The following is a 57,300-nucleotide window of genomic DNA, read 5'->3' as shown; positions in this document are numbered from 1 at the left end:
ACGGTCGGCCGGGTCGCCAAGCCACGAAAGAAGGACGGCGAGAACGAGCCCGCCATGCTCGACGTCGTCGACACCATCGAGGTCGCCGGCGATGAGACGAGGTGGGCCAAGGGCTTTGACGTGCCACCACCCGCCGGGCGTGGCGAGAACAGCGGCGACGAGCCGCGCGGTTTGTGCCTTTCCGGCGGCGGAATTCGCTCGGCGTGCGTGGCGATGGGGGCGATGCAGACACTGGCAAGGAGGGAGCTCTGTCCGGACGAGCAGAACCCGGGACGCAGTCCCAAGGTTCTCGACACCTTCGATCACATCGTCTCGGTCTCCGGTGGTGGCTACACCGCCGGTGCCTATCTCCTTGCGCTGCAAGAGAAGCCGAACGCGCCGCGTCCTGCACTTGCGACGGCCGCAGATCGCGAAACGTCACCGGTGACAACGCCGCCTCCGCCCAAACTGTCCGATCGTTTCACCGAGGGGTCGATGGAGTTCGACCACATCCGTCGTCACTCCAGCTTCATCGCCGACTCCGCGGGCGGTCTCGCGGTGGCGCTCGGCGTGGTCTTCCGGAACCTCGTGGTGGCGTTGGTCAGCCTGTTCGCCCCTGCCGTGATCGCCGGTGGTCTGATCGCCCTCCTGTTCGCCGATATTCCACTGTCGGCGATCGACATCGTCCCAACGGGCGTGATGAGTTCCGATACGACCGCGGGACACGTTCCGATGGTGATGTGGGCCATCGGAGTGTTCGTGGCCGCCGGTGTGGTGGCCCTGCTCATCTCGGTCTTCGCCGAGGTCTTCGATCCAAAGTCGAAGCGTACGAGTCGCAATGGGGTGTCCACGGCCATCCGGATCAATGAGGCCGGGCTACGGATGGTGCAGTTCAGCGCCGGGTCGGTGATCCTGTTGGTCACTCTCTGTTTCGCCATTCCCGCGTTGATGCACACCTGCTGGAACATCGTGCACGACAACGATTCCGGTTCCTCTGACTTTCCATCGGCCGTTGGTGGCGTGACCGCGCTGTTCCTCGTTCAGTACGTCGCGACACTGGTGGCGATGCTATGGCGCCACAAGGATTCGTGGTGGCAGCGGGCCAAGGGTCTGGTCGGCAAGGGCGGAAAGCAAGGTGTGGTCAGAGCGGTGCCGCGCGGCGTCATCTCGCTGATCACGACAGCGCTGTCCCTGATCTTGCTGGGGGTGACCTGGCTGATGGTGGCGGGCGGCGTCGCCGCGAGCGGGCTGGAGGTGATCGTGGGCGATCGCCCACTCGGGCCGTTCGTCACCACGATGGCAGTCGCTGCCGGGCTGATCCTCGTCGTCGCAGCACTCGACGTCACGTCGGTGAGCTTGCACCCGTTCTATCGTCGACGCCTTGCGGCGGCCTTCGCGGTGCGACGAGGGGCGAATGTGGCAGAGCCGTACCACTACCAGGAATCCACCGACCTCTCGACTCATGGGACCACCGGAGAGGACCTGCCGCACTTCGTGTTCGCCTGCGCCGCAGCGGTCACAGGCACCGACAAGCCGGCGCCCGGCCTGAGTGCCTACTCGTACACGATGTCGGCCGACCACATCGGTGGACCCGAATTCGGGTACCTCCCGACCAAGGCCGCTGCGTCGACCTGCTCGCCCCGCCTACGCCGCGATCTGACGGTGCAAGCCGCGATGGCCACCAGCGGGTCGGCTTTCGCGTCTTCGATGGGGCGGCAGGGCCGCTGGTACCAGAAACTGCTCGCGCTGTCCGGGGCACGCCTCGGCACATGGCTACCCAATCCCGAGTTCGTCCGAGAGGTCCGGGCCGCCGACCAGGACGAGCGGGAAGCAGGCGGTGGATTGTTCCATCGCGGCCGGGACCGCAGTGTTCCCCTGCGGTTCCCGTTGTTCCGTGGCGTGTCCTATCTCTATCGAGAAGTGCTGGGCTGCAATCATCGTGGTGCCCGTCTTCTGCAGGTCACCGATGGTGGACACTACGAGAACCTGGGTTTGGTCGAATGTCTCCGACGCAAGTGTCGAACCATTTACTGCGTCGATGCCAGTGGTGATCCACCTCCGACGCTGAGCACCCTGCACGAGGCCATCCGCCTGGCCGAGTACGAACTCGGCGTGCGAATCGTCCTACGTGAGGGCGGTCTGCGCGACATCGTTCCGGGATCAGAGGAAAAGCCCACCGAGATCGATGGAATGGAGGACCAACTCGCCAAGCGTGTTGCCCTGTCACCGATCATCGTGGGCGACATCATGTATCCGGCAGCCGCGGGTCTTCCGGAGAACCATGACACCGGCTTGCTGATCTTCGCCAAAGCCGTGCTCACCGATGAATGTCCGGGATGGCTGAAACGTTATGCCGCAGAAAGCCCGACCTTCCCGCATGACAGCACATCCGACCAGTGGTTCGGTGAAGCACAGTTCGCCGCGTACGTGGAACTCGGCCGAGTGCTTGGTCGGGCGGCGTACGCAGCTGAATTCGGCGGCGAGCACGAAAGCGCAGACGACACAGAGTCTATTGGGAGCCGCCCTGCAGCATGAGTCCCGTACTCGCTTCGCCACCCTCACGATGCAGGTTCATCAGTTCGACCATTCTCGTCGTGTCGTTGGTGGCATAGGCGTCGACGATCTGGTCATGCTCGGCCAACACTCGGGCCCGCGCTGCCGGATCATGCAGGTAAGCAGCGTGATACGGCATCGCCATGGTCCACAGTCGACGGAGCTCGGCAACCATCAGCGTCAGTGGTGACTGCCCGAACATGGCGAAGTGAAAGTTCTGGTTGCGCAGACGCATCGTCACGATGTCGTCGTGTGCAGCGCTGTGGGCGACGTCGGTGCCCAGACGAACGACCTCGGCAAGGGTGATGTCATCGGGTTTCGGAAGGCTGAGTAGCACTTCGCGTTCCAGTAGGGATCTCATCCGGTAGATCTGGTCGAAGTCGGTCTTGTTCAACCGCGCCACCGTGTAGCCGACGTTCGGCTCATGAGAGACGAGTCCCGATGCGGCAAGTTGTCGCAGTGCCTCTCGCACGGGTAGCCGGCTGACACCGAAACGCTGTGCCATCAACTCCTGTCGGATCGGCTGGCCGGGGAGCAGTTCGCCGGTGACGATGAGGTGCTCGATCCCGCCGACGACCCGACCGGAGACCTTCCCCATGGTCCGATCCGAATCGATTGTCACAGTGCGGATTCCGTGGTGAGTGGCTCGCCGAGAACACCCGACGCCGCAAACTCCTCGACCGTCTCCTCGGTGTAGCCCATCGCCCGCAGCAAGGCTCGGGTGTCGTGGCCGCGCGGCGCCGCGGGACGCGGACTCCGGTGCGCTGAACGACTCAGGGAGACCGGAACGCCGATTCCGCGGTACTCCTCGGTGTCCAGGAAGAGTCCACGATGGCGCACCTGCTCGGACTGCAGCGCCTCGTCGACGGTGTGCACGGCGCTGGCGGCGACGCCGGCCTTTTCGAGTCGCACAGCGAGATCCTCGCGACGATGCGTGGCGATGCGTTCGCTGAGCGTTGCGATGAGCTCGTCACGGTGCGCATGCCGATCGGCATTCGTGGCAAAACGCGGATCGGACCCCACCTCGGGAGCGCCGAGTGCCGAGGCCAGTGACCGGAACTGGCGATCGTTGGCGGCGCTGATGAACAGGTCGCCGTCTCGGGCCGTGAAGACCTGATAGGGCACCACAGTGGGATGAACATCGCCCGTTCGTTGCGGAACCGAGCCGCTGGTAAGCCAATTCGCGGAATGCGGATGCAGAATGGAGATCACCGAATCGAGCAGGGTGATATCGACGAGCTGCCCGCGGCCGCTACGGCCGCGCTCGAGCATCGCAAGAAGAATCCCCTGAACCGCGTGATTGGCAGCCATCAAGTCGACGATCGGGACACCCATGCGCAGCGGTTTGCGGTCGGGATACCCGTTGATACTCATCAATCCGCCGAAGGACTGCAGAACGGCGTCGTATCCGGGAAGCCCACCCAGTGGTCCGTCCACCCCGAAGCCGGTGATGCGGCAATACACCAGCCCGGGATTCATCGGCGCGAGCACATCGTCGTAGTCGAAACCCCAGCGCGCCATGGTTCCCGCCTTGAAGTTCTCGACCACCACGTCGGCGCCGGCCAGCAGTTCACGGAGGATGCCGCGTCCCTGGTCTGTCCGCAGGTCCAGGCTGATGTTCTCCTTGCTGTGATTGAGTCCCGCGTAATAGGCGCTGCTCGTGCCTGATTCGATGAACGGCGGACCCCATCCCCGGGTCTCGTCACCAGTCGGCGCCTCGACCTTGATCACCTCGGCGCCCTGGTCGGCGAGCGTCTGCGTGGTGTACGGCCCTGCCAGCACCCGGCTCAGATCCAGGACTCGGACACCGCTCAGGACGCCATGGTTCTCGGTACTGTCCGCGGTCCGCCACGCCTTGCGGCCGTCGATGCGGTCGTCGTGTGCGTTCATGCATTGCCCCCTGCGTCCGTGTGTTCTCCGACAATCACATCCCAGACATCGGTCCCGTCATCGAGGATCTGGGCGGCCAGCAACTGAGCCCAATCCTGTTCGCTCCCATACCGGTCGCGCCATGTCCAGAGCGACGTGGTGAACCGGCCCAACGGATGCTCTGCGGTGAAACCGATGGCGCCGTGGAGTTGATGCGCCGCGGCCGTGATCTCTCGTGCGCTCGACGACGCCACGGTCTTGGCGGCGGCGATTGCGGTTTGGGCCGCTTCGGTGGAAGAACTCTGAGATGCGTCGACGGCCGCGGTAGCCGCAGTCTCACACAGGGCTGTGAGAGCGGCCAACCAGGCGAGACGATGTTGGACGGCTTGGAATTTCGACAAGGGCCGTCCGAACTGCGTTCGCTCGTTGACGTATCGGATCGTGCGGTCCCGGATCGCGCCCGCGGAGGCTGCCATGACCGCCGAGTAGGCCAGTGCTGCACGTGTCTGCAGCTCATCAATGCCGATCGGTGACGGTGCCTGGAAGAGAACAGGAGTCGAGTCGAACGTCAGGTCGGTGACGGTCGCTCCGATCAGATCGGTTCGTTCATCGACGGTGATCCCCTGCGCGGATGTCGAGACTACTGCGAGTTGTGGAGATCCCGACCCAGCCGGTTCGACCAGGACGACCACGACGTCGGCCATGTCGGCGTGGACCACCCCGGTGACCAATCCGTCGATCACCATGGCCTCGGAGGAATCACCGAGGGCACAACGACTATCGCCCACGGCAATGGTAGCGATGGCCGACTCCACATCGAAACCGGCGCTCGCAGCGAGCCATCCAGCAAGGACGGTGTGCTCGATCACCGGCGTCAGTGCGCCGTGCGCCGAAGCTGCCGCTGCGAGGGTGACGGCGTCGGCCATGCTCCCGCCGGAACCACCGACGTTCTCGGGGATTCCGATCGCCGTGAAGCCGGCCTCCGCCAGCGCCGCCCATAGATCTCGGTCGGGCACCGCGGCGGGCGTGGTGGTGTCGATGCCCACACGGTCGACGATCGTGTCGACAACCTCGGTGATCTCGTTGTTGGGATAGGTCATCGCAATCCCATTCCCCGAGCCACGATTCCGCGGAGGATCTCATTGGTCCCGCCCCGCAGGGTGAACGCCGGTGTGTGCAGCACACTGGCCGCGAGCAGACGTGCAAACGGGTCGTGACCTCCTCGCGCTGCAACAGTGCCGCTCGACGTGCGAACGGCTTCGACCAGGTCGCCCTCGAAGGTGGACCCCACGTCCTTGACCATCGCGGCCAGCACGTCGGGGCGGCCACCCGCATCGAGTTCATGCGCGACAGCCAGTGACATTCGACGCAGCGCCCACGCCCGAGCGGTGAGCATGCCCAACGTCTTTCGCTGCTCGGGTGTAGCTCCGGTGGTGCGGAGAAGATCGGCCCAGGCGCGCAGCAGCGGCATCGTCGACAGGTATCGCTCTGGTCCGGACCGCTCAAAGGCCAACTCTCCCATGACCTGTGCCCAGCCCTGTCCGCGGACGCCCAGCAGCGCATCTGCCCCGACCCGTGCGTCGTGGAATTTCACCTCGTTGAAATGTTCGGCGCCGTCGATGCTGCGTAACGGTCGGATCTCGATGTCGGGGTGGGGGAGATCCACCACGAACTGGGAGAGACCCCGCTGCCTGTCGTCGGGGCCGCCGTCGGTACGGGCGAGCAGAACCATGGCATCGGCCAGATGGGCGCCGGTGGTCCAGACCTTGGTTCCGGTGATCGTCCACGACCCGTCGTCGTGGGGAACGGCGCGCGTCCGCACACCCGCGAGATCCGATCCGGCGTCCGGCTCGCTCATCCCGATCGCGAAGAATCGCTCACCCGCCGCGATCGCCGGCAGGTAGCGGGCCTTCTGGACCTCGGTCCCGTTGGCAAGGATTCCCGGAGCCATCTGACGGTCCGAGATCCAATGTGCGGCAACCGGTGCGCCGTGGGCGAGCATCTCTTCGGTCACGACGAACCGTTCGATGGGGGAGCGTCCGTGGCCGCCGTATTCGGTCGGCATCGTCATGCCGATCCAGCCCTGTGCGGCCATGCGCGCACTGAAGTCGCCGTCGAATCCGGTCATCCAACTGTCCGAGACGGGTTCAAACCTCCCCGCCGCCAATTCCGTTCGCAGGAATGCGCGAACCTCGGCGCGCAATGCGGCCAGGTCGGCGTCTGAGGGGCGAAGCCGCGTGGCGGCGGTCATGACTTCGCGGGACCGCGAGACGACCAGGCGCCCTGCCCCTTTCGCGACATCGACCACATCTGCACGCCGCGCTCGATCTCCAGCGCCGATGCCCAACTGACCGCGGGCGGTCCGAGTTCGAGTCGAGCGCTCTGCTTGATCCGTCGGGTCAGTTCGGGATCGGCGGCCGGCGCTGTTGTCAGGCCGGCGATCAGTCCGTCGATCTCGTTCTCCGGGGCCGCTGCATAGGCGAGGCCGCGGTCGACCGCCTGGGTTCCGGTGAACGATTGGCCGCATGTCGCCATCGCGAGGGTCGTCGACCAGCCTGTGGCGCGTCCCAGAAGCGAGAGATGTCCGCCACCAGGGTGAATGCTTCGTGCCGCGAACCCGCTGTCGATCACAGCATCCGGGGTGACGATCACGATGTCGGCGGCCAACGCCAAATTCAGGCCCGCCCCGACTGCACCGCCGACGACGCGCGCGATGGTCGGTACCGGCAGCTCGCCGATCCGGACAAAGGTGCGGTAGACCGCCGAGGTGCGTGACACGGCCTCGGGTGAGGCCGGATCCGACGACGACGCCGCGAGGTCGCGCGTATCCGCACCGCTGCAGAAGTAGGCGCCGTTCGAACGGACGACCGCCACGCCGATCCGCATGTCTCGCTCGACGCGGTCGCAGAAGTCGTCGATGAGCGCCGCCATCCCCAGCGTGATGGCGTTCTTTCGGCGCTGGTTGTTCAAGGTGAGCGTCGCTACGCCATCGGTGACATCGATGATCACCGGGGGTTGTGACGCGGCGTCGGTGCCGTCCTGCTCAGTTGTCATGAGCATGCAGACTAGCAGATTGGATACAAAATGAGATCCAAAGCAAGCTCGGGGCCTCGAGTCCCACTGGGCGGGCGATGGGGCACGAACTCGGCCGTCCGCGTCGTAACGTCTGAGCCACGAGGCGTGCCGGCAGATCGACGAGCCCTCGAGTGCCCCTCCCGCCACGCGGCGTCATGCCCTAAACTAGAACACGTTCACTCCACGGGAATGGGGACGATATGGCGGTCGACCAGGCAATTCGTGAGCGCATCGCTCTCGATTTGTGGAACGCGGAGCAGTCGGCGGTCGCGATCGACCGACCGACCGATTCGCATGCCGAACTCGACGTCGTCGACGCCTACGAGATCCAGCTCATCAACATCCGCAAACGGCTCGATGCCGGGGCCAAGGTCGCCGGACACAAGGTGGGCCTCGCGTCCGAGGCGATGCAGAAGATGATGAACGTCGACGAGCCCGACTACGGGCATCTTCTCGACGAGATGCAGTACTTCGAGTCGACGCCGATCGACCGGTCGAAGCTCTGCTATCCGCGAGTGGAGGTCGAGGTCGGTTTCATCCTGGGCGCAGACCTGCCGGGTGAGGGATGTACCAACGACGACGTCATAGAGGCGGTCGAGTGGGTGGTCCCGTCGATCGAACTGATCGATTCGCGCATCAAGGACTGGAAGATCACCCTCTGCGACACCATCGCCGACAACGCGTCGTCGTGCGGCTGGATTCTCGGTGAGCAGCGGGTGCCGATCAGTGAGATAGACGCCGGCGACATCGACGCCGTCCTGCATCGCAACGGCGAGGTGGTTGCCAAGGGCAATTCGTCTGCGGTGCTGGGACATCCGCTGAATGCGGTGAGCTGGCTGGCGCGCAAGGTCGAGGCCTTCGGCGTGCGGCTGCGGAAGGGCGACGTGATCTTGCCCGGCACGGCGACCCGGGCCATCGACATCGACGCGGGCGATCGCTTCGTTGCCGAGTTCGCCGGACTCGGCAGCGTGACATTGGATTTCGAGTAGCACGGGATTTCGAATAACAACATGTTGAACGCAGGACAATCACAGGAGGCGCAGGTGGCAGCCAAGCTGACCGCAGCGATCATCGGGTCGGGCAACATCGGCACCGATCTGATGTACAAACTGGAACGATCCGAGGTGATCGAGCCACGCTGGATGGTGGGCATCGACGCCGATTCCGAGGGTATGAAACGGGCGGCCGATCACGGCCTGATCACCATGAGCGGCGGAGCCGACGAACTGCTCGGCTCCAGCGAGAAGCCCGACCTCATCTTCGAGGCCACGTCGGCCTACGTGCATCGTGAGTACGCGCCGAAGTATCAGGAGGCCGGGATCACCGCAGTCGACCTGACCCCGGCCGCGGTGGGGCCGGCCGTGGTGCCGCCGGCCAATCTGCGCGAGCATCTCGACGCGCCGAACACCAACATGATCACGTGTGGCGGGCAGGCCACCATCCCGATGGTGCACGCGGTGAGTTCGGTTGTGCCGGTGCCGTATGCGGAGATCGTCGCGTCGGTGTCGTCGGTATCCGCCGGCCCGGGTACGCGGGCGAACATCGACGAGTTCACCCGCACCACCTCGAAGGGCGTCGAGACCATTGGTGGCGCGCAACGCGGTAAGGCGATCATCATCCTCAACCCGGCCGATCCGCCGATGATCATGCGCGATACGATCTTCTGCGCCATTCCCGAGGATGCCGATACCGACGCGATCGCCGCGTCGATCCACAAGCGGGAAAAGGAGATCCAGCAGTACGTGCCGGGGTATCGGCTCCTGCAGGACCCGCAGTTCGACCCACCAAGCGTCCTCAACGGTGGCCACGCCCGCGTCTCGATCTTCGTCGAGGTCGAGGGCGCCGGCGACTTCTTGCCGCCCTACGCGGGAAACCTGGACATCATGACCGCCGCCGCCACCAAGGTCGGCGAAGAGATCGCGAAGCAGAAGCTGGGAGTCAACGCATGAGTACCGATTTGATGGCCAACGCGCGCAAGTACTCCGACACTCTCGACATCCGGGTCACCGACTCGTCGCTGCGCGATGGCAGTCACCACAAGCGGCATCAGTTCACCGAGGACGAGGTCCGCTCGATTGTGGGCGCGCTCGACGACGCCGGTGTGCCGGTCATCGAGGTGACTCATGGCGACGGACTCGGTGGGTCGTCGTTCAACTACGGATTCTCCAAAACCCCCGAGCAGCAACTGATCAAGGCGGCAGCAGAGACCGCGAAGCGGGCCAAGATCGCTTTTCTGATGCTGCCGGGCCTCGGGACCAAGGACGACATCCGCGCCGCGCAGGACAACGGCGGGCAGATCTGCCGCATAGCCACCCACTGCACCGAGGCCGACGTCTCGATCCAGCACTTCGGGCTCGCGCGCGACCTCGGACTCGAGACCGTCGGCTTCCTGATGATGAGCCACACCCAGAGTCCGGAGAAGCTGGCCGAGCAGGCCCGCATCATGGCCGACGCCGGGTGTCAGTGCGTGTACGTCGTGGATTCGGCCGGCGCGCTGGTCCTCGAGGATGTGACGGTGCGTGTACAGGCACTGGTCGCCGAACTGGGCGATGATGCGATGGTGGGTTTCCACGGGCACGAGAATCTCGATATCGCGGTGGCGAATTCGATCAACGCGGTCCGCGCGGGCGCCCAGCAGATCGACGGATCGATCCGTAGATTCGGTGCGGGAGCGGGCAATACGCCGACCGAGGCATTTGTCGGTGTGTGCGACAAGCTCGGCATCACCACCGGCATCGATTTCATGAAGATCGCTGACGCAGCACAGGACGTTGTTCGGCCGGCGATGCCCAGCGAGTGCCTCGTCGACCGTTCGGCGATGATGATGGGCTACGCCGGCTGCTACTCGTCGTTCCTCAAGCACGCCGAAGGGCATGCGGAGCGGTACAACGTGTCGGCGGCCGAGATCCTCATCGAGGCCGGCAACCGCAAACTGGTTGGTGGTCAAGAAGATCAGCTCATCGACATCGCACTCGAACTCAAGAAGAAGCAGGACGCCAACGCGGGAGTGTGATCGCCTCGCACCTCAGTCAGCGGGAGGTAGGGCTCAGCGGAAGGCCGCGACGAACGCGTCGATCGCGGCGTCGGGGTCGGTCTTCGCCCAGCCTTCCAGGCCGATGACGCCGGTGTAGTCCACGTCCTTGAGCGTTGCCGCTATGGCCGGATAGTTGATCTCTCCGGTGCCGGGTTCGCAGCGTCCGGGGACGTCGGCCACCTGGATCTCGCCGATGAAAGGCAGTGCGCTCCTGACGAGTTCGATGAGGTTTCCTTCGCCGATCTGGGCGTGATAGAGGTCCAGATTCATGCGGAGGAACGGCGAGTCGACGGCCCGAACCAGCGCCATGGTGTCGGCGGCCCGTGCAAACGGTGTCCCCGGATGATCCACAGCGAGGTTGAGGTTCTCGAGTGTGAACACTCGACCGTGGCGTTCGCCGAGTTCCGCGAGCCGCTGCAGCGTATACGCCGCCGTCAGCCACATGTCCGGAGTTGTCACCTCGATCGGGATCACCGGCAGGCCACTCGAATCAAGGCCCGTCCCATGCACATTCAGGCGCGGGCAGTCCAGGATCGACGCTACCTTGATCGACTCCTCGGCCGAGTCGAGCAGCGCTGCGATGCCGTCGGGCTCGGTGAGGTTGCCGGTGAGATAGCCCGTCATCGAGGAGAACTGTGCGCCGGATGCGGCCAGTCCTGAGATGTCTTTGGTCGACCAGTCCCAGATCTCCACCAGCAGGCCACGTTCGGCGATCGCACGGACGCGTTCGAGGAAGGGCCGGTCGAGGTAGAGCATTTCCGCACTCGCGGCCAGTGCATAGCCCGACGGTGTCATCGTGTCACCTCGTCGATGGCGACGGTGGTTCCGGTCTCCACACTGCGAATCGCTGCCAACGCGACAGCCAACGCGATTCGGGCGTCCTCGCCCGTCGGCGTCGATGAATGCTGCTCTGACCCAGCTGTGTTGATGGCTTCGACAAACGCCGCCAGTTCACCGACATATGCCGTGTGCAGAAGTTCGGTGTCACGACGCGCGGTCTCGATTTCGACGCCGCCGGCACCGAAGAAGGTCATGTCGGTGGTGCGGGCAGTGCCTGCGGTAGCCATTCCGGCCGAACCGAACACCTCACCGCGGACGTCGTAGCCATAGAGGGCAGAAAAGCTGGCCTCCGCGGTTCCGATGGCGCCGTTGTCGAAGGTGACCGTGACGACGGCCGTGTCGAGGTGACCGGTGGCCTTGGCGTCGGGGCGGATCAGCGCGTCGGCAAACGCATGTACCGCGACTGCCCGTGCGCCCGGATTGAGGAAGCACAGTGCGTCGAAGTCGTGAATGAGTGTCTCGAGGAAGATGGTCCACTGCGGGACGCGCGACGGGTCGGCCTGCCACGGTCCCGGATCGCGCGTGAGCGATCGCAGCAACTGTGGAGTTCCGACGCGTCCCGTGTCCACCATCCGTCGTGCGGCCGCGAAGCCCGGGGCAAAACGACGATTGAAGCCGACCTGCAGGACCACCCCGGCGGTCCGCGCGGCGTCGATTGCGCGGTCTGCCTCGTCCAGGGTGACCGCCATCGGCTTCTCGCAGAAGACATGTTTGCCGGCGGCGGCAGCACGGCACACCAGTTCGCTGTGGCTGCGCGCGGGAGCGGTGATGAGCACCGCGTCCACGAGTGGGCTGTCGAGCACGACGTCGATGTCGGTGGTGGCGATCTCGGCTCCGACCTGGTCGGCGAGCCGGCGGGCCGCACCGTCGACAGGATCGACGACGGCCACGAGATCGGCGCCGTGGACGTGTCGGGCGACGAGTTCGGCATGGCTGGAGCCGATCCGCCCGGCGCCGATTGTGGCAACTCGAACGACGTCGCTCCGGGTGGATCGGTCAATGGGTGCAGAGGTGGGTGCGGTCACGGGCGTGCCTTCTCGATCGTTGGACTAGAACGTTCTAGTAGAACGTTCTAGGGTAGAGTAGGCGACGCACCTCACAACGGTCAAGAAGGAGCTGGCAACGTGGCCCGACAGCAGCGGCCGACGCTGATCGACGTGGCGGAAGCCGCTGGAGTCTCCAAGGCGCTGGTGTCCATCGTGATGCGAGGCGCACCCGGCGCCGGCGCCGCCACCAGGGAACGTGTGCTGCGGATTGCTGCCGAGATGGGCTACGTGCCGGATCAGCGTGCTCGCAATCTCCGTTCGACGGCCACGGGCGTCCTCGGGGTCACCTTCGAACTGCGGGAACCGTTCCACGGCGACCTGGTGGATGAGATCTACGGGGCGGCGGCCGATGCCGGACGCGACGTCCTCATCAGCGCCGTGACCGCGCGACGTCCCGAATCCGTTGCCCTGCAGACCCTCCTGCGTGAGAGGTGTGAAGCAGCGATCCTGGTGGGCTCGCGATCGAACCCCGGCGAGATCGAGCGTCTCACCGAACGCATTCCGGTGACCCTGGTCGTCAGCGAAGCAGCGCCGGCCGGCGCCGGCGACGTTCGCGGCGATGATGCCCAAGGCGTGCAGTTGGCCGTCGATCATCTTGTCTCACTGGGCCACCGGCGGATTGCCCATATCGACGGCGGTGATGCGCCGGGGGGCCGTGTTCGTCGGGATGCGTTTGTGCAGTCAATGGCGGCGCATCGACGCACGAGGTCGGCGTCGGTGATCAGCGGCGGGATCACGGCTGTCGACGGTGCTCGCGCGATCCGCGGATTGCTCGACGCACCGTCCGCCGCCGACCAACTTCCGACCGCCATTCTGGCCTTCAACGACGAATGCGCGACCGGCGTCATCGATGTACTCATCAGGACCGGCAAACGCGTGCCCGAGGACATCTCGGTGATCGGATACGACGACACGCGATTCGCCTCGCTCCTACCGGTGCCCTTGACGACGGTGTCCCAGGACGCGCACGGGCTGGCGCGTCATGCCCTCGAGGCCGTCGTGGCCATGGCCGACAACGAAACCCCACGCCGAATCGTGGTTCCCCCGAAACTCATGGTCCGCGCGACCACCGCTGCACCACCCCGATGATCAGATTGTCGAGACCTCGTCCACCAACCCCCATCGCAGCGCAGTCGGGGCGTCGAGAGTTATCCCCGACAAGACCAGGTAGGCACTCCGCCATCGTCCGATCCGACGCGGGATGCTGTAGGTTCCGCCCGCACCCGGGATCAATCCGATGCCGAGTTCGGGCAGTCCGAACCGGGTGTCGCGGTGCGCGACGACATGCCCGCAGAACGCCGCCATCTCGAGTCCGCTGCCGATTACCTGCCCGTGCACAGTCGCCCGACACCGAGTCCCGAGGCGCGCCCGCACGGCGTCGAGCGCGAGGGCCGGGCTGTGCCGGGTCCGTGCGATGTGCGCCGAGGCGGGGTCGTCGAAACCGCCGAACTCGGCCAGGTCGCCGCCGCTGCAGAAGGACCTTCCTGCGCCGCTGAGTTCGACGGCGGAGATCGACGGGTCGTGATGGGCGACGGTGAGTGCTGCGAGGAGTTCCGATCGCATCGCATCGTTGAACGCGTTGTGACGATGCGGTCTGTTGAACACGATACGGAGCGTGTCGCCCACGCGATCGAACTCAACCGGAGAACCACTGGAGGTGACCGTCGCGTTTGACGGACCGCGCTCCAACAGCCAACGCGCAAACTCCGGGCCGGCCTGCAGGGTCGAATACGCGAGCGACTCGGTGATCAACGCGGACCGCAGCGAACCGGAAGTCAAAGCCGACGCGAACACGTCGGCGTTGACGCTCGCGGTGATCGGAAATCGCTTGCAGCGCTCCGAGATCGCGACGACCGCATCATCGATGGATTCGACCCATACGCACCGGATGTCGTCGGTGTCGACCTCGGTGAGCGTGAAGCTGGCGGTGTCGAGCCAGTGGGAGGATACGAGGCGCTCAGGCGATAGGGCCACGGCAATGATCGGCGGCGCAATCGCACTGACCGCTGGTAGCTCGATGTCGGGAGGCGCCTCGGCCTCGACGATCCGTAACACCGGTACGCCACCTGTTGCAGATGAGGCTGTCCCAGACATCTCTCCTTCCTACATGCTGCGCACGACCAAGGTACTCACATCCCGGCCGGTGGATGTCCCAGGCAGAACACGGCACCGAACGGGTCGGCGAGCGCCGCGAGCGTTCCGTACGGCGTCTCCTCGCCGGCCATGAGGACGCCTGCACCGAGTCCCTCGGCCTGCTTCACGGTCGCCGCCACGTCGTCGACGCAGACATACACCTGCCAGAACGACGGCACCTCGGGCGGAAAGAGCTTGACGGAGTCCATGATTCCCGAATACGAGTTCTCTCCGACGAACACCTGGCCGTAATGATCCGGTCCGATCGCGTCGGGGTCGCCGCCGGTACCGATCTCCTCGATCCGTGCCCCGATCGCCGAGCGATAGAACTCGAGCGACTTCGCGTAATCCTTGCTCTGACACTCGAACCAGTACGGGGTGCCGTGCTCGCCCCACTCGACGAATCCGGGATGGGTGTTCGGCTTCCAGAAGCCGATGACCGCGCCCGCCGTGTCGACGGCCACCATCATCGTGCCCATGTCGCCGACGTCCATCGGCGGCACCATGATGCTGCCCCCGGCCGCCTCGACGGCTTTGACCGTGGCATCCGGGTCGTCGGTATGCAGGTACACCGACCACACGTCCGACGGTCCGTTCGGGTCCATCACCGGACCCATTCCGGCGACGCGGTGTCCGTTCTTGACGAAGTTCCGGTAGCCACCGAAGTCGGGGTTGGCGTCCTCTGCTTCCCAGCCGAACAGGGCGCCGTAGAACTCGGCGGCCTTGTCGGGCTCACTGCTCATCAGGTCGAACCAGATCGGCGCGCCGAGGGGCGCGGAGTACTCGGCCATGGTGTGTCCTTTTCTCACGAATGTGGGTTGTACAAGTCGGCAGACCCCCAGCCTTGCCGAAACTCATCGTCGGAGGTGGAGGAACCCGAGCGAAAGTTGCGATGAGTTCGGTGTCCCAGTGTGGTCCACAGCTGTGACAGATACTCCGCCGGCGAAAGGACCAGGTATGAACGCCGACTACATCGAGATCGCGGCCAATCAGATGATCGACTTGGCAGCCAAGGTGACCGATGACCAACTCACCCGTGCGACGCCATGCGACGGTACGGATCTTTCCGGGCTGCTCGCGCATGTCATTGGTCTCAGTGCGGCGTTCGCGGCGGCGGGGCGCAAGGAGTTCGGACCGTTGACATCCACGCCCCCGAATCCGGGCGCCGAAACCCTGCCGGACTTCTGGTGGGCCTCGCTCACCGGCAACCTGCGTGACCTCGTCCTGAGTTGGCAGCGGCCCGACGCGTGGGAGGGTATGACACAGGCGGGAGGCTTCGAGGCGCCCGCAGAGGTTCTCGGCACGGTCGCGCTCAGCGAGCTCGTCCTCCACGGTTGGGACGTCGCGCGATCGATCGGCGTCGACTACACGATTCCCGACCCCGTCGCGTCCGCCGTGTTCGATCTTCACCATCCACCGGAACCGCAGAGCGAGCGTGACGGGATGTTCGGACCCATCGTCGAGGTGCCCGAGGATGCGCCCATTCTCGATCGACTTGTCGGACTCGCGGGGCGCCAACCGTTTTGGCCGCATGGCACGCTGGAGGAATGACTTCTCCCGGCCGAATCGACCGGTTACGCGGCCTTGTGTGGCCGATCGCCTGCGTCGCGGGCTTGCTTCTCGTCGCGCTCGCGCAGGTCAAGTGGGGTGTGTCCGACGAGGGCGTCCGACCGTCGATCACCGGATTGGGTCGCGTGTCGGTACCCGGCGCGGCGGCTGAGGACGTGGAGTACTTCTTCGACGGTCAGACCCGACGACCCGGTCTGATCGTCATCGTCGCCGGTGCGGTGGTTGCTCTTGCGGCGGCACTCGGTTGGTGGCGGGCGTCGTTGCGGTGGCCGGCGATCGTGGTCGTCGGCCTCGGTGGTGCCGTGGCGCTCGGAGTCGCGGTCGTGGCGCTGAGCGACCCGGCCGGTCATCTGTTCTCCGAACGACTCACCGAAGCGCTCGACCTGGATCTGCCGACCATGCAACCCGGTTATGGACTGATCGGCACACTGGTCGTCGGCGTTCTGGTGCTGGGTGTGGCGGTGTTCTGGGGAGTGGCGACCTGGATCGGCCGTCGCGTCGAGGGGGCTACCCGAACCGACGAATCGTCTTGATCGGCGGCATCCGGTCGAGCGGGGTGAACCCGATCGGGACACCGTTGGGTCCGTACGCGTTGAAGACCTGGCCGAACCCGGCGTAGATGCCGATGTGGCTGGCGTCGCGCCAGAACACGATCGCGTCGCCCGGCGCGAGGGCGCTCATCGGGATCGCGTGACCCACCCGGGCCTGCTGCTGACTGACGCGTGGCAGCCGGATTCCCGCGGTACCGAATGCCCATTGGACCAGGCCGGAGCAGTCCCACGAGTTCGGTCCGACGCCGCCCCACTTGTACGGCTTACCCATTTGCGTCATCGCCGCCGACAGCGCCTGCAACCCGGCCGGGGTCGATATCGGCAGGTAGATCTCCACCGAACCCGACGAGCCGGATGACCCGGTGTCGGCCGACGCGGTGGGTTCGCCCGCGGCCAGGGCGACACCGGTGGCCATGACGAGCGCAGCGCCGATCGCCGCGACACGGCAACGGAGACTCGACACGCGATCCAGGGTGACCCCTCGGTTCGGGGAAGTCTCAGGTTGCGGTTGAGATGTTATCGATGCGTGACCTTCACCTGCGGGTCACCAGTAGCCGTCGGGGTCGCTCTCGGGTGACTCGGCGGGAATGATGCCCTCGGCGACGCCGTGGTCGATGCTCGCCGACAGCCGGGGGCAGGTGGGCATCATGGCGGTGTTGCCGCCCTGCTCACGGATGCGTTCGAGTTCATTGCAGCGGGCCCGCGCATCGGCGTTCCACTGCACGCTCGTGTGGAACGAACTGGTCTTCTTGACCATGACGCACGCGTGACACGATCGGCACTCGATCTCGGTCATTCCGCCCCGCAGGTAATGCTCGCGGTCGCGGGCGGTCGCGGCATGCACGGCGGCCAGACGGTCGGGATCGCCGCCGAAATCGGGTGCCTTGGCCCAGCCGATCTGGCTGTCGGCGGTCGGACGTTCGGCGGCGCGGGTCATCGCCTCAGACCTCGGCCGTTTGGACGGAGTCGTCGGCGTCCTCGGACTTCTTCGCGGCCTCCTGCATGCGCAAGTTCTCCTGGATCTCGACACCCCAGCTCTCCAAGGCCTTCTCGGTGTCGATCTCGTACTCGAAGCGCTGGGTCATCTCGTCGGTGACGTCGGCCTTGTCGACGTAGAACTGCTCGTACCAGCGTCGCAGTTGGTAGACCGGGCCGTCTTCTTCGACGAGGAGCGGATTGTCGATGCGGGTCTTGTGCTTCCAGATCTCGACGTCCTGCAGGAATCCGACCTCGACGCCGGCGCTGATCTTCTTGGCCATCTTGGCGGCCTGCTCGTTGGTGAGACCGTCGGGGACCTTGGCCATCACCCCGTACATCAGGACGAAGGAGTTGGCGTCGATCGGGTAGTGGCAGTTGGTGAGGATGGTCTCGACCGCGAACTCGCCGTAGTACTGGATCATCGGGTTCAGCATGTAGGACGGGCCGTAGTACGCCGCGATCGACTCGAGCCGGCTGTCGCCGTAGTTGGTGCCGAGCGTGACGTCGGGGCGGCCGTGCGAATTCATGTACTGCGCAGCGGTTTCGCCCTCGAAGACGTTCTTGAAGTAGTCGGGCAGGGCGAAGTGCACGTAGTAGAAGTGCGCCATGTCGACGACGTTGTCGATGATCTCGCGGCAGTTGGAGCCCTCGATGACGATCCGGTTCCACGTCCAGGCGGTCCACTCGTCGGACCCGACCTCGTCGAGCGCCGGGATGATGCAGTCCTCGGGTGGCGCGTTGCCCTCGGGGTCGTTGTAGACGAACACCTGGCCGTTGCGGACCATCGTCGGCCACGACCGGGTCTTGGCCAGCTTGGGATTGCGTTTCGCGTAGGGAACTCCGGCGCAGCGGCCGTTGCCCTTCCATTGCCAGCCGTGGAAGGGGCAGGCGACGTTACCGTCGTCCTTGATGCTGCCCTGGGAGAGGTCGGCACCCATGTGGCGGCAGAAGGCGTCGAGGACGTTGAGCTTCACCTCGCCGTTCTCGTCCCGGGTTGCCCACACGACCAGCTTGGTGCCGAAGATCTGCACCGAGTGCGGCTTGCCGTCGTCGAACTCGTCGATCAGGCCGAGGCAATGCCAACCGCGTGCGAACCGGGAGGGCGGGGCGCCGGTGTCGATCTCGCGCACTCCCGGCTCTTCACCGCTGCGCGTGGAACCGACCGTCTCGGGTGTCGCCGACATTCGTCTCTCCTGTCACTCGACTCGCGTTGCGTGGATCCGCAGACGAACGCGGACCGCATGATGCAATACTAGAACACGTTTCAATAATGATCCGTCAATCGGGGCGAGTGGTCCAGGTCTGTCCTGGAAATGGGCATAAAGTCCCAGTACTCGACATAAATGAGAACGTGTTCTAATCTCGAGTCTGACGACGATGATGGCCGGCCACCGAGGTTGGCGACTATGGAGTAGGAGTGGACGATGCGCAGCGAAGCCGCGGAGCAGGTCCTGGAGAAGATCAACGCACTGTTGCCCGAGATCGAGCAGCGCGCGCAGCAGACCGAAGACCTGCGCCGCATCCCCGACGAGACGGTGTCGAGTCTGGAAAGCGCCGGCTTCTTCAAGCTGATGCAGCCCGAGCAGTGGGGCGGCTACCAGGTCGACCCGGTGACCTTCTACGAAGCGGTCCGTCGGATCGCGACCGCCTGCGGTTCCACCGGCTGGGTGGCCGGGATCATCGGTATCCACAACTGGCATCTCGCCCTGTTCGACCAGCAGGCCCAGGAGGACGTCTGGGGTTCGGACACCTCGGTCCGGATCTCGTCGTCGTATGCGCCCATGGGTATGGGTGAGGTCGTCGACGGCGGCTACAAGGTCAACGGCAACTGGGCGTTCTCGTCGGGCTGCGAACTCGCTGACTGGACCTTTGTCGGCGGCCCGGTGATCAAGCGCGGCAAGCCCGTCGACTTCGTCAGCTTCTTGCTGCCCCGGTCGGACTACACCATCAAGGATGTGTGGAACGTGGTGGGACTCAAGGGAACCGGCTCGAACACGCTGGAGGTCAAGGACGCATTCGTCCCGACGCACCGCGTGCTGAGCATGCGCACCATGGCCGAATACAAGAGCCCCGGCCTGGAGCGCAACACCGCACCCGTCTACCGGATGCCTTGGGGCACCATCCATCCCAGCGTGATCTCGGCACCCATCGTGGGCATGGCCTACGGTGCCTACCGGGCGCACGTCGAGCATCAGGGCAAGCGCGTGCGCGCCGCCTACGCGGGCGAGAAGTCCAAGGACGACCCGTTCGCCAAGGTGCGTATCGCCGGCGCCGCCAGTGACATCGACGCCGCGTGGCGTCAGCTGTCGGGCAATCTGGCCGCCGAGTACGAGCTGATCCGCAAGGGTGAGGAACCCCCGATGGAGATGCGCACCGCCGCCCGGCGCGACCAGGTCCGCGCAACCGCTCGGGCCATCGCGTCCATCGACAGTCTCTTCGAGAACTCCGGTGCCGGAGCGTTGAACCTCGACTCGCCGATCCAGCGGTTCTGGCGCGACGCACACGCCGGCCGGGTGCACGCCGCCAACGATCCCGAGCGCGCGTACGTGGCGTTCGGCAACAACGAGTTCGGGATTCCCATCGGCGACACCATGGTCTGACTTCTCGAGGCTCGCAAGGTCGCACCGTTACCGCTCCCTGAGGTGCGAGGAGCGCAAGCGACGAGCCTCGAAGGGCCTGGCAACACTCGACAAAAAGCAGTTCCAAGGAGTCATCACATGAGTGACAGCAGTCCGATCAGATCGCTGGGATACATGCGCATCGAGGCCACCGACATGGCCGCGTGGCGGGAGTACGGACTCAAGGTTCTCGGCATGATCGAGGGCAAGGGGTCCACCGAAGGTGCGCTGTATCTGCGCATGGACGACTTTCCCGCACGTCTGGTGATCGTGCCGTCCGACCGCGACCATCTCGGTAGCTCAGGCTGGGAATGCGCGAATGCGCAAGCGCTACAGGATGTTCGCAACCGGCTGTCGGCCGCGGGCGTTGTGTACCGCGAGGGCAAGGACGAGGAACTGGCCGATCGTCGTGTCGTGGAGATGATTGTCTTCAACGACCCGGCCGGCAACACGCTGGAGGCGTTTCACGGTGCGGCACTGGAGCATCGGCGCATCGTCAGCCCGTACGGGCACCGGTTCGTCACCGAGGAGCAGGGGCTCGGGCATGTTGTGCTCACCTGCGACGACGACAAGGCCGCACTCGAGTTCTACCGCGACGTCCTCGGCTTCAAGCTCCGCGATTCGATGCGTCTGCCCCCGCAGGTCGTCGGACGTGAAGAGGGCGAGGAGGTTCCGTGGCTGCGGTTCCTCGGCTGCAACCCGCGCCACCACTCACTCGCGTTCCTGCCGATCCCCAACGAGACCGGCATCGTGCATCTGATGGTGGAGGTGGAGAACTCCGACGACGTCGGGCTGTGCCTCGACCGCGCGCTGCGCAAGAAGGTGAAGATGTCGGCGACCCTCGGCCGCCACGTCAATGACCTGATGCTGTCCTTCTACATGAAGACCCCGGGTGGGTTCGACATCGAATTCGGTTGTGAAGGAAGAACCGTCGACGATCACGAATGGATCGCACGGGAGAGCACCGCGGTCAGCTTGTGGGGGCATGACTTCACCGTCGGGTTCAAAGGCTGACATGACACAGACCCCATACGGTTCGGCCGAGTTCGACTCTCGGCAGTTCCGGACGGCAATGGGTCAGTTCTGTACCGGCGTCACCGTGATCACCACGTTCGAGATCGGCGACGACGGTGTCGGCCGGCCGGTCGGGTTCGCGTGTCAATCGTTCGCGGCGCTGTCGCTCGACCCGCCGCTCGTGCTGTTCTGCCCGCAGAAGACCTCGCGCACCTGGAAGGTCATCGAGAAGACCGGAAAGTTCTGCGTCAACGTCCTGTCGAATCGTCAGCAGGATGTGAGCGCGACGTTCGGTGCGCCCGGCGACGACAAGTTCGCGTCGATCACCTGGGACCCGTCACCGGCCGGGTTGCCGGTGATCCGGCATGCCCTGACGTGGGTGGAATGCGACATCGAGCAGGTCACCGACGGCGGCGATCACTTCATCGTCATCGGGCGGGCGATCACGCTTGGCGACGTCCTGCAGGACAAGCCGCTGCTGTTCTACCGCGGCGGCTACCTGTCGACCGAACACCCGCGGGTCACACCCGCGCAGGCCGAACTCGAGAACTTTCTCACCTGGACCGGAGGAGACACCTGGCTATGAGCGCCACGGTCATGGCACCGACTGCGGTGGCCAAGCCCCTGACGGATGCGATCGCCGAGGCGGAAAAGCTCATCGCCTCAGCGGAATTCGTGGAGAGCGAACAAGATCTGGCGGAGGGATACGACTACCTCGCCGGCAGCATCGCGGCAATACTGCAGTTGGTTCGCTCTCGTCAGAAGACTCACCCGAACTTCATCACCTCGACGGGTCCGTCGACCAAAATGGGTCTCGACAACCCGGACACCCTCTACTACCACGCCGACGTGGAAGATTCCGGCACCTACATCGTGCGGGGACATCGGGGTGGCACAGCAGATCTGAGCTTCCAGGTGCTGCGCGGCGACTACACGCCGTCGGAGGTGCCCGGCGGCGACGACGCGTTCGACGACCGACGCATCCCCATCGACGCCGACGGCAACTTCGAGATCACCTTCGGGCCCCCAAAGGAATCCGCAACGGACGGATACTTCGTTCTCCCCGAGGGAGCATCGATGCTCTCGGTGCGCGAGGTGTACAGCGATTGGGCGGTCCGGAAGGGATCGATCTCCATCGAGCGCGTCGACACCGTGGGCACCGCACCGGAAGAACCCGACCTGGCGCGGGTGGTGCGCCGGTATGCCACGGCCGGAAAGATGCTGACCTCGCGGATCAACACCTGGTTCAACTTTCCCAAGTGGTTCTACCTCGACGAACCGGTCAACACCTTCACCCCGCCACGCCTGACGCCGGGTGGGCTGTCCACCCAGTTCTCCTCGGTGGGCCATTTCCGGCTTGCCGACGACGAGGCCATGGTGATCACGGTCCCGAAATCGGATGCGCCATACCAGGGTTTCCAACTGGGGTCGATGTGGTACATCTCGCTCGACTACGTCAATCACCAGACGAGCCTGAATTCGTCTCAGGCGCAGGTTGATCCGGACGGCATGATCCGCATGGTGGTGTCGCGCCGCGACCCCGGCATCGCCAACTGGATCGAGACGACCGGCCGGGTGACCGGAATTCTCCAGTTCCGCTGGCAGCGCGTGGCCGCACCTATCACTCCCGAGCAGGGACCGAGTGCACAGGTCGTGGACTTCGACGACGTCGCGGCGCATCTGCCCTACCTCGATTCGAACCGGATCGATGACAGCGGGTGGCGGGATCGAATCGCTGCGCGGCAACGCGCTTTTGCCGAAAGGATGCTCGGATGACCGGCGTGCTCGACGGGAAGGTTGTCGTCGTTTCCGGGGTCGGTCCCGGGTTGGGTCGGTCGATCTGTCTGCGGGCGGCTGCTGCCGGGGCGTCGGTGGTGTTGGCCGCGCGCACCGAGTCACGCCTGAAGGAGGTCGCCGCAGAAGTCGACGCTGCCGGTGGGACATCGCTGGTGGTGCCGACCGACATCACCGACGACGACGCGGTCGACGGACTTGTGCGGTCGGTGCTCGACGAGTTCGGCCGGGCGGATGTACTGGTCAACAATGCGTTCGCGCTTCCGTCGATGAAGCCGTTGGCGCGCACCGACTTCGACCAGATCACCGCAAGCCTGGACCTGACCGTTCTGGGCACTCTTCGTGTCATCAAGGCGTTCACCGACACGCTGGCCGAAGCCGACGGCGCGATCGTCAACATCAACTCGATGGTGATCCGCCATTCCGAACCCCGATATGGCAGCTACAAACTCGCGAAGTCTGCATTGCTTGCGATGTCGCAGACCTTGGCGACCGAACTGGGCGGCAAGGGGATTCGGATCAATACCGTCGCGCCCGGCTACATCTGGGACGACCAGCTGAAGTGGTACTTCGGCGAGGTGGCCAAGAAGTACGACATCACGCCCGAGCAGGTGTACGAGCAGACGGCCGCCAAATCCGATCTCAAGCGTCTACCCGAACCCGACGAGATCGCCGAGGCCGTCGTCTTCCTGGCGTCACCCATGGCCAGCGCGATCACCGGTCACACCCTCGACGTGAATTGTGGTGAGTACCATGACTAGTTCGCCGACGAGCACGGGAAGCCCGCGGACGTCGGTCGGTACCGTCGAGGATCTGCATGCGTCGGCCACCCGGGCCACCGGCCTGGACGACTTCGGCGACGACGCCTACCTGGAACCGCTTGGTGTACTGCTGGATTCGTATCGCACCGAGGCAGGCCTGACGGAGCTGGGCAGCAAGATGTTCCGGTTCTTCCTCAAGGGTGCGCTGATCGCGCGTCTGCTGAGCGAAGCGGCGTGGAAGGCGAATCCGGGTTACGCGGATGTCGAGATCCGACGCCCGATCTTCGTGACCGGCCTGCCACGCACCGGTACCACCGCGCTGCATCGACTACTCACTGCAGATCCCGGTCATCAGGGCTTGGAGATGTGGCTGGCCGAGTTCCCGCAGCCTCGGCCGCCGCGCGACACCTGGGCCGACAATCCGGTGTATCAGCAGATCGATGCCGGGCTGGCGCAGCATCACGTCGAGAATCCCGATTTCATGGGGTTGCACTACATGGATGCCGGCGAGGTCGAGGAGTGCTGGCAACTCCTGCGGCAGAGCGTCATGTCGATTTCCTACGAGTCGCTGGCGTACTTGCCGACGTACTCACAATGGCTCGCCGGGCAGGACTGGACTCCGGCGTACCTGCGCCACAAGCGGAACTTGCAGATGATCGGGTTGAATGATCCCGAGAAGCGTTGGGTTCTCAAGAATCCCAGCCACCTGTTTGCGCTCGACGCGCTGATGGCGGCGTATCCCGATGCGCTGGTGATCCAGACGCACCGCGAGCCGAAGACGATCATCGCGTCGATGTGCAGCCTGGCCGAGCACGCGACGCCGGGCTGGTCGACCACCTTTGTCTGCGACACGATCGGCAGCGCTCAACTCGAACTCTGGTCCCGTGGACTGCGTGAGTTCTCGGCGGCGCGTGGGCGATACGACTCGTCGCAGTTTCTTGACGTCGACTTCGCCGATCTGCGCAACGATCCGATGGGGACCGTCGAGCGGGTGTACGCGGCGCTCGACGCGCCGTTCACCGACGACGCGCGCAAGGCTGTCGTGGCCCTCGATGAGGAGAGCAAGACCGGGGACCGCAAACCGCAGCATCGATATCAGCTGTCTGACTACGGACTCGACGAGCAGACGGTGGCGGCTGCTTTCGCGGGCTGACCCGTCGAGTTCGGTGAATGGCCCTCCGCCGCTCCCTGATCCGAAGAGTCGGTGACTGCCTGTCGGGCTGGGGAATTGGGGGGCTTGTGCCGGCGTCGGTCCCCTGAAACTTGGGGATGAGTTTCTTCCCCTAGAGGTCTGGAGTCGTCCCTCAGCAATTTCGCGGGGAAGACACCAAAGGTAGGGGACGAATCTTCTTCCCCTAGATTCTTTCGGTCCAGACGGCACAACTACCTCGTCCACCTCCAAGGGCCGTTGCGGTAGGCCGCGGGAGTGTCGTGGCCGACGGATGGGTGGTCACCCGGTGCGCGTCGGCGTGAAGCGAACGCAGAAACCGCGTGTCCGGTCAGAAACCGTATGCGCGTATACGGGTTCCGGCCATGGCCGCGGTTTCTGACCACATGTGCGGTTTCGGTGACGGACTTCACGACGTCAACAGGGCCCGCCCTTTGTGTCGAAATCTGTACGTGGCAGCGAAGCCACGTGCAATGTGCACTTTGTCGGTGGTCTCGACATGACGCCTAGCCTGGCGGCTCGGAGTCGCTCGAGCAGCGGGGGTGGTGACTCGCCAGGATCAACCGCGCAACGCTGCCACTGCTTCTCCCACGGCGCGATGGGGCGCCCCGAACAACTGCGCACTGCCGTGTGCGCGTTTGAAATACAGCTGGATGTCGTGTTCCCAGGTGATGCCGATGCCACCGTGCAATTGGATCGCGTCCCCGGTCACGGTACGGAAGGCCTCGGAGCAGTAGACATGTGCGGCGAGGGCAAGCTCATCGCCATCCGGATCGCCGGCCACCAGAGCGGACACTGCGGCACGGGAGATCGACCGTGTGGTCTCGACCAGCACGTACATGTCGGCCATGCGGTGTTTGAGGGCCTGGAAGGAACCGATGGTGCGTCCGAATTGCTTGCGGGACTTGGTGTATTCGACGGTCAGATCCAGGGCCGCCTGCGCGCCGCCGACCTGTTCGGCCGACAGGAGGGCCCAGGCAAGCGACCGCAATCGGTGTGCGAGATCGGCGGGTGCCGGGATGGTCGTCGCCGAAACCTCGTCGAAGTGCACCGAACTCAACGGCCTGGTGGGGTCCATGGTGGGCAGCGGCGTCACCGTGACTCCGTCGGAGGTGGCGTCCACTTCGTGGAGCGTCACGCCCTCCCCGCTGGAGGCAAGCACCACCAGCGTGTCGGCGACTTCGCCGTCGATCACGAAGTGGGCTGTCCCGGTCAGCAAACCGGCATCCGCCCGCACGCTGGGCCGGTCCCAGCCTGTTTCGCCTGCCCAGCACAATGCGGCCACCCGCTCGCCGGAGGCCAGGTCGGGCAGCAGGCGTTTGGAGGTGTCGTCGTCGTCCGCGATCAGAATGGCCGCGGTGGCGAGAACGGCGGACCCGAACACGGGAACGGGACTCAGTGCGGCGCCCAGTTCTTCCAGTACCGCGGCGCTCTCGACGAAAGTCGCTCCAGCTCCGCCGAATTCCTCCGGAACGGGCAACGCGGCCACACCGATCTCGCTGCACAGGGTGCGCCACAGGTCGCGGTCGGAGCGAGGTGTCGAACCCATCGCAGCACGCACCGAGGCCGAGTCCCCACGCCGCTTGCACAGGTCACGGACCGCGGTGGCCAGGGCATCGCGCTCTTCGGCCGAAACCGCCTCGATGGTCATCGCAGCGTCTCCAGGATCGCGTTCCGATGGACAGCCGGTGTGCCCCACGAACTCAGCAATGCGCGAGTCTTGGTGATGTACAACGACAGATCATGCTCCGCGGTGTAGCCGATCGCGCCGAGGACCTGCAGCGACCGGCGTGCAGCGAGATGGGCCGCGTCGGCCGTGGCAACCTTGGCAGCCGCGATGTCGCGTCGTACGTCGGTGTCCTCGGGCACCTGACCGTCGATGCCGAGAGCCGCCGCATGCACCAGCGGACGGGCCATCTCGAGCGCGATCGCGACGTCGGCAAGGTGATGCTTGACGGCCTGGAACGATCCGATCGGCCGGCCGAATTGCTTGCGCGCCTGCGCATACTCGGCGGCAATCGCGAGCATGGCCTGTCCGAGGCCGAGGAGTTGGGCCGCGGTCGCCAGGACGCCGGCGTCGACCGCATCGGTGGCATCGACGCTCTCGGCGAGAACCTCACCGGCGGTCACTCGAGAGAGGGTCCGGGTGGGGTCGACCGACCGTAGGGTCTCCTCGATGTGTCCGATCGCCAGCACGCCGTCGGTGACCACGTACCGATCGTCCACGGCATCGGCATCGGCGGCCAGCAGTGCCAGGGGTGCGATCGCGCACGTGGCGCCGCGGCCCGCCGCCAGGGCGGTCAGACGCTCGGTGTGACCGGCATCCCGGAGTAGAACGGGAAGTACTGCAATACTTTCCGCGATTGGTCCGGGGACGCAGTGTTTGCCGAGTTGTTCGACGGCGACGACCATCTCGATCGCGCCGGCGCTCGATCCGCCGTGTGACTCGTCGATGAGGAGGCCACAGATGCCGGTGTCGGCGAGTTGAGCGTAGACCGCCGACGCGGCGCCCCGATCACCGGCCGCCCAGGCGCGGGCCGCCGCGGGCATGTCGGCCTTGGTGAGGATTGCGTCGATGGTCGACGCGAGGTCGTCGTGTATGTCCGAGAGCAGGAATTCCATCGTCTCACCGATCTCCGCGGGGCAGTCCGAGCAGCCGTTCCGCGATCACATTGCGCTGAATCTCGTTGGTGCCGGCATAGATCGGTCCGGATAGCGAGAACAGGTAGCCGTCCATCCAGGGGTCGTCGAGTTCGGCGGTCGCACCCTGCAGATCCAACGCGGTCTCGTGCGCGGCGATGTCCCACTGGGACCAGAAGACCTTGTTGATCGACGACTCCATGCCCAACTGGCCACCGGCGGCGAGGCGGCTCACCGTCTGATAGGTGGACAATTCGTAAGCGCGCGAACCGATCCAGGCGTCGGCTACGTGGGCATCGACATTCGCGGTCGTGGGGACGTCGTCGCGTGCTTCCTTCCACAGCTTCACGAGTCGGTCGGTGGTGGCCAGGAACCGGCCGGGGGAGCGTAGCGACAGGCCACGCTCGTTGGCCGCCGTGCTCATCGCCACCCGCCAGCCGTTGTCGACCGTACCGATCACGCCCGACGCGCCGGGGTCGGCCGGGTCGTCGGGGACGAAGACGTCTTCGAGGAACAGTTCCGCGAAACCCGCCTCGCCGTCGAGCTGCGCGATGGGGCGCACCGTCACCCCGGGAGCCCGCAGGTCGAACATGAAGTAGGTCAACCCTTTATGCCGTTGTGCGGCCCTGTCGGTGCGGAACAGGCCGAAGGCCCAGTCGGCGAAGCTCGACCGCGAACTCCACGTTTTCTGGCCGTTGAGCAGCCAGCCGCCGTCGGTGCGGGTGGCCGTCGACCGGAGCGACGCGAGGTCGCTGCCCGCCTCCGGCTCGCTCCACGCCTGACCCCAGATGTCGTCCGCACGGGCCATCCGCGGCATGATCCGGGCCAGCTGGTCGGGATGAGCGTGTTCGAAAAGTGTTGGTGCCAAGAGGAAGATTCCGTTCTGGCTGACGCGGCCCGGCGCACCGGACCGGTAGTACTCCTCCTCGAAGATGACCCAGTGCAGCAGCGGGACGTCGCGCCCGCCGTACTCTTCCGGCCAACTCACCACCGACATTCGGTCGGCGGCCATGGTCCGCTCCCATTCGCGGTGCGCCTCGAATCCGTCGGCGGTGTCCATCGATGGAAGGGGCTGAGCCGGAACATGTTCGGCCAGCCAGGTGCGTACCTCGTGGCGGAACTTCTCGGCCGCCGCGTCGAACAGCAGATCCATGTCAGCGGCCCGTCCCATTGGCGCTTGACGCCTTCATCGACTTGGCGTCCATGCCGCCCAGCGAATCCCCACCGTCCTCGGCGTTGGCGGCATGCGCGAAGTGGTGCCAGCCGAACACCGAATCCATCGCGTTGCGCAGCCCCATCTGGTCCTCGCAGATGTTGACCGCCTTCTTGCTGAGCATGAGGCCCTGGATCGGCATCGCCGCGATCTGCTCGGCGATGGCGTCGACCTTGGTGGCGAGTTCGTCGCGCGGCACAACGTGATTGACCATGCCCCACTCGGCGGCCTGTGCCGCGGTGAAGCGTTCGCCGGTGAACAGGATCTCTTTGGCGCGTCGGGTACCGAGCGCGTAGGCGTGCGCGAAATACTCGACGCCGGGAATGCCCATGCGGGCGACCGGGTCGGAGAAGAAGGCGTCGTCGGAGGCGACGATGAAGTCGCAGATCCAGGCGAGCATGAGTCCGCCCGCGATGCAGGCGCCGTGCACCTGCGCGATGACCGGCTTGGGCATCTCCCGCCACCTACGGCACATACCCATGTACACCTCCATCTCACGCGCGAGCCGCTGGTCGGCGCCCGATCGGTCGGTGTGGTCCCAGTACAGGGTGGCGACGTTGTCGTAGTAGGTGTCGAAGTCGCGTTCCGGTGTGCCGATGTCGTGGCCCGCCGAGAAGTGCTTGCCGTTGGCGCGAAGCACGATGACCTTGACGGCCTTGTCGTCGACCGCCCGGCGGAACGCGGAGTCCAACGAATAGGTCATCACCGAGTTCTGGGCGTTGCGGTACTCGGGCCGGTTGAGCGTCACGTACGCGACGGCACCATCGGGTCCGCCGGTCTCATAGGCCACCGGGGTGGTGTCCGGCCCGAGTTCGTCGGGGCGCAGGGCAGGGGGAATCACCGCGTCGCTCATGCCTCCGAGCGTAACCTAGCAAGTGCTTGGTTGGTAGGGTCTGGTCGGAGTCGAACGCGGCGTCGATCACAGGTGCGTGCTGACCCATTCGGCGGCCCGCACGGCCGATTCGGCGAGTTCGCGCAGTTCATACCCAGTTTTCACACCGCCGGGACAGGCGACGAGGGATGCCACGACCGTGCCGCCGGCGTCGAAGACCGGTGTGCCGAGGGTGACGACGCCGTGCTCGGTGTCGTCGGACAACTCGGTGTCGAGGTAGTCGATGTCGCCGAGTTCGCTGAGCAGATCGCCGACGCGGGAGCGCAGCGAATCCGAGACGCCGTCGAGCGAACTCAGTGCGTCGATCATTGCGATGTGGTCGGGGGTCAGGCGCTCGATGGAATAGCCGCGTTCGCGGATCTCGTCGAGCACGATGGCCAGACGGGTACGCACCGACGCCGGGGCCTGTTCGATCCATTGTGTCCGGTCGGTCGGACTCGACCACGCGATGAACTCGCGACAGATGGGTGGACGTAACCGGATTCGACGACCGGGGCGGAACCAGGAGGCGGCCGGGTCGAGGCGCGACGACCCATCGTCGGGCAGAGCGTGTTCGACGACGGAGATCGTCTCGGCGTCGATGCGCCGGGCCAAGAAGCATGGCATCCCGTGTTCGTCGGCGAAGTTCCGGACGGCCGGGCCTGCCCACTGGCCGAGGAGGTCGGTGCTCTGTGCGGTGCGGGCGAGGGCCACGAACGCGGGGCCGAGTCCGAACTCGCCGGTCCTGGGATGTCGGGTCGCCCAACCGCGATCGACCATCTCCGACGCGACGGCGTGCGCGGTCGCGCGGGATTGGCCGGTGAGGCGGACAATCTGTGCCAGCGTGAGTGTGTCGGGCGCGGATCGCACGAGTAGTTCGACGACACGCATCACGCGAGCGGTCGGAGGCGACGGCGAGCGGGGCTGTTGACCCTGCTCGGCGGGGTCGCCTACTGTGTGTGTCACATAGTCAATACTGACCGTCGAATATTCGACAGTCAAGGGAAGGGGTTGCGCCGATGGGACCCTCGGTGGGCAAGGACTCGACGTCTTCCGCGTCGCACCCGCATGGTTACGAGCTCTCCCATCTCGAGGCGCTCGAGGCCGAGTCGGTGCACATCTTTCGCGAGGTGGCCGCCACGTTTGAGCGTCCGGTGCTGCTCTTCTCCGGCGGCAAGGACTCGGTGGTGATGTTCCACCTGGCGCGCAAGGCGTTCTGGCCGGCGCCGATCCCGTTCCCGCTGATGCATGTCGACACCGGGCACAACTTCGACGAGGTGATCGAGTACCGCGACCGCGTCGTCGCCGACACCGGGGTGCGCCTCATCGTCAGTTCGGTGCAGGACGACATCGACGCCGGGCGAGTGGTCGAGGCCACCGGCCCGGGCGCCAGCCGAAACAGACTGCAGACCACCGCGTTGCTGCGGGGCATCACCGAGAACAGATTCGACGCGGTGTTCGGGGGCGCGCGCCGCGACGAGGAGAAGGCGCGGGCCAAGGAGCGGGTGTTCAGCTTTCGCGACGAGTTCGGTGCGTGGAATCCGCGCGCGCAGCGGCCCGAACTCTGGAATCTGTACAACGGCAGGCACAATCGCGGCGAACACATCCGGGTCTTCCCGCTGTCCAACTGGACCGAGCTCGACATCTGGAGCTACATCGCCGACGAATCCATCGAACTGCCACCGATTTACTACGCACATCAGCGTGAAGTGATTCCGCACGACGGCATGTTGCTGGCGAAAACCCGCTTCCTCGAACAGTTTCCGGACGAGACAAGTCACGTGGAGACGGTCCGTTTCCGCACCGTCGGCGACGCCACCTGCACCGGGTGTGTGCTCTCGACCGCCGACACCGTCGAGGCCGTCATCGCCGAGGTGGAGGCGACCCGCCTGACCGAGCGCGGTGCCACCCGCGCCGACGATCGAATCTCGGAGTCCGGCATGGAGGATCGCAAGAAGGAAGGCTACTTCTGATGCCGCCCATCACAGAGATGCTGCGGCTGGCAACCGCCGGCTCGGTCGACGACGGCAAGTCGACGCTGATCGGCCGGCTTCTGTTCGACTCCAAGTCGATTTTCACCGATCAGCTCGAGTCCATCGAACGTACGAGCGCGGAACGCGGCGACGAATACGCCAACCTCGCGCTGCTCACTGACGGTCTTCGCGCAGAGCGCGAGCAAGGCATCACCATCGATGTCGCGTATCGGTACTTCTCCACGCCCAAGCGGAAGTTCATCATCGCCGACACGCCGGGGCATGTGCAGTACACGCGCAACATGGTGACCGGTGCGTCGACCGCCGACCTCGCGATGATCCTCATCGACGCCCGCAAGGGTGTGCTCGAACAGACCAAGCGGCATGCGTTTCTCTCGTCCCTGTTGGGTATCCCGCACCTGACGGTCTGCGTCAACAAGATGGACCTGGTGGACTGGTCGCAGCAACGGTTCGACGAGATCTGCACAGAATTCGTCGATTTCGCCGCCAAGTTGAATGTGTCGGACCTGACCTTCATCCCGCTGTCGGCGCTGCGCGGCGACAACGTGGTCGAGGCGTCGGTGAACATGGGCTGGTACGAGGGCCGGCCGCTGCTGAGCCATCTGGAGAACGTGTACATCGCGTCGGACCGCAATCTCATCGATGCGCGGCTGTCGGTGCAGTATGTGATTCGCCCGCAAACCGCCGACGGCACCGACCATCGTGCCTACGCGGGGACCGTCGCCGGTGGAATCTTCTCTCGCGGAGACGAAGTCGTGGTGCTGCCGGGTGGATTCTCCACCACCATCACCGACCTCTGGGCCCCCGGCGGAGCACGGGTGGACGAGGCGTTCGCGTCCATGGCCGTGTCTGTCGAACTCGCCGACGAGATCGACATCGTCCGCGGTGACATGCTGGCCCGGCCCAACAACCGTCCCTACGTCGGCCGGGATCTAGACGCGATGGTCTGCTGGTTCGCCGACGACACCGAACTGCGTGTCGGCAACCGGTACCAGCTCATGTGCGGCACTCGTCTGACCCGTGCCCAGATCTCCGGGTTCAACTACCGGCTGGACGTGAACACGCTGCATCGGGACGAGAGCGCGGAGTCGTTGCAGCTCAACGAGATCGCTCGACTGTCGGTGCACACGCAGGAACCGGTGATGTTCGATGCCTACGGCCGCAACCGGGAGACCGGTAGCTTCATCCTGATCGACGAGGCCTCCAACAAGACGGTGGGCGCAGGCATGATCACCGCGCCGGTCCGACGCGACAGTCACGTGGTGTGGCAGTCCAGCAAGGTATCTCGCGAGCAACGGACACATCGCGGTGCGACCATCTGGCTGACCGGCCTGTCGGGGTCGGGGAAGTCGTCGCTCGCTGTCGAACTCGAGCGTCGGTTTGTCGCGGAGGGTCGGCACGCCTACCTGATGGACGGCGACAACCTGCGGCACGGCCTGAATTCGGATCTGGGCTTCTCCGACGACGATCGCCGTGAGAACATCCGTCGGACCAGCGAGGTTGCCGCGCTGTTCGCCGATTCGGGTGCGGTGGCGATCGTCTCGCTCATCTCGCCGTTCACCGACGAACGCGAACGTGCCCGGGAGATCCACGCCGAGAGGGGACTGCCGTTCTTCGAGGTCTTCGTCGACACCCCGCTCGAGGTTTGTGAGCAGCGTGATCCGAAAGGCTTGTACGCCAAGGCGCGTCGTGGTGAGATCAGCCAGTTCACCGGGATCGACTCGCCTTACGAGCGTCCCGAACACGCCGACATCGTCGTGACGCCGGACGACGGTCAGCCGACCGAGGCCGCCGACGCCGTGCTCCGTAACCTGGGGCTGTAGATCTCCACATGATGAGGAAGGAAGGCGACACGTGACCGACGACCGTTCCCTCGCCGGTGATCTGGCCACCGCTGCCGGTGAGTTGCTGATCGACGTCCGGGCCAACAGCGGACTGAGCGGCAAAGAGCTCGGCCGCGCGGGTGACCTGCGTTCCAACGACTATCTGCTCGACCGCCTACGCGCCGAGCGGCCGGATGATGCAGTGCTGTCCGAGGAGTCGGCCGACGACAAGTCGCGATTGTCGGCGCCCCGGGTCTGGATCGTCGACCCCGTGGACGGCACCCGCGAGTACGGCACCGAAGGCCGGTCGGACTGGGCTGTCCACGTGGCGCTGTGGTCGTCGGACACGGGGCTGATCGTCGGCGCGGTTGCCTTGCCCGCGCTGGGCGTGACCTACGTCGACGATGCGTCCCCGATCGCCCCTGTGGCCGGGTTGGCCGCAGAGCCGAAGGGCGAGCGCGTGCGGGTTGTGGTGAGCGGATCGCGGCCGCCGGTGTTCTCCCAGGATGTCGCCGATGCGCTGGGCGGCGAGGTGCTCTCGATGGGATCGGCCGGAGCCAAGGCGATGGCGGTGGTGCGCGGCGAGGCCGACGCCTACGTACACGCGGGCGGGCAGTACGAGTGGGACTCGGCGGCGCCGGTCGCGGTCGCGCGCGCAAAAGGTCTGTGGTGCGGTCGGATCGACGGCTCCGAGCTGGTCTACAACCGCGACGACACCTACCTACCGGATCTCGTCATCTGCCGACCGGAGCTGACCGAGACGATCATCAAGGTGACCTCCGCCCACGCCTGAGCCTGGTTCCGTGGAAACGAAGCCAACCTCCGCTGCCTGAGGTGCGACGAGCCCGTGCGAGGAGCCTCGAAGGCCTGGTGACTGTTTGTGCGTGGTCGCCCAATTGCTGTGTCTCACCTGCCCTTAGAGGCTCTCGGCTAGCGCCTCGAGCACCTCAGGGAGCGGAGGGAACTATTCGAGTCCGCGCGCCGAAATCTTCACCCTGGCTCGGGGAGCGGAGGGCGGTCTCCGAGTCGGTGCGTTCGAAGATTGTTGCGTCTGAACGGTCAACGGGTGCGCGTCAGTGGGTGAGGATCACCTTGATGCCGACCACGGCGGTGGCCAGAATCAGGACGGCGATCGCGCCTCCGAGGGTTGCGCGCGACGGACGTTCGCCGTTGAGGCGGTCGATGACGAACACCGTGCCGGCGATACGGGCCAGGATCACCACCTCGGCAACGAGTTGCGCGGTGCGGGGTTCGAGCCAATCCAGCAGTCCCGCAACCAGTATCAGGCAGGGGAGCACCGCCGAGGTGAGGATCGGCACCGAGTTGCGCAGATGGTGGAGGACGGACCGGGGTGTGGTGTGTTCGGACCCGTCCAACACCTGCCGGCCGAGTGTCTCGGCGAAGACGTGGGCCAGGAAGGTCGACGCCGCCGTGCCGAGAAGCACAAGCACACCGAACTTCTCGCGTTCTGGATCGATAGGGATGATCGCGGCGAGGATCAGGATGTTGCCGTAGATGTAGGCGCTGATCCGGGCAGCGGCGCTCTCGCGGTCCAGCGGTTTGTTGCGTGAGAACAGCGGACCGTGCAGAAGTGTCTTGCGTGGAGCCTGTGAATCATCTTGGGACACGATCGAATCCCTCCGTCACCGCGCGACTTCGGGCAGTCGTTCGATGATGCCGGCGACCGTGTCGTCGGGCAGGTTCAAACACATAGTGGCCACGACGCCGGCGACCAGGCGTTGATTCTGCTTGACCCCGAGTTCTTTGACGACGGCGACCCGCGTGGCCTCGTCGAGACCGCGGTACTCGCGGCACGTCATCGACTTCGAGTTCGCGGGGGCATCAACCGTCGGCAGGTCACCGGTGGTGATCGGCAGTCCGGGGATCGACGACGCCGGTACCGACTGCGATGTGCCGGCGGTGTCGTCGGAGTCCGACGAGCACGACGTGAGAACCAGGCCGAGCGATGCGAACAACGCGACCACGAAGATCAATCGTCGTCGAACCGTGCGCTCGAACATCCACACCTCGTCTCTCGTCAACGGTTGAGTCCCGACAATACGCCCGACAGCGCGGCCTGCACGTCGCAGGACTCGATGCGCATGAGGTCGTCCTGTGACAACGAATTGATGTCCGGTGCAGTCGAGAGTCGGTACTCGCGCTCCTCCTCGGCGGCTTCGATGATGTTGCGGATGAATCGCCCGTTGCCGGCCAGGTCGCTGGCTCGCCGTATGGTGCCGCCCTCGGTTCGGATGTCGTGATACAGAGGGGTGCAGGCCTTTTCGATCTCCACGACCGCTTCCGGGGTGAGCGCCGAGTCGCGTCGCGTGGCGATGAACTCACCGATCCGGGCCAGTTCGTCGGGCGTGTAGGAGTCGAACCGGACGCGCCGCGCGAACCGGGACGACAGACCGTCGTTGGCCGCCAGGAAGCGGTCGATCTCCGCGTCGTAGCCCGCGATGATCACGACGAGACGGTCGCGGTCGTCCTCCATCCGCGCGAGCAGGGTGTCGACCGCCTCCCGGCCGAACGCGTCGCCACCCGAGAGTCCCTGCTGGATCAGTGTGTACGCCTCGTCGATGAACAGCACGCCGTCCATCGCCGAATCGATCAGCGCCGACGTCTTGATCGCCGTGCTACCCAGGTGCTCACCGACCATGTCGCGCCGCGTCGCCTCGACGACCCGGTCGGACTTGATGAAACCGAGGCCGCAATAGATCTTGGCGACGATGCGCGCGATGGTGGTCTTGCCGGTTCCGGGCGGCCCGGTGAAGGCGAGGTGCAGGCTCCGCGCGGACGTCGACAGCCCGCGGTCGGCGCGGACGCGAGCCAGCATCGACGCCGACTGCAGTTTGGCGACCTGCTGCTTGACCGACTCGAGCCCGATCTGCTCGGACAGTTCGCGCTGCGCGTCGGTGACCATCGCGTCGGGCGTGGGCGAACCGTCGGCGCCCGTGGACTCGCTGCCCGGCGCCGACGACGGGTCCCAGCGGTCGGTGCGCTCGGCGATGGATTCCGGAGTGGTGACGCGCAGGCGGATGCTCGGCGAGCGAAGTGCCTCGCCGGCCGCGGTCAGCGAGGGGTCGCGGGCGAAGACCTGCTCGAAGGTCGCGCGGGCCTCGTCCTCGTGGCCCTGCTCGCGCAACGCGAGCCCGTAGGCGTACATCGCGCGGGTGGTGCACGCCGGGATCGGACCGTCGATCGCGTTCTTGAGCCGACGCATGCCTTCGCCGAGCATGCCCAGCTGGATGCACGCGCTGCCGGCGAGGTAATCGGCCACCGCTTGCATGTAGGTGTCGCCCCACCGCGGCGCACCCGTCAGAGCGGCGAGCACGTCGGGCCACCGCTGAGTGCTGAAGTGGAGTACTCCTCGGATGAACTCGACGATCGCGACGGGTTGGGCCGCGACCTCGTCGAGCACCTGCTCGGCGCCGGTGTGGTCGCGTCCGCGGATGAGGCTGCTCGCGTAGGCGGCGGTGGCCTCGATCGGGTCGGACACCGGGTAGTCGATGAACATCCCGGTGTAGAAGCGGCCGACCAGGGTGCGGGGTGGTAGTCCGAGCCGACGCTGCTCGGCGCCGATCGAATGGCGGGACCGGTAGAGCCCCAACAGCACCTCGTCACTGGCATCCCCGCAGGCCAGACGGCCTATCCAGGCGTCTCCCTGCTCGGGATCCCACTCGCTGGCACGGGTGAACGCCTTGGCCGCCTGCGCCGGGTTGTGCACCGACTCCTGACCTTCGAGGGGGATGTCGAGCGAGAGCACACCGAGTTCGAACAGCGCCCTCGCCTTACGGATGTCGGCCATCGGCCCCCCTGCCTGCCGTCGCGGTGACGCGACTCCTACCTGCCCGCGCAACAGATTATCGCCTGGAACGCACACGACGGTGATGTAGTGCACCGCCCGCTCGCCTCGCGCCAAATGGGTCCGATTTGGCATGCCCACATAGACTTGGTTCGTGAGCTCCAGTTCCCACCACACAGTGGACACCGTCGCGACCGCAGCCCAAACCCCGGACCAACCGCAGCCCTTCCGCGAACTCGGTCTGAAGGACGACGAGTACGCCCGGATTCGCGAGATCCTGGGCCGCCGGCCGACCGACGCCGAGCTGGCCATGTACTCGGTGATGTGGTCGGAGCACTGCAGCTACAAGTCGTCCAAGGTGCATCTGCGCTACTTCGGCGAGACCACCACCGACGAGATGAAAGCGAGCATGCTCGCCGGCATCGGCGAGAACGCCGGTGTCGTCGACGTGGGTGACGGGTGGGCGGTCACCTTCAAGGTCGAGTCGCACAACCACCCCAGCTACGTCGAGCCGTACCAGGGGGCAGCGACCGGTGTCGGCGGCATCGTGCGCGACATCATGGCGATGGGCGCACGTCCGATCGCGGTGATGGATCAGCTGCGCTTCGGCCCTGCCGACGCCCCCGACACGCGGCGAGTGCTCGACGGTGTGGTGCGCGGCGTGGGCGGCTACGGCAACTCGCTCGGCCTGCCCAACGTGGGTGGCGAGACCGTCTTCGACGCCAGCTACGCGGGCAACCCGCTCGTGAACGCGCTGTGTGCCGGGGTGCTGCGGACCGAGGATCTGCATCTGGCGTTCGCCTCCGGTGCCGGCAACAAGATCATCCTGTTCGGCGCGCGCACCGGCCTCGACGGCATCGGTGGGGTGTCGGTGCTGGCGTCGGAGACCTTCGACGACGACGGGGAATCCTCCGGACCGAACCGCAAGAAGCTCCCGTCGGTGCAGGTGGGCGACCCGTTCACCGAGAAGGTGCTCATCGAGTGCTGTCTCGAGCTCTACCACGCCGGTCTGGTGGTCGGCATCCAGGATCTCGGCGGTGCCGGATTGTCCTGTGCCACTTCGGAACTCGCCGCTGCGGGCGATGGTGGCATGCACATCGACCTGGAGAAGGTGCCGATGCGGGCGGTCGGGATGACGCCTGCCGAGGTGCTTTCCAGCGAGTCGCAGGAACGCATGTGCGCGGTGGTGACGCCCGAGAACGTGGACGCCTTCCTCGACGTCTGCCGCAAGTGGGATGTGCTGGCCACGGTGATCGGTGAGGTCACCGACGGCGACCATCTCGTCATCACCTGGAACGGCGAGACCGTCGTCGACGCCCCGCCGCGCACCATCGCGCACGACGGCCCGGTGTACGAGCGGCCGGTCGAACGGCCGGAGTGGCAGGACGCCGTGATCGCGTCGAGTTCGGCGTCGTTGACGCGGCCGAGCACGTCGGACGAGTTGCGGGACACGCTGCTGAGGATGCTGGCCTCGCCGGCGCTGTGCAGCCGCAAGTTCATCACCGAGCAGTACGACCGCTACGTTCGCGGCAACACGGTCCTCGCCGAGCACGCCGACTCCGGCATGATCCGCATCGACGAGACCAGCGGCCGTGGAATCGCTTTGGCCACCGACGCGTCGGGCCGCTACACGTACCTCGACCCGTATCGCGGGGCGCAGCTCGCGCTCGCCGAGGCGTATCGCAATGTCGCGGTGTCTGGCGCGGTGCCCAAGGCGGTCACCAACTGCCTCAACTTCGGGTCGCCAGAGGACCCCGCCGTCATGTGGCAGTTCCAGCAGGCCGTGCGCGGGTTGGCCGATGGCTGTGCCACGCTCGGCATCCCGGTGACCGGCGGCAACGTGAGCTTCTACAACCAAACCGGCTCGACCGCGATCCTGCCGACCCCGGTGGTCGGCGTCCTCGGCATCATCGACGACGTCCGCAGGCGCATCCCGACCGGCATCGGTACCGAGCCGGGCGAGACCCTGATCCTGCTCGGCGACACCCGAGACGAGTTCGACGGCTCGATCTGGGCTCAGGTCGCCCACGACCACCTCGGTGGCGTGCCTCCTCAAGTGGACCTCGCGCGCGAACGCCTGCTGAGCGAGATCCTGGTCGCCGGGTCGCGCGACGGTCTCATCTCCGCGGCGCACGACCTCAGTGAGGGCGGGCTCATCCAGACCGTCGTCGAGGCTGCGCTGGCTGGCGAAACCGGTTGCCGCGTACTGCTTCCCGAGGGTGCTGACCCATTCGTCTGGCTGTTCTCCGAATCGGCCGGCCGTGTGCTGGTGGCCGTGCCGCGCACCGAGGAGTCGCGGTTCGTCGGGATGCTCGATGCTCGCGGGATGCCGTGGACGCGGATCGGCGTCGTCGATCAGGGCAGCGACTCGGTGGAGGTGCAGGATCACTTGTCGGTGACGCTCGACGAGTTGCGCGGCGTTCACGAAGGTACGTTGCCGAAGCTGTTCAGCTGATCCGAGGAGTTCGGGGCCGGGTCGCGGACACAGGTTTCTCGCCAGGGCTTCGAGGCTCGTCGCCAGGGCTCCTCGCTCCTCAGCCGGCGGGGAGGCCTGGTCTTTCCCATCGCCTGCGCGATCCTGGCGATGGTGCCGAACACCGGGCGGTGGATCGAGTCGGGCTGAGCAACGTCCTCAGCCGCGGCCCACTCGCGCCACGACGCCCTCCGGGTCGTCGGTGGTGATCTGGTCGACGCGCAGCTCGAGGAGGCGTCGGATCAACGCGATCGATCGTCGGTCGACCCGGTTGACCGTGTACCCGTCCACCATTCGGTCCGCCGCGTGGAACGCGCCGATCAGGTCGACGCCGAGGTGGTCGGCCGCGATGATGAGCCGGTTCTCCAGGTACACCATCTCGGCTCGCGGCGACGCGGCGACCGCGCGTCCGACGAAGCCGTCGAAATCCTGTGAGCCCAACACCGCATCGACGGCGCCGTGATGGCACGGGTCGTAGCCGACCCGAACGTCGGGTGCGGCGTCGGTCAGTCGGGTCACCGCGGCTGCATCGCCACAGGACAGGATCATGTGTCGCGCAAAGGGTTCCACCGCTCGAGCGAAGGTCTGCACGGCGTCGGCATCCAAGGCTTCATCGTCCTCCTTGAAATCGAGCTGCAGCAGGGCGTCCGGCGCGACCTCGACGTCGGCGAGCAGGTCGGCGAGATCCTCGAGGAGCAGGACGCGCTGCGACAGTCGACGGCCACGATTGGACCGCAGGCACAGCGCTCGCAACTCGTCGGACGACAGATCGGCTACCCGGCCGCGACCGGTCGTCGCGTGATCGACGGTCCGATCGTGCAGGATTGCGTACCCGCGGTCGGCGTGCAGGACGAGGTCGACTTCGACGCTCGCGCCGAGCCGCATGCCCTCGACGATCCGCGACGCGGTGAACGGCGGGTCGCCGGGCCGCCTGCGGGCGCGATGCCACTTGATCCAGGTCCGGTGGCCGTCGCGTTCGAGGAACAGCGGTGCTGGGGTGGAATCGGGAGTCTTGGACATCATCGTCGACATTAGTGGTGTGTCCCCAACACGCAGACAGAAAGTGAAACATGTTCTAGTTTGGGGTCATGACACTTCGTGTGGTCGAGTGGTCGACCGGAACCGTGGGCAGGCATGCGATCGCCGGGATCGACACCCGGCCGGATCTCGAACTCGTCGGGGTGTGGGTGTCCGACCCGGCGAAGGTGGGATGCGACGCCGGCGAGTTGGCGGGGTTGGGTCGCGAACTCGGGGTGATCGCCACCAACGACCGGGACGCGCTGGTCGCGTTGGCGCCGGATTGCATCGTGCACACCGCGATGACCGACGATCGGATCTTCGAGGCCATCGAGGACCTGATCTTCTTCCTGGAGTCGGGGATCAACGTCGTGTCGAGTGGGCCGGTGGTCCTGCAGTTCCCGCACGGCATCCTGCCTGCGGAGATGGTGTCGCGGATCGACGACGCAGGTCGCCGGGGCGGGGCCAGCCTGCACGTCAACGGCATCGATCCCGGCTTCGCCAATGACGTTCTACCGCTGTCGATGACGAGTCTGTCGCAACGCATCGACGAGATCCGCTGTCTCGAGATCGCCGACTACTCGACCTACTACCAGCCCGTGGTGATGTCGTCGATCTTCGGTTTCGGCCAACCGATGGACTCGACGCCGATGCTGTTCACGCCGGGCGTGCTGTCGATGGCGTGGGGTCCGGTGGTGCGGCAACTCGCGGCCGGACTCGACCTGACCCTCGACGAGCCGCTCGTCGAACGCGTCGAACGGGCCGCAGCCGACCGTGACTATTCGACGGTGTCGGTCGAGATTCCCGAGGGCACGATGGCCGCGGTGCGCTTCGAGGTCGTCGGGCAGGTTGACGGCGTGGACCGCGTCGTGCTCGAGCACATCACCCGCACACATCCCGATCAGTGCCCGCAGTGGCCGAAACCGGTCGAGGGCGACGGTAGTTACCGGATAATTGTCTCCGGCGAACCGCAGATGAAGGTGGAGTTCTCCCACCACGGTGAAAACGGTGACCACAACGTGTCCGGGATGATCGTGACGGCCATGCGGCTCGTCAATTCGGTTGCCGCCGTGGTGAATGCGGAGCCGGGACTGATCACGGCACTCGACCTGCCGCAGGTGTGGGGTCGGGGACTCGTATCGGCGCCGTCGGTCGAGCCGGCGGGTTCCGCTTTGTGAATTGATTCAATTCGCAAACTCGCGACGGTGGTCTCCTTCTACAGTGTGTTTTGATCATCGGTTGAATTCTGCATCCGTGATCCACACTGTCAACCACGGAAAGAGTTGCCGCCAGGAGGAACCGCCTCATGTTGATCGACGTTGTCGGGGATGAAGTGATCGAGAGCCGGGGGGCGGAAGAAAAGGGTGGCGACAGCCGCGAAGGAGCCGGCAGCGACGTCGCGGTCGTTGATGATGCGGTCGTTGATGATGCTGCCGTCGACGAAGCTGCTGTCGGCGAGGTTGCGACGACCGGCGAGTTGGACGTCATCGATGCCGACGGGGACGAGGGCGTCCCCGTCGCGGAGCCTCCGAAGATCTTGGGCTACTGGACGTACAACGGGATCGCGATGCAGCTGGTCGACGGCGTGCTGCATGGTTCGGTGTCGCTGAACGACAGTCATGCCGGCCGGCCGGGGTGGGCCTCGGGTGGCGTCGTGGCGAATCTGTTCGATGAGTTGCTGCTGGTGGCACTGGCGCCGCATGCGCTCGACGTGAGATCGAGTCGGATCGAGGTGGACTTCCTGGCCCCGGTGCCCCTTCACGAGCGGATCACCTTGAGCGCGTGGGTCTCCCACCGCGAGGGGCGGCGCGTGTACACGGCTGCGTCGCTGCATCTCGGTGCGCGGGTGCTCGCGCAGGCGATGGGCGCGTACTTCGTGGTGGGAGCGCGGGCCACCAGATGCGCTCCCCGATGACCGTCATCGCGGCCGGGACGAGGACAGTGCGCACGATGGCGATGTCGAGGAGCAGGCCGACGCCGACGGTGAACCCGATCTGCACCAGATTGAGCACCGTCCCGCTCATGAGTGCAAACATGGTCAGCGCGAACACGATTCCGGCTGTGGTGATCACCCCGCCGGTGCTCCCGAAGCCGCGGATGATCCCGCGGACCATGCCACCTCTCGCGGACTCCTCCCGGATCCGCGCGGCGAACAGCATCGAGTAGTCCGCGCCGACGGCGATCACGGCCATGAACGACACCGGAATCACCGACCAGTCGAGGTCGAAGCCGATCAGGTGCTGCCACACCAGGACGCTGATGCCGGCCGCCGACGCGAAGGACAGCACCACGGTGGCGACGAGCAGCACCGGGGCGAGGACGCTGCGCAGCAACACCATCAAGATGAGCAGCACCGCGATGACCGCGACCGTCGCGAACAACAGGAAATCCCGGATCACCTGATCGCGCATGTCCATCGAGAGCGATGCCAGACCGGTGGTCGACACTTGAGCGTCGGCCAGGGACGTGCCGGCCAACGCCTGATGGGCCACGTCGGGGAGTTCTCGACTTGCGCGCATCGCTTCCTGGCCGTACGGGTTGACATTCCACGTCACGAGCAATCGGGCGGTGCGTCCGTCGGGCGAGATCAGGAGTCGGCTGCCCGCGACGAAACGCGGATCGCGCATCGCTTCAGCCGGCAGATAGAAGCCGGCACCGGGGCCGGTGTGGGTGGCTGCCCCCATCGTGTTCAGATACTGCGAGGCGCGTCGCAGTCCATCGGTGAGCCGGCCGGTCAACGCCACTGTCTTGTCGGTTCCGGCCTTCACCTGTCGCAATCCGGCCGCGAGTTCTGTCAGCCCAGACGACAACTGGCCCACTCCATCGGTGAGGCGGGTCAGATCCGACCGCACCTGCGCCGGTGTGCGACCAGCGAGCTGTCTGATCAGAATGTCGACGGTGGTGAGTGCGGCTCGCAGGTCGGGGAGCGCGGCGGCTACACGATTCAGCGCTTCGGGCGGAGCCGCGGCAATCGCGTCCGCCGCCTGCAACGCGGCACGCGCCCGTCCGCCGAGCGCGCGATCGAGCTGTTCGAAGGCGAATCGTGCGGCCAGACAACGAGGATCGGTCGCACACCGCGCCGTCGGTCTTGATGTCAGCACGGGATCGAACACCACACCGAGGCGTCGCAGTGCGGCAACGGCGGCGGCGTCGCGGGTGTTCAGGGTGGACACCACTTCGGTCACGGTGCGCAGTGCGGTCCGTAGGGCGGGAAGTGACCCGGCCACGGTCTGCCCGCCGGTGGCGATGCTCACGATGTGCTCGGCGTGCTCGAGTCCGGTGAGGACAGTGCCCGCCATCGTCGCGACCTCGGTGGTGCCCGCGACGAGTTCGGGCATTCGTGCTGTCGCGCCATCGGCCCCGGCCGACAGTGCTGTCACGCCCTCGGCCAGACGCCGTAGTTCTGGCGTCGCGGTGACCATCTGTCGGTGGGCGTCGCCGAGCTGCCGGCCGATGACACCCGCCTGGTAACCGGTGGCGGCCTCGGGGAGCGGCCGCCCGTCGGGCCGGGTGATGGAACGGACCACGGCCACCTGTGGAACGTTGGACAGTGCGATGCCGGCCAGCTCGAGCGCCGCCAGATCGCCGGTGTTGCGCAGGGCGTGCGCGCTTCGCACGGTCACATATTCGGGTGCAATCTCGTTGTGGCCGAAATGCTTACGCACGGCCTCGTACCCATCCTTGGAGTCCGTGGCGTAGATCGCCATGGCCGCCTCGTCCCAGTTGGTGCGGAATGTGACGGTGATCAGCGCGGTGCCTGCCAGAAAGATCAACGCGACGGTGGTGTACACGCCGGCGTGGCGGATCACGCGAGCGCCGCGCCGCCGCCACGCGCGCTCGGTCGAGCGGCGCGGCTCGGCCAATCCTCGTCGCCCGGCGAGTGAGAGCAACGCGAAAGGGGCTGTCAGCGACACCAGCAGGGTGATGACGACCGCTAGTGCCGTGGGTGGGCCGGCCGTCGTGAACATGCCGATCTTGGTGAACGCCATCGCCGTGCACGCCGCCGCGATCGTGCAGGCCGACGCGACGAGGATCGGTGCGGTGCGGCCGACCGCGCGCGCCGTGGCGTCGCCGACCGACGACCCGCGCCGGCGGCCCTCGTGATAGCTCGAGATGGCGAAGATCGCGTAATCGGTGCCGGCGCCGAGCACCAGCGCCGTCATGATCGCGACGGTGAAGTTCGAGATGGATATCCATCCGGCGGCGCCGAACACGGAGATGATCGGGCGCACGACCGCCAGCGACAGGCCGATCGTCGCGAGCGGGATGAGTGCGGTGACGAGGTCGCGATAGGCGAGCAGCAGTAGCAGCGTGATCAGTACGACGGACACCGCGGTGATGATCAGCAGGGAGACGTCGATGGCCGAGAAGAGGTCGGACAAGGTCGCGGCCGGACCGCTGTAGTGCACCGCGAGGCCGTCGGGCTTCGCCATGCCGTCGATCACCGCTCGGATGCCGACCGTGCTGTGGTGGGCGCGGGTTGAGCCGACCGAACCCTGCGCTGCGACGGTCATCTGGACGGCCTTTCCGTCCGGGCTCAGCGCGACGCCACGGGTGACCGGGTTCCCGTAGGTGTCGAGAACATAGGCGACGTCCTCGTGGTCGGCGACGAGCCTGCGCACGAGTTCTCGGTAGTAGCGCTCGTCTGCGGGGCCGAAACCGTTCTCGTTGACGAGAACAACGCTGCTCACCGCGTTCGAGGCGGACACTTCGAAGTCCGACGCCATGCGTTCGAGACTGATGTTGGCCGGCAGGTCGTCGGGCACGAAGTCGGCGGAGTTGTTGGCCACGGTCCGTTCGAGTTGTGGCACAGCGATGTTGAGGATGGCCGCGACCGCGATCCAGCCCAACATGATCAGTCCTGCGTGGCGGTGTGTCCACGTTCCCAGAGCTGTGAATGTGCGGCTTTGCCCGTGCGCCACGTCGATTCCCCCCACCCCTACTATGTATGCCGGTTGGCATAGCGAAGTGGAGCGACGTTAACCGTTACCAAGAGTTACGGTCAATCGGTTGACGTGCTGGTCACAGAGCAGTCGGCAATATGGCACAGATCACATTGTCACGAAGTCCAGGTGTGAACGGGCTCGCCCTCGTGCATCTGCGTCACGTAGTCGCGCAGCATCCCGGTGAGCGCCTGATGGCGCGACTCGCCCGCCGACTCCCGTGCGGCCACCGCCGCGCGCTGCCACACCGACCCGGTCTGCCGCGTGATGCATCGGCCCTCGATCACCGACAGGTACCGGGTGCGAGCCTTACCCGACACCCCGAAGGAACGCAGTCCCTCGTCGGCGAGGGGCAGCAGGCGGCGCAGGGTCAGCTCGTCGGGGCGCACCCATCCGACGTTGGGCCAGTAGATCTGTGATTCGAAGCCCGCTCTCGCCCCGGCCTGCAAGTTCTCGGCCGCCGCGTTGAACGACATCTGCGACCAGAGGGGACGGTCGGCCTCGACGAGTCCGCGGACGACGCCGTAGTAGAACGCGGCATTGGCGAGGATGTCGACGACGGTGGGGCCGGCGGGCAGCACCCGGTTCTCGACGCGCAGGTGCGCCTGCCCGTCGACGACGTCGTAGACGGGCCGATTCCAGCGGTAGACGGTGCCGTTGTGCAGACGCAGCTCGTCGAGGGCCGGGATCTCGCCATTGTCGAGTTGTGCCAGTGGGTCGACGTCGGTGGAGACGGGCAACAGTGCGGGGAAGTAGCGGGTGTTCTCCTCGAACAGGTCGAAGATGGTGTTGATCCAGCGTTCGCCGAACCACACCCGCGGCCGCACGCCCTGATTCTTCAACTCCAGCGGCCGGGTGTCGGTGGCCTGCTCGAAGACCGGAATTCGGCTTTCGTGCCACAGTGCGGTACCGGCCAGGAAGGGTGAATTGCCGGCCAGCGCCACCTGGATTCCGGCGATGCTCTGCGCTGCGTTCCAGTGCGCGGCAAAGTCTTCCGGGGCCACGCGCAAGTGAAGCTGGAGAGAGGTGCAGGCCGCTTCGGGAAGGATCGAATCGGTGGAGGTGTGCAGGCGTTCGCTGTTGGAGTGGTCACCGAGGGGCACACCGGCGATGTCGATCTCGATGTCCTCGCCGCGTGCGGCGAAGATCTGCTGATTGAGCAGGTCGTATCGTGGATTTGCCGAAATCCATTGGTGGGCAAAGTGTTCGGTCTGAAGGGTGGGCAGGGTGCCGACCATCACGAGGTGGTTGTGGGTTTGTGCTGCGCGTTCCTCGGCACGGTTCAGCGACGTGCGCAAGGCCTGTTCGAGCGAGATCGTGTCGTCGGCGAAGAACGGCCGCGGCGAGACGTTGATCTCGATGTTGAACTGGCCCAACTCTGTTTGATAGTCGGGGTCGGCGATCGCGTCGAGGACGGTGGCGTTGGCCATCGCCGGCTGCATCTGTTCGTCGACGAGATTGAGCTCTACTTCCATGCCGAGCAGCGGCTCGGGTGGTTGGCCGTGATCGGTGAAAAGTCCGTCGGACAGCATCCGCGCGATGGCCTCGGTTCCGCGCCCAACTTGACGGCGAAACCGCACGCGGTCGGCGCCGGTGAACTGTTGGGAGGTCACATCGGTGCCCATGGCTCAATACTGCCCGATCACCGAGGCTCCGACCGGGCTTTGCGATGCGGTGATGCAAGATGGCCCGGTGCCACCGCATAAGAAGGTCGACCCCGCCGAGGTTCGCGCTGCGGTGCTCGCGATCCGCGCGTGGCTGACCGACGACGATGCGCCCGAGCCGTCGCGACCGGAGATCGCCGCTGCGGTGCGGACGACCGCGCGGACCCTGGCGCAGGTGGCTCCGGGCAATTCCGTCGAGGTTCGAGTGCCGCCGTTCGTGGCGGTGCAGTGCATCGAGGGTCCGCGCCACACACGCGGGACGCCGCCGAACGTCGTCGAGACCACGCCACGCACCTGGCTGCTGCTGGCCACCGGGCTGCTGGACTTCGACCTTGCCGTCGCCGAGGGTCTCCTCGACGTGTCGGGACATCGCGCGGGCGACATCGTCGACTGGCTTCCGATCGTGCCGTTGTCGAGCTGATCGGGCGAGAACTGGAGTTGATTTGGAGAACGCGAGTGCTGTAGCACTCGCGTCTTCCGATTCGGCACCGGTTGTCGCGAGGCGACCTTCCCGCCTCCACGATCGTCGCCGTCCGGCCGAATGACCGCGATGTGCGGGATTCGGATTCGTCGTCCGATACTCGGTCCGTGGTTCAACGAACTGGGAGTCCCGTCGGCGCCGATCGCGAGAACGCGCATCAGAAGTCGCTGCGTGGTGCTCGTCGCGGTGTGTGTCGGATTCTCGATGCTGAGTCGGCGCGCCACCGCGGCGACGCGCTACCGGGTCGCTTCGCGCTGGAGCGTCGTGTGTGTGGTGGTCGTGCCCCCGATCGGGTACGCGATCCTGTTCGGATTGCTTACGCTGGTCGGTCCGCTGCCCAGCGACGCACCCATCCGTCGCGTCGCGTATCTCCTCACTCTTCCGACGATCATCGGGATTCTCGTCGGGTTGAACTTCTGCACACTCCTCGCGGCGACGGCGGTAGGGGTCACGACACGTCGGCGATTCGCCAAGTGGAACGAGATCGCGGCGATTGTGTTCACGCGTGGCGACGATCCGCGCAGCTTCGAAGTGGGCGTCCTGGTCAAGCCCGGCGCGAATCCTCCCTGGTCGACGCCCATGCCGGTGCGTGAGGGTGAGGTGCTCACCGATCTACCGTTGCGGGTGCGGGTCCCGCGGTCGAAGTTCTCGGCCGACCGTCTCGCGTGGGCCATCGACCGGTTCGCCGATCCCGGGACCGCGCTGGTCGAACGGACTGCGATGGGCGTCATCGTGCATCGCCAGGGTGCGTTTCCTCACCCCGCGGGACGTGATCGGAATAACTGAGTACCCCACGCCGCTGCATGATTCGCAATCGATGGCTACCGGCACGTAAACTTCAAGACGTCTCCCAGCCCACCGATGTGTTGGCCCCGATCTCGCAGCCCAGGGAGCTCGTTGATGACCGACTTGTCGATCCACAGCCGAAACTTGATGGCCCCTACCCACAAGTGCCCGTCGGGCGCTTCGATGGACGAACCGGAGAACGAGCCGCGCGAGGAGTGCGGCGTCTTCGGGGTGTGGGCGCCGGGCGAGGATGTGGCCAAACTCAGCTACTACGGCCTCTATGCGTTGCAGCATCGTGGTCAGGAAGCCGCGGGTATTGCCGTCGGCGACGGCTCGCAGGTGCTGGTGTTCAAGGATCTTGGCCTCGTCAGCCAGGTGTTCGACGAGCAGAACCTTGGTGCGATGGTCGGCCACGTCGCCATCGGGCACTGCCGATACTCGACCACCGGCTCGACCACCTGGGAGAACTCCCAACCGATCTTCCGCACCACCGACGCAGGTACCGGCGTCGCCCTCGGACACAACGGCAACCTCGTCAACACCGCGGAACTGGCCAGCCGCGCCCGCGCCGCCGGCGTGATGAGTTCGGCCGCGACGTCGGACTCCGACATCGTCGGCGCCCTGCTCGCGCACGGTGCCGCCGACAGCACCATCGAGCAGGCCGCGATGGAGCTGCTGCCCACGCTGCGCGGCGCGTTCTGCCTCACCTTCATGGACGAGCACACCCTCTACGCGGCCCGTGACCCGCACGGCGTGCGTCCGCTGTCGCTGGGCCGCCTCGACCGCGGCTGGGTCGTGGCATCCGAGACTGCGGCCTTCGACATCGTCGGCGCCTCGTTTGTCCGCGACATCGAACCCGGTGAGCTGCTCGCCATCGACGCCGACGGCGTGCGCAGCACCCGCTTCGCCGACGCGACCCCGCGCGGCTGCGTCTTCGAGTACGTCTACCTGGCACGTCCCGACAGCGTCATCCATGGTCGGTCGGTGCATTCGGCGCGAGTCGACATCGGCCGACGCCTGGCCCGCGAACATCCCGCCGAGGGTGATCTCGTGATCCCGGTTCCCGAGTCCGGCACGCCCGCCGCGGTCGGGTTCGCGCAGGAATCCGGCATTCCCTACGGCCAGGGTCTGATGAAGAACGCCTATGTGGGCCGCACCTTCATCCAGCCGTCGCAGACCATTCGGCAACTCGGTATCCGGCTCAAGCTCAACCCACTCAAAGAGGTCATCCGCGGTAAGCGGCTCGTCGTCGTCGACGACTCGATCGTGCGTGGCAACACCCAGCGCGCTCTGATCCGGATGCTGCGCGAGGCCGGGGCGGCCGAGATTCACGTGCGAATCGCGTCGTCGCCGGTGCGTTGGCCCTGCTTCTACGGCATCGACTTCGCGTCGCCCGCCGAGCTGATCGCCAACGGCATGGACTCCGAGGAGCACATGGTCGAGGGTGTGCGTCAGGCGATCGGCGCCGACTCGTTGGGTTACATCAGCATCGACGAGATGATCGCCGCGACCAACCAGCCCGCGTCGGCACTGTGCGCGGCCTGCTTCGACGGCGACTATCCCATCGACCTCCCCGAGGAGACGTCGATGGGCAAAGCCGTGCTCGAACACATGCTCGCCAACGCGGCCGGCGACGCTCGAATCGATCCGCTGACGGCGCAGAACGACAACGTCAGCGCCGTCATGCGCCCCTGACACTCGCCAGGATGCGCTCGGGTAGCGTGTGAGCCGTCCGTACGAGGCGTACAAGAGAACAGGGGACTGCGCTGATGACCGAGCGTGATGGTGCTGCCGACGGATCGACGGACGCACCCGAACATGCGTCGTACGCGGCCGCCGGAGTGGACATCGATGCCGGTGAGCGAGCAGTGGAACTGTTTGCCCCGCACGCCAAACGCGCATCGCGCCCCGAGGTACTCGGTGGGCTCGGTGGATTCTCCGGCCTGTTCGCCCTCAAGGGCAACTATCGCGAGCCGGTGCTGGCCGCTGCCAGCGACGGTGTCGGGACCAAACTGGCCATCGCGCAGGCCATCGACAAGCACGACACCGTCGGCCGGGACCTGGTCGCCATGTGCGTCGACGACCTGGTCGTCTGCGGCGCCGAACCGCTGTTTTTGCAGGACTACATCGCCGTCGGCAAGGTCGTTCCGGAGACGGTCGCCCAGATCGTTGCGGGTATCGCCGACGGCTGTGTGGACGCCGGATGCGCCCTGCTGGGCGGCGAGACCGCAGAGCATCCCGGCCTGATGCAGGACAACCATTACGATCTGTCGGCCACCGCGGTCGGCGTTGTCGAGGCCGACGCGATCCTCTCGCCGGACAAGGTGCGCGCGGGCGACGTCGTGATCGCGATGGGATCGTCGGGCCTGCACTCCAACGGCTACTCGCTGGCCCGCAAGGTGCTGCTCGAATGGGGGCACATGGACCTGTTCGGCGAGGTCGAGGAGTTCGGACGCACGCTGGGCGAGGAACTCCTCGAACCGACGCGCATCTACGCCCGCGACTGCCTGGCCCTGACCGCCGAGGCCGACGTGCGTACCTACGCTCACGTCACCGGTGGTGGCCTGGCCGAGAACCTGGCCCGCGTCATCCCGACCGGGCTGGTCGCCGAACTCGAACGCGGCACCTGGACGCCCGCACCGATCTTCTCGATGATCGCCCAGCGCGGTCGCGTCGCCCAGTCGGAGATGGAACGCACCTTCAACATGGGCGTCGGCATGGTCGCCGTGGTTGCCCCCGAGGACACCGATCGCGCTCAAGCCGTGCTGACCGCCCGGCACGTCGACAACTGGGTACTCGGCACCATCAAGCGATCCGCCGAACCCCGGAACTCCGACGCTGCCCGCGTGACGCTGGTGGGAGAGCACCCGCGCTTCTGAAGCTCCGATGGCGGAGGAACACCCGTCTGCGACTGCGGTGCCGCCCGTGACTCGACGAGTTCGGTTACCACCGCGCTGAACTGGGCACATGCGGTAGTGCCGTGCCCGCAAAATCTAGGGGAAGAACTTCTTCCCCGGGGTTCGTAGTCGTCCGCGAGAACTTTCTGGGGGAGGACTCCAAGGGTAGGGGACGAAGTTTCTTCCCCTACTTTTGGGCGCGCGTGCCTGGCGTCCCGTTCTGCGGGTGGGTCGCTGACCCAAGCAAGAGACCCCTCCACCGGAGACTGGTCACCTATTTCCGAGACAGACACACCACTAGCGCCTCCAGACTGCTCAGGGTGCGGTGGAAGAACCGAGATGAATGATCTCGGTACGACGAAGCGCGCCACATGTGGCGTCGTTGTCGAAACAGGATTGACCGTCAGATCGAACGGTCAGGGGGTGAGGGCAGGCGGCGCCTCAGGCGTGCCGCCACTCCTCTTCTTCAGCCCACTCGTCCACCGGATCCGGACGATCCACCGGATCGCTGGAACCCGACAGCTCGCGTTGCAGGCTGTCGAAGTCGGTGTTCGGAGTGGAGTACTTCAGCTGACGAGCAACTTTCGTCTGCTTTGCCTTCGCCCGGCCGCGGCCCATACGGGACCCCCTCGCACAATGACGGGGCGGCCAAACACTTGGCGGCCCCGTTCTCTTGAAGTAATTCTGTCGTGCTCAACAGTCTAGCGCGCCGATCGGAATTCTGTGGACTGCCCTGGCGCGGTATGGCGTGCGTGCCGGAAACCGGCCTCAGGAGGAGGCCAGGCGTTTCTCGGCGTCGCGTCGGACCTTGGGTGCCAGGTCGTCGGTCGAGAGAAGTGCGTGCAGGGCGTCCGCGTCGGCGGTGGTGCCGGTGGGGAGCAGGTGGCGGACGAGGACGCCGTGGTCGGGTCGATGGATCACGGTGATCGTATCGCCCGCACCGACGCTGCCCGGTGAGTGAACCCGCAGGTAGGTGCCGGTGTCGCCACGGTCCAAGAAGCGTTTGACCCAGCGTGGTTCCTCGGCCCAGGCGGCGAAGGTCCGGCACGGGATGCGGGGGATGGTGGTTTCCAGGATCAGTCCGTCGTCGCCGATCTGCCACCGTTCGCCGACGACGGCGTCGGTGACGGGCAGGCCGTTCACGCGGAGGTTCTCCCCGAACCAACCGTAAGGAAGCTCACGTCCCAATTCGTCGGCCCACCTGCGGGCCTCGGCGTCGTCGTAGGCGTACACCGCCTGATCGACGCCGCCGTGGTGTTTGGTGTCGCAGACGTGGTCGGTGCCGAGTCCGAGCGATCCGACGTGCACACGATCGGCATGCGGCCGCTTGTCGATGGCCGAGGCGCCGACTCTGTCCAACACGACGTCGTCGGAGGCCGAGCAGACCGCCAGCACGGCGCCCGCGACGGGCACGCTCACGATCCGCTCTCCGCAGGGCCCCGACGCAGGCGCTCGACCGCTGCACGCCCGGCCTGGGCGTGGTCGTCGGTGTCCACCGAATCGGGATCGATGCGAGCGCTGACCGGGTGATCGGAGCCGACCAGCAAGTCGGTGTCGGCCGGAACGTTGCGCTTGACCAGCGCCAACGCGATCGGGCCGAGTTCGAAGTGATCGACGACGGTGCCGACGCGGCCCACCGTGCGGCCGCCGGCGCTGACCGGGTCGCCGGTCACCGGGCGCGCATCGTCGCTGCCGTCGAGATGAAGGAGGACCAGCCGACGGGGCGACTTACCGAGGTTGTGGACGCGTGCGACCGTCTCCTGCCCGCGATAGCACCCCTTGTCCAGGTGCACCGCACCGAATTCCTCCGGGCCGCCGATCCATCCGACCTCGTGGGGGATCGTCTTCTCGTCGGTGTCGACGCCGAGCCGCGGGCGCAGCGCCGCCACCCGCAAGGCGTCGAACGCCCAGCTCCCGGCCATGCGTGCACCGGCATCGACGAGCGCCGTCCACCATCGATCCAGCAGATACTCGGGGAGAACGACGTCGACGACGGGCAGCGTCGCGTTCTCGCCGATCGGCGGCATCACCCGCCAGAAGCCGAGCGGTTCGTCCTCGTGATGGGTCTCGGGCAGGTCGCCGGCCGCGTACACCGCCGCGTCGGGATCGATCTCCAACAACTCGGCGATCGGTCCTCGTCGGGCGTCCGGCCCGACGAGTGTGATGACCTTCATGTCCGCTCGCACGGCGGGCTCGGCCTTGGCCCAGAAGACCATCCGCGCGAGGAACCCGTGCAGGCCCGCACCGCGTGCGCCCTCGGTGTCAAGCCAGGTGACCCCGTCGACATCGGTGAGGACGAAATGCTCCTCGACGCGGCCGTTGGCGTCGAGGGACAGATTCTCGGCGCTCGTCCGGTCGGACAGGCTGCTGATGTGCTGACTGGAGATCGTGTGCAGCCACGTGAGGCGCTCGTCGCCGGCGATCTCGATCACCGCGCGATCGGATCGGTCGACGATGATCGCACCGCCGGCGGCAGCACGTTGTTCGCCGAGCGGGTCACCGTAATGCCACGCCGTTTCCGGCGAGCTGCCCACAGCGCCCGATTCGGGTCCGGGGACCGCGTCGGAATACCTGGTCAGAATGGGCGATGCAGTCACGTCACCGATTCTACGGACGCCCCGGCATGTGACACCCGGTGCGCCGTCGTGGCAGCCTCGTGCCCATGACGACATCGGTCTTGGTTTCCCTGGACGGCACCGCGCACGATTTCGACGCCCCGTTCCTCGCCGCCGACGATCTCGCGGCGGTCCGCGGCGACGGGGTGTTCGAGACGCTGCTGGTGCGGGCCGGGCGTGCGCGCGGAGTCCGGCTGCACCTGGACCGGCTGGTGACCAGTTCGGCCGCGATCGGATTGCCCGAACCCGATCTCGACGCCTGGCGTGCAGCGATCGACACGGCCGTCGGCCTCTGGAACGACGGGCACCCGAACTCCCATGATGCCGAGGGGCTGCTGCGACTTGTCTATTCCCGTGGCCGGGAGAGCGATCCGGGAACTCCCACCGCCTACCTCACCGTCGCGCCGGTCCCGGAACGAGTGAAACAGGCACGCGATCAAGGGGTTTCGGTCCTGACCCTCGAACGGGGATTCTCGGTGGATCTCGGTGCGAGAGCGCCGTGGCAGCTTCTCGGCGCCAAGACCCTCAGCTACGCAACCAACATGGCCGCGTTGCGGCACGCGGCCGACCAGGGGTTCGACGACGTCATCTTCACCAGCAGCGAGGGCCTGATCCTGGAGGGGCCGCGTTCGACGGTGGTCGCGGTCCGGGGCGACGAGCTGATCACCCCGCCCACCGAGATCGGGATCCTGCCCGGCACCACGGCTCGCGCGGTCTTCGAATTGGCAGAGCAGGAGGGCTGGCGAACATCGACCCGCGTACTGCGCGCCGCGGACCTGATTGCGGCGGATTCGGTCTGGATGGTGAGCAGTGTGACGCTCGCGGCCCGGGTGACCGCGCTGAATCGCTATCTCATGCCGGTTTCCGATGGTCACAAGAAATTCATCGATTTGGTAGATCGCGCTATCTGTGTTGATTGACAATCAAGTCGGGCAGCTGAGACGGAGCCCACAGGACGACGCACGGCGATGGGACCTTTGTCGCTTGTAGCCCACTGCGACCAGGCGTAACGTCGCCCGCATACCTACTACTCGAAGTAGTAGGTGCGCATGATCCTGCCGGTTCTCCGCGCCCCAGCCCGGGTGCGGAGCGACTCGATTAGAGGCGAAATGGACGCACTGGATGTCTCCCGTTGGCAATTCGGGATCACAACGGTCTATCACTTCATCCTGGTTCCCCTGACGATCGGTCTTGCGCCGATGATCGCGGTGATGCAGACGGTGTGGCACGTGACCGGCAACGAGCAGTGGCTGCGCGCCACCAAGTTCTTCGGGAAGCTGTTCCTGATCAACTTCGCGCTCGGCGTCGCCACCGGCATCGTGCAGGAGTTCCAGTTCGGCATGAACTGGAGCGAGTACAGCCGCTACGTCGCCGACGTCTTCGGTGCGCCGCTCGCGCTCGAAGGGCTCATCGCGTTCTTCCTGGAGTCCACCTTCATCGGGTTGTGGATCTTCGGCTGGGGCCGGCTGCCCCGCCGGATTCACCTCATGTGCATCTGGCTGGCCGCGATCGGCGTCAACGCGTCGGCCTACTTCATCATCGCGGCCAACTCGTGGATGCAGCATCCGGTGGGTGTGGTGTGGGACGAGACCCGCAACCGGCCCAGGATGAACGACTTCTTCGCCGTCATCACCAACAGCACGACGCTGGCGGCGTTCCCTCACGTCATCGCCGGCGCATTGTTGACCGCAGGCACCTTTGTGGCCGCGATCGGCATCTGGTGGATGGCGCGAAACTCGTGGCGGGCCAAGAAACTTCGCGAAGCCATCGAGACCGGTGACACCTCGGGAATGCCGAAGACCACCTCACCGAGCCAGATCGACGCGACGCCCGAAGATCTGGAACGCGACGCACGCGAATTGTGGCGTCCGGTGGCCAGATTCGCTCTGTGGCTCACCATCGTGTCCGGTGTGGCACTCTTCATCACCGGCGATATCCAGGCGCAGATCATGTTCAAGCAGCAGCCGATGAAGATGGCCGCTGCCGAATCGCTGTGCGACTCGACGACCGGCGGCGCCCCGTTCTCGGTGCTGTCCATCGGCCGACAGAACAATTGCGACAACATCGATCACGTCATCGAGATCCCGGGCATGCTCTCGTTCCTCGCCGACCACCATTTCGACACCCCGCTGAAGGGCGTGAACGAACTGCAGGTTCAGTACCAGGAGGCCTTGCAGATGCCGGGCCAGAACTTTGCGCCGAATCTCTTTGTCACCTACTGGAGTTTCCGCGCGATGATCACGTGGGCGCTGGGTTCGGTGGTCGTGGCGCTCGGCGGGCTGTGGCTGACCAGACGTAAGCGGGTGGTGACCTCGCGCAAATTCGGCTTCGTCGCGTTGCTGATGATCCCGACACCCTTCCTGGCCAACGCTTCCGGCTGGATCTTCACCGAGATGGGTCGTCAGCCCTGGGTGGTCGCACCCAACTGGGCCGACGACCTGGACCCGACGCAGATCAACATGCTCGTCCAGGACGGTGTGTCCAATCATGTCGCGGCCACGGTCTGGGTGACGTTGATCGGCTTCACCCTGCTCTATGGCGCACTGGGTGTGGTGTGGTTCATGCTGCAGCGCCGATACATCATCGAGGGTCCGGCCACCTACGATGCGGTGCCACCCGACGAGCCATCGGATTCCGATGAGCCCAAACAACTCTCGTTCGCTTACTGAGGAGGATCACCATGGGACTGCCTGAGTTCTGGTTTCTGCTCATCGCGGTGTTGTTCATCGGCTATTTCGTTCTGGAGGGCTTCGACTTCGGGGTCGGCATGCTGATGCCGTTCCTCGGCCGCAGCCACACCGGGGGCGACGCCAAGGTGGACGCGACCGACGACATCGCCGACCCCGACAAGCGGCGTCGCGCGCTGCTCAACACGATCGGGCCGGTGTGGGACGGTAACGAGGTGTGGCTGCTGACCGCCGGCGGTGCGCTGTTCGCCGCGTTCGGTGGTTGGTATGCAACAATGTTCACCGCCTTCTACCTGCCGCTGTTCCTCATCCTGGTTGGTCTCATCACGCGTGTTTGCGCGATCGAGTGGCGCGGCAAGATCAACGATCCGCGCTGGCGCACGTGGGCCGACGTCGGGATCGGGCTGGG

Annotated in this window: 51 protein-coding genes and 1 pseudogene (2 of these 52 cut by a window edge); 26 read left to right on the top strand and 26 right to left on the bottom strand. The window is 65.9% G+C overall.

Going from position 1 to position 57,300, the window contains the following annotated elements:
* On the top strand, positions 1–2,514 hold the 3' portion of the coding sequence (locus tag ACWDTF_RS06685; RefSeq protein WP_449754147.1) for a hypothetical protein. 492 nt of this gene lie to the left of the window's left edge; 2,514 of the gene's 3,006 nt are visible here — the last part of the coding sequence; its start codon lies beyond the left edge, outside the window; its stop codon occupies positions 2,512–2,514.
* Here the strand turns inward: ACWDTF_RS06685 and ACWDTF_RS06680 are convergent.
* The 5 genes from ACWDTF_RS06680 to ACWDTF_RS06660 are packed head-to-tail and all read right to left on the bottom strand — an operon-like array spanning position 2,489 to position 7,455.
* Positions 2,489–3,154 (bottom strand): GntR family transcriptional regulator, encoded by a 666-nt coding sequence (locus tag ACWDTF_RS06680; protein ID WP_308221083.1) that lies wholly within the window; start codon positions 3,152–3,154, stop codon positions 2,489–2,491. The two genes, ACWDTF_RS06685 and ACWDTF_RS06680, sit on opposite strands and share 26 nt — an antisense overlap.
* Entirely contained in the window at positions 3,151–4,422 is a 1,272-nt protein-coding gene (locus ACWDTF_RS06675; protein ID WP_449754146.1) for a CaiB/BaiF CoA transferase family protein, read from the bottom strand. The genes ACWDTF_RS06680 and ACWDTF_RS06675 overlap by 4 nt, the downstream gene beginning before the upstream one ends.
* The gene (locus ACWDTF_RS06670; protein WP_240861917.1) at positions 4,419–5,501 is read right to left on the bottom strand and encodes an acyl-CoA dehydrogenase family protein; all 1,083 of its coding nucleotides are present in this window, start codon (positions 5,499–5,501) and stop codon (positions 4,419–4,421) included. The genes ACWDTF_RS06675 and ACWDTF_RS06670 overlap by 4 nt, the downstream gene beginning before the upstream one ends.
* Complete coding sequence (locus ACWDTF_RS06665) at positions 5,498–6,652, bottom strand: acyl-CoA dehydrogenase family protein (protein ID WP_449754145.1); 1,155 nt, start codon at positions 6,650–6,652, stop codon at positions 5,498–5,500. The genes ACWDTF_RS06670 and ACWDTF_RS06665 overlap by 4 nt, the downstream gene beginning before the upstream one ends.
* Positions 6,649–7,455 carry an enoyl-CoA hydratase-related protein gene (locus tag ACWDTF_RS06660; RefSeq protein ID WP_449754144.1) on the bottom strand — a complete coding sequence of 269 codons (807 nt, stop codon included), beginning with the start codon at positions 7,453–7,455 and terminating at the stop codon, positions 6,649–6,651. The genes ACWDTF_RS06665 and ACWDTF_RS06660 overlap by 4 nt, the downstream gene beginning before the upstream one ends.
* Before the next feature lie 221 nt (positions 7,456–7,676).
* On the opposite strand from ACWDTF_RS06660, the gene ACWDTF_RS06655 reads away from it, so the two are divergent.
* From ACWDTF_RS06655 to dmpG, 3 genes are read left to right on the top strand one after another with little or no spacing between them, the layout of a single operon-like run.
* A complete protein-coding gene (locus ACWDTF_RS06655; protein WP_449754143.1) occupies positions 7,677–8,465 on the top strand; it encodes a 2-keto-4-pentenoate hydratase in 789 nt (262 codons plus the stop codon).
* Positions 8,466–8,519: 54 nt separating this feature from the next.
* Complete coding sequence (locus ACWDTF_RS06650; RefSeq protein WP_449754166.1) at positions 8,520–9,425, top strand: acetaldehyde dehydrogenase (acetylating); 906 nt, start codon at positions 8,520–8,522, stop codon at positions 9,423–9,425.
* A complete protein-coding gene (gene dmpG / locus ACWDTF_RS06645; RefSeq protein ID WP_355274997.1) occupies positions 9,422–10,489 on the top strand; it encodes a 4-hydroxy-2-oxovalerate aldolase in 1,068 nt (355 codons plus the stop codon). Before ACWDTF_RS06650 ends, dmpG begins: the two co-directional genes overlap by 4 nt.
* Before the next feature lie 33 nt (positions 10,490–10,522).
* Here the strand turns inward: dmpG and ACWDTF_RS06640 are convergent, their stop codons facing one another.
* Together ACWDTF_RS06640 and ACWDTF_RS06635 are read right to left on the bottom strand one after the other, a co-directional pair.
* Entirely contained in the window at positions 10,523–11,305 is a 783-nt protein-coding gene (locus ACWDTF_RS06640; RefSeq protein ID WP_449754142.1) for a TIM barrel protein, read from the bottom strand.
* Positions 11,302–12,375, bottom strand: a complete 1,074-nt coding sequence (locus ACWDTF_RS06635; protein WP_449754141.1) for a Gfo/Idh/MocA family oxidoreductase — start codon at positions 12,373–12,375, stop codon at positions 11,302–11,304. The genes ACWDTF_RS06640 and ACWDTF_RS06635 overlap by 4 nt, the downstream gene beginning before the upstream one ends.
* 99 nt (positions 12,376–12,474) lie before the next feature.
* Here ACWDTF_RS06635 and ACWDTF_RS06630 point away from each other — a divergent pair, with 99 nt between their 5' ends.
* A complete protein-coding gene (locus tag ACWDTF_RS06630) occupies positions 12,475–13,485 on the top strand; it encodes a LacI family DNA-binding transcriptional regulator (RefSeq protein ID WP_449754140.1) in 1,011 nt (336 codons plus the stop codon).
* Here ACWDTF_RS06630 and ACWDTF_RS06625 read toward each other — a convergent pair whose 3' ends face one another.
* Complete coding sequence (locus ACWDTF_RS06625; RefSeq protein ID WP_374247819.1) at positions 13,486–14,451, bottom strand: enoyl-CoA hydratase/isomerase family protein; 966 nt, start codon at positions 14,449–14,451, stop codon at positions 13,486–13,488.
* Positions 14,452–14,525: 74 nt separating this feature from the next.
* Entirely contained in the window at positions 14,526–15,320 is a 795-nt protein-coding gene (locus ACWDTF_RS06620) for a VOC family protein (protein ID WP_449754139.1), read from the bottom strand.
* Between the two features lie 166 nt (positions 15,321–15,486).
* On the opposite strand from ACWDTF_RS06620, the gene ACWDTF_RS06615 reads away from it, so the two are divergent.
* Both ACWDTF_RS06615 and ACWDTF_RS06610 read left to right on the top strand, forming a co-directional pair.
* The gene (locus ACWDTF_RS06615; RefSeq protein ID WP_355280067.1) at positions 15,487–16,080 is read left to right on the top strand and encodes a TIGR03086 family metal-binding protein; all 594 of its coding nucleotides are present in this window, start codon (positions 15,487–15,489) and stop codon (positions 16,078–16,080) included.
* Positions 16,077–16,631, top strand: a complete 555-nt coding sequence (locus tag ACWDTF_RS06610) for a hypothetical protein (RefSeq protein ID WP_449754138.1) — start codon at positions 16,077–16,079, stop codon at positions 16,629–16,631. The genes ACWDTF_RS06615 and ACWDTF_RS06610 overlap by 4 nt, the downstream gene beginning before the upstream one ends.
* Here the strand turns inward: ACWDTF_RS06610 and ACWDTF_RS06605 are convergent.
* The 3 genes from ACWDTF_RS06605 to ACWDTF_RS06595 form a co-directional block, all read right to left on the bottom strand.
* On the bottom strand, positions 16,606–17,064 hold the full coding sequence (locus ACWDTF_RS06605) for a C40 family peptidase (RefSeq protein ID WP_355273549.1): 459 nt from the start codon (positions 17,062–17,064) through the stop codon (positions 16,606–16,608). The genes ACWDTF_RS06610 and ACWDTF_RS06605 overlap by 26 nt on opposite strands.
* Positions 17,065–17,193: 129 nt before the next feature.
* The gene (locus ACWDTF_RS06600; protein WP_240861943.1) at positions 17,194–17,586 is read right to left on the bottom strand and encodes a hypothetical protein; all 393 of its coding nucleotides are present in this window, start codon (positions 17,584–17,586) and stop codon (positions 17,194–17,196) included.
* Positions 17,587–17,590: 4 nt separating this feature from the next.
* Positions 17,591–18,811: a Rieske 2Fe-2S domain-containing protein gene (locus ACWDTF_RS06595; protein ID WP_449754137.1), complete on the bottom strand. Its 1,221-nt coding sequence runs from the start codon at positions 18,809–18,811 to the stop codon at positions 17,591–17,593.
* A 240-nt stretch (positions 18,812–19,051) separates the two neighbouring features.
* Here ACWDTF_RS06595 and hsaA point away from each other — a divergent pair, with 240 nt between their 5' ends.
* From hsaA to ACWDTF_RS06565, 6 genes are all read left to right on the top strand, one after another.
* Entirely contained in the window at positions 19,052–20,227 is a 1,176-nt protein-coding gene (gene hsaA, locus ACWDTF_RS06590; protein ID WP_355273397.1) for a 3-hydroxy-9,10-secoandrosta-1,3,5(10)-triene-9,17-dione monooxygenase oxygenase subunit, read from the top strand.
* Between the two features lie 117 nt (positions 20,228–20,344).
* Positions 20,345–21,259, top strand: coding sequence for an iron-dependent extradiol dioxygenase HsaC (gene hsaC / locus ACWDTF_RS06585; protein WP_240861951.1), 915 nt, complete (start codon positions 20,345–20,347; stop codon positions 21,257–21,259).
* 1 nt (position 21,260) lies between these two features.
* Positions 21,261–21,845, top strand: coding sequence for a 3-hydroxy-9,10-secoandrosta-1,3,5(10)-triene-9,17-dione monooxygenase reductase subunit (gene hsaB / locus ACWDTF_RS06580; protein WP_355273400.1), 585 nt, complete (start codon positions 21,261–21,263; stop codon positions 21,843–21,845).
* Positions 21,842–23,035, top strand: a complete 1,194-nt coding sequence (locus ACWDTF_RS06575; protein ID WP_355273402.1) for a hypothetical protein — start codon at positions 21,842–21,844, stop codon at positions 23,033–23,035. The genes hsaB and ACWDTF_RS06575 overlap by 4 nt, the downstream gene beginning before the upstream one ends.
* A complete protein-coding gene (locus tag ACWDTF_RS06570; RefSeq protein WP_240861957.1) occupies positions 23,032–23,814 on the top strand; it encodes an SDR family oxidoreductase in 783 nt (260 codons plus the stop codon). Before ACWDTF_RS06575 ends, ACWDTF_RS06570 begins: the two co-directional genes overlap by 4 nt.
* Complete coding sequence (locus tag ACWDTF_RS06565; protein WP_449754136.1) at positions 23,807–24,967, top strand: sulfotransferase family protein; 1,161 nt, start codon at positions 23,807–23,809, stop codon at positions 24,965–24,967. Before ACWDTF_RS06570 ends, ACWDTF_RS06565 begins: the two co-directional genes overlap by 8 nt.
* Before the next feature lie 574 nt (positions 24,968–25,541).
* On the opposite strand, the gene ACWDTF_RS06560 is transcribed toward ACWDTF_RS06565, so the two are convergent.
* From ACWDTF_RS06560 to ACWDTF_RS06540, 5 genes are all read right to left on the bottom strand, one after another.
* Positions 25,542–26,633: an acyl-CoA dehydrogenase family protein gene (locus ACWDTF_RS06560; RefSeq protein ID WP_240862117.1), complete on the bottom strand. Its 1,092-nt coding sequence runs from the start codon at positions 26,631–26,633 to the stop codon at positions 25,542–25,544.
* Entirely contained in the window at positions 26,630–27,604 is a 975-nt protein-coding gene (locus tag ACWDTF_RS06555; protein WP_240862115.1) for an acyl-CoA dehydrogenase, read from the bottom strand. Before ACWDTF_RS06555 ends, ACWDTF_RS06560 begins: the two co-directional genes overlap by 4 nt.
* Before the next feature lie 4 nt (positions 27,605–27,608).
* Positions 27,609–28,775, bottom strand: a complete 1,167-nt coding sequence (locus ACWDTF_RS06550; protein WP_240862119.1) for an acyl-CoA dehydrogenase family protein — start codon at positions 28,773–28,775, stop codon at positions 27,609–27,611.
* Between the two features lies 1 nt (position 28,776).
* Positions 28,777–29,688: an enoyl-CoA hydratase gene (locus ACWDTF_RS06545; protein WP_240862113.1), complete on the bottom strand. Its 912-nt coding sequence runs from the start codon at positions 29,686–29,688 to the stop codon at positions 28,777–28,779.
* A gap of 66 nt (positions 29,689–29,754) precedes the next feature.
* Positions 29,755–30,672, bottom strand: coding sequence for an IclR family transcriptional regulator (locus ACWDTF_RS06540; protein WP_355273412.1), 918 nt, complete (start codon positions 30,670–30,672; stop codon positions 29,755–29,757).
* A gap of 53 nt (positions 30,673–30,725) precedes the next feature.
* Here ACWDTF_RS06540 and cysD point away from each other — a divergent pair, with 53 nt between their 5' ends.
* The 3 genes from cysD to ACWDTF_RS06525 are packed head-to-tail and all read left to right on the top strand — an operon-like array spanning position 30,726 to position 34,316.
* Positions 30,726–31,679, top strand: a complete 954-nt coding sequence (gene cysD / locus ACWDTF_RS06535) for a sulfate adenylyltransferase subunit CysD (RefSeq protein ID WP_449754135.1) — start codon at positions 30,726–30,728, stop codon at positions 31,677–31,679.
* Positions 31,679–33,523, top strand: coding sequence for an adenylyl-sulfate kinase (cysC, locus tag ACWDTF_RS06530; RefSeq protein WP_449754134.1), 1,845 nt, complete (start codon positions 31,679–31,681; stop codon positions 33,521–33,523). Before cysD ends, cysC begins: the two co-directional genes overlap by 1 nt.
* A 31-nt stretch (positions 33,524–33,554) precedes the next feature.
* Entirely contained in the window at positions 33,555–34,316 is a 762-nt protein-coding gene (locus ACWDTF_RS06525) for a 3'(2'),5'-bisphosphate nucleotidase CysQ (protein WP_240862105.1), read from the top strand.
* A gap of 280 nt (positions 34,317–34,596) precedes the next feature.
* On the opposite strand, the gene ACWDTF_RS06520 is transcribed toward ACWDTF_RS06525, so the two are convergent.
* Genes ACWDTF_RS06520 through eccA form a run of 3 tightly spaced genes read right to left on the bottom strand, consistent with a single transcriptional unit; the run spans position 34,597 to position 37,331 of the window.
* Positions 34,597–35,151, bottom strand: coding sequence for a hypothetical protein (locus ACWDTF_RS06520; RefSeq protein ID WP_449754133.1), 555 nt, complete (start codon positions 35,149–35,151; stop codon positions 34,597–34,599).
* A 15-nt stretch (positions 35,152–35,166) separates the two neighbouring features.
* Complete coding sequence (locus tag ACWDTF_RS06515) at positions 35,167–35,544, bottom strand: hypothetical protein (protein WP_240862102.1); 378 nt, start codon at positions 35,542–35,544, stop codon at positions 35,167–35,169.
* Positions 35,545–35,561: 17 nt separating this feature from the next.
* Positions 35,562–37,331, bottom strand: coding sequence for a type VII secretion AAA-ATPase EccA (gene eccA, locus ACWDTF_RS06510; protein WP_355273423.1), 1,770 nt, complete (start codon positions 37,329–37,331; stop codon positions 35,562–35,564).
* Between the two features lie 175 nt (positions 37,332–37,506).
* Here eccA and purL point away from each other — a divergent pair, with 175 nt between their 5' ends.
* Positions 37,507–39,783, top strand: a complete 2,277-nt coding sequence (gene purL, locus ACWDTF_RS06505; protein WP_449754165.1) for a phosphoribosylformylglycinamidine synthase subunit PurL — start codon at positions 37,507–37,509, stop codon at positions 39,781–39,783.
* Between the two features lie 177 nt (positions 39,784–39,960).
* On the opposite strand, the gene ACWDTF_RS06500 is transcribed toward purL, so the two are convergent.
* Positions 39,961–40,821, bottom strand: coding sequence for a glycerophosphodiester phosphodiesterase (locus ACWDTF_RS06500; RefSeq protein ID WP_240862096.1), 861 nt, complete (start codon positions 40,819–40,821; stop codon positions 39,961–39,963).
* Between the two features lie 68 nt (positions 40,822–40,889).
* Between ACWDTF_RS06500 and ACWDTF_RS06495 the strand changes: the two genes are divergently transcribed.
* Positions 40,890–41,996: an NAD(P)H-dependent amine dehydrogenase family protein gene (locus ACWDTF_RS06495; protein WP_355273429.1), complete on the top strand. Its 1,107-nt coding sequence runs from the start codon at positions 40,890–40,892 to the stop codon at positions 41,994–41,996.
* A 128-nt stretch (positions 41,997–42,124) separates the two neighbouring features.
* A pseudogene (locus tag ACWDTF_RS06490) lies at positions 42,125–42,592 on the top strand (hypothetical protein); the annotation flags it as partial.
* Here ACWDTF_RS06490 and ACWDTF_RS06485 read toward each other — a convergent pair.
* Both ACWDTF_RS06485 and ACWDTF_RS06480 read right to left on the bottom strand, forming a co-directional pair.
* A complete protein-coding gene (locus ACWDTF_RS06485) occupies positions 42,588–45,740 on the bottom strand; it encodes an MMPL family transporter (RefSeq protein ID WP_449754132.1) in 3,153 nt (1,050 codons plus the stop codon). The pseudogene ACWDTF_RS06490 and the gene ACWDTF_RS06485 sit on opposite strands and share 5 nt — an antisense overlap.
* A gap of 137 nt (positions 45,741–45,877) precedes the next feature.
* A complete protein-coding gene (locus ACWDTF_RS06480; RefSeq protein WP_240862091.1) occupies positions 45,878–47,386 on the bottom strand; it encodes a glutamate--cysteine ligase in 1,509 nt (502 codons plus the stop codon).
* A gap of 67 nt (positions 47,387–47,453) precedes the next feature.
* Between ACWDTF_RS06480 and ACWDTF_RS06475 the strand changes: the two genes are divergently transcribed.
* The 4 genes from ACWDTF_RS06475 (at position 47,454) to purM (ending at position 51,571) form a co-directional block, all read left to right on the top strand.
* Positions 47,454–47,846 carry a sterol carrier family protein gene (locus ACWDTF_RS06475; protein WP_240862090.1) on the top strand — a complete coding sequence of 131 codons (393 nt, stop codon included), beginning with the start codon at positions 47,454–47,456 and terminating at the stop codon, positions 47,844–47,846.
* 120 nt (positions 47,847–47,966) lie between these two features.
* The gene (locus ACWDTF_RS06470) at positions 47,967–48,692 is read left to right on the top strand and encodes a hypothetical protein (protein ID WP_355273436.1); all 726 of its coding nucleotides are present in this window, start codon (positions 47,967–47,969) and stop codon (positions 48,690–48,692) included.
* A gap of 114 nt (positions 48,693–48,806) precedes the next feature.
* A complete protein-coding gene (purF, locus tag ACWDTF_RS06465; protein ID WP_240862086.1) occupies positions 48,807–50,387 on the top strand; it encodes an amidophosphoribosyltransferase in 1,581 nt (526 codons plus the stop codon).
* Positions 50,388–50,461: 74 nt separating this feature from the next.
* Entirely contained in the window at positions 50,462–51,571 is a 1,110-nt protein-coding gene (gene purM / locus ACWDTF_RS06460) for a phosphoribosylformylglycinamidine cyclo-ligase (protein ID WP_240862083.1), read from the top strand.
* 459 nt (positions 51,572–52,030) lie between these two features.
* Here purM and ACWDTF_RS06455 read toward each other — a convergent pair whose 3' ends face one another.
* The 3 genes from ACWDTF_RS06455 to ygfZ form a co-directional block, all read right to left on the bottom strand.
* Complete coding sequence (locus tag ACWDTF_RS06455) at positions 52,031–52,207, bottom strand: DUF3073 domain-containing protein (protein ID WP_240862080.1); 177 nt, start codon at positions 52,205–52,207, stop codon at positions 52,031–52,033.
* 150 nt (positions 52,208–52,357) lie between these two features.
* Positions 52,358–53,008 (bottom strand): MOSC domain-containing protein, encoded by a 651-nt coding sequence (locus ACWDTF_RS06450; protein WP_240862078.1) that lies wholly within the window; start codon positions 53,006–53,008, stop codon positions 52,358–52,360.
* Positions 53,005–54,186 carry a CAF17-like 4Fe-4S cluster assembly/insertion protein YgfZ gene (gene ygfZ / locus ACWDTF_RS06445; RefSeq protein WP_355273441.1) on the bottom strand — a complete coding sequence of 394 codons (1,182 nt, stop codon included), beginning with the start codon at positions 54,184–54,186 and terminating at the stop codon, positions 53,005–53,007. Before ygfZ ends, ACWDTF_RS06450 begins: the two co-directional genes overlap by 4 nt.
* 65 nt (positions 54,187–54,251) lie before the next feature.
* Between ygfZ and ACWDTF_RS06440 the strand changes: the two genes are divergently transcribed.
* From ACWDTF_RS06440 to cydB, 3 genes are all read left to right on the top strand, one after another.
* Entirely contained in the window at positions 54,252–55,124 is an 873-nt protein-coding gene (locus ACWDTF_RS06440) for an aminodeoxychorismate lyase (RefSeq protein WP_355273444.1), read from the top strand.
* A 189-nt stretch (positions 55,125–55,313) separates the two neighbouring features.
* Positions 55,314–56,873, top strand: coding sequence for a cytochrome ubiquinol oxidase subunit I (locus ACWDTF_RS06435; RefSeq protein WP_355273447.1), 1,560 nt, complete (start codon positions 55,314–55,316; stop codon positions 56,871–56,873).
* Between the two features lie 11 nt (positions 56,874–56,884).
* Positions 56,885–57,300, top strand: partial view of a cytochrome d ubiquinol oxidase subunit II gene (gene cydB, locus ACWDTF_RS06430; RefSeq protein WP_355273450.1) — the beginning only. 667 nt of this gene lie beyond the right edge of the window; 416 of the gene's 1,083 nt are visible here — the first part of the coding sequence; it begins with the start codon at positions 56,885–56,887; its stop codon lies beyond the right edge, outside the window.

The organism is Gordonia sp. NPDC003422 (assembly GCF_053588675.1).
Note: the sequence above shows the minus strand (reverse complement) of the source record. Positions and strands in the feature narration are given on the sequence as shown.

What these genes read in the sequence shown, in the direction of transcription:
- ACWDTF_RS06675 (WP_449754146.1), bottom strand. Translation starts at nt 4,422, where the DNA reads ATGAACGCACACGACGACCGCATCGACGGCCGCAAGGCGTGGCGGACC.
- ACWDTF_RS06670 (WP_240861917.1), bottom strand. Translation starts at nt 5,501, where the DNA reads ATGACCTATCCCAACAACGAGATCACCGAGGTTGTCGACACGATCGTC.
- ACWDTF_RS06665 (WP_449754145.1), bottom strand. Translation starts at nt 6,652, where the DNA reads ATGACCGCCGCCACGCGGCTTCGCCCCTCAGACGCCGACCTGGCCGCA.
- ACWDTF_RS06660 (WP_449754144.1), bottom strand. Translation starts at nt 7,455, where the DNA reads ATGACAACTGAGCAGGACGGCACCGACGCCGCGTCACAACCCCCGGTG.
- ACWDTF_RS06655 (WP_449754143.1), top strand. Translation starts at nt 7,677, where the DNA reads ATGGCGGTCGACCAGGCAATTCGTGAGCGCATCGCTCTCGATTTGTGG.
- dmpG (WP_355274997.1), top strand. Translation starts at nt 9,422, where the DNA reads ATGAGTACCGATTTGATGGCCAACGCGCGCAAGTACTCCGACACTCTC.
- ACWDTF_RS06640 (WP_449754142.1), bottom strand. Translation starts at nt 11,305, where the DNA reads ATGACACCGTCGGGCTATGCACTGGCCGCGAGTGCGGAAATGCTCTAC.
- ACWDTF_RS06620 (WP_449754139.1), bottom strand. Translation starts at nt 15,320, where the DNA reads ATGGCCGAGTACTCCGCGCCCCTCGGCGCGCCGATCTGGTTCGACCTG.
- ACWDTF_RS06615 (WP_355280067.1), top strand. Translation starts at nt 15,487, where the DNA reads ATGAACGCCGACTACATCGAGATCGCGGCCAATCAGATGATCGACTTG.
- ACWDTF_RS06610 (WP_449754138.1), top strand. Translation starts at nt 16,077, where the DNA reads ATGACTTCTCCCGGCCGAATCGACCGGTTACGCGGCCTTGTGTGGCCG.
- ACWDTF_RS06605 (WP_355273549.1), bottom strand. Translation starts at nt 17,064, where the DNA reads ATGGCCACCGGTGTCGCCCTGGCCGCGGGCGAACCCACCGCGTCGGCC.
- ACWDTF_RS06600 (WP_240861943.1), bottom strand. Translation starts at nt 17,586, where the DNA reads ATGACCCGCGCCGCCGAACGTCCGACCGCCGACAGCCAGATCGGCTGG.
- ACWDTF_RS06595 (WP_449754137.1), bottom strand. Translation starts at nt 18,811, where the DNA reads ATGTCGGCGACACCCGAGACGGTCGGTTCCACGCGCAGCGGTGAAGAG.
- hsaA (WP_355273397.1), top strand. Translation starts at nt 19,052, where the DNA reads ATGCGCAGCGAAGCCGCGGAGCAGGTCCTGGAGAAGATCAACGCACTG.
- hsaC (WP_240861951.1), top strand. Translation starts at nt 20,345, where the DNA reads ATGAGTGACAGCAGTCCGATCAGATCGCTGGGATACATGCGCATCGAG.
- hsaB (WP_355273400.1), top strand. Translation starts at nt 21,261, where the DNA reads ATGACACAGACCCCATACGGTTCGGCCGAGTTCGACTCTCGGCAGTTC.
- ACWDTF_RS06575 (WP_355273402.1), top strand. Translation starts at nt 21,842, where the DNA reads ATGAGCGCCACGGTCATGGCACCGACTGCGGTGGCCAAGCCCCTGACG.
- ACWDTF_RS06570 (WP_240861957.1), top strand. Translation starts at nt 23,032, where the DNA reads ATGACCGGCGTGCTCGACGGGAAGGTTGTCGTCGTTTCCGGGGTCGGT.
- ACWDTF_RS06565 (WP_449754136.1), top strand. Translation starts at nt 23,807, where the DNA reads ATGACTAGTTCGCCGACGAGCACGGGAAGCCCGCGGACGTCGGTCGGT.
- ACWDTF_RS06560 (WP_240862117.1), bottom strand. Translation starts at nt 26,633, where the DNA reads ATGACCATCGAGGCGGTTTCGGCCGAAGAGCGCGATGCCCTGGCCACC.
- ACWDTF_RS06555 (WP_240862115.1), bottom strand. Translation starts at nt 27,604, where the DNA reads ATGGAATTCCTGCTCTCGGACATACACGACGACCTCGCGTCGACCATC.
- ACWDTF_RS06550 (WP_240862119.1), bottom strand. Translation starts at nt 28,775, where the DNA reads ATGGATCTGCTGTTCGACGCGGCGGCCGAGAAGTTCCGCCACGAGGTA.
- ACWDTF_RS06545 (WP_240862113.1), bottom strand. Translation starts at nt 29,688, where the DNA reads ATGAGCGACGCGGTGATTCCCCCTGCCCTGCGCCCCGACGAACTCGGG.
- cysD (WP_449754135.1), top strand. Translation starts at nt 30,726, where the DNA reads ATGGGACCCTCGGTGGGCAAGGACTCGACGTCTTCCGCGTCGCACCCG.
- cysC (WP_449754134.1), top strand. Translation starts at nt 31,679, where the DNA reads ATGCCGCCCATCACAGAGATGCTGCGGCTGGCAACCGCCGGCTCGGTC.
- ACWDTF_RS06515 (WP_240862102.1), bottom strand. Translation starts at nt 35,544, where the DNA reads ATGTTCGAGCGCACGGTTCGACGACGATTGATCTTCGTGGTCGCGTTG.
- eccA (WP_355273423.1), bottom strand. Translation starts at nt 37,331, where the DNA reads ATGGCCGACATCCGTAAGGCGAGGGCGCTGTTCGAACTCGGTGTGCTC.
- ACWDTF_RS06500 (WP_240862096.1), bottom strand. Translation starts at nt 40,821, where the DNA reads ATGTCCAAGACTCCCGATTCCACCCCAGCACCGCTGTTCCTCGAACGC.
- ACWDTF_RS06495 (WP_355273429.1), top strand. Translation starts at nt 40,890, where the DNA reads ATGACACTTCGTGTGGTCGAGTGGTCGACCGGAACCGTGGGCAGGCAT.
- ACWDTF_RS06480 (WP_240862091.1), bottom strand. Translation starts at nt 47,386, where the DNA reads ATGGGCACCGATGTGACCTCCCAACAGTTCACCGGCGCCGACCGCGTG.
- ACWDTF_RS06470 (WP_355273436.1), top strand. Translation starts at nt 47,967, where the DNA reads ATGACCGCGATGTGCGGGATTCGGATTCGTCGTCCGATACTCGGTCCG.
- purF (WP_240862086.1), top strand. Translation starts at nt 48,807, where the DNA reads ATGACCGACTTGTCGATCCACAGCCGAAACTTGATGGCCCCTACCCAC.
- purM (WP_240862083.1), top strand. Translation starts at nt 50,462, where the DNA reads ATGACCGAGCGTGATGGTGCTGCCGACGGATCGACGGACGCACCCGAA.
- ACWDTF_RS06455 (WP_240862080.1), bottom strand. Translation starts at nt 52,207, where the DNA reads ATGGGCCGCGGCCGGGCGAAGGCAAAGCAGACGAAAGTTGCTCGTCAG.
- ACWDTF_RS06440 (WP_355273444.1), top strand. Translation starts at nt 54,252, where the DNA reads ATGACGACATCGGTCTTGGTTTCCCTGGACGGCACCGCGCACGATTTC.
- ACWDTF_RS06435 (WP_355273447.1), top strand. Translation starts at nt 55,314, where the DNA reads ATGGACGCACTGGATGTCTCCCGTTGGCAATTCGGGATCACAACGGTC.